Genomic DNA, 55,287 nt, shown 5'->3' on the forward strand with positions numbered 1-55,287 from the left:
CAGAGCGATCCCATGAAGCAACATGGCGCCGTGTCGGATCGCTCCTCAATGCCTTCTCACCAGACGAGTGCCGCAACTATCTGCGCAACTCCGGATATGCGTCAGCCTGATGTCATCATGGTCTAGGTGACAGGGACGGCGGGCTTGGTCCTCTACGTATCTCTACGACAGGCAACGGTCCAAGCCGCCCCGCCGCACCACGCCGACATATCGTGCCAGCACATTGCCATGCCGGCGGACGAAGCCGCGTGGATCGATGGCGGCGCGCTTCTTGGGCAGGGGCAGGACGGCGGCGATGCGCGCGGCCTCCAGCGGGGTCAGGTGCGACGCGTCATGACCGAAATAGCGCATCGCCCCGGCATTGGCGCCATAGGTGCCGATCCCCGTCTCGGCGATGTTGAGATAGACCTCCATGATCCGGCGCTTGCCCCAGAGATGCTCGATCAGGAAGGTGAACCAGGCCTCCACCGCCTTGCGCAGATAGCCGCCGCCCTGGAACAGGAAGGCGTTCTTCGCGGTCTGCTGGCTGATCGTCGATCCGCCCCGGATGCGGCCGCCCTCCGCATTGCGCATCGCCGCCGCGCCGATCGCGCGGAAATCGAAGCCCGAATGTGAGCAGAAGCGCGAATCCTCGCCGGCGATGGCGGCGCGCGCCATGTTCGGGTCCATCTCCGACAGCGGCATCCAGTCCTTGGTGACGCTCCGCCCGCCGATCACGTCGCCCAGCATCGTGAAGGTGAAGGGCGGCGGCACTAGGCGATAGGCCAACACCCACAGCACCGAACCGAGCATGAAGACCAGGGCCGCCTTGAGCAGCCAACGGAAGAACCAGAGCATGGCCGCGATCCTTATCGCGCCGCTGTCCGGCATCAAGGGGGCGGGTCAGCGACCGGCGTGGGCGATCACCGCTTCGGCGGTCGCGACACCGGTCTGATAGGCGCCGTGCGCGGTGGAAAAATCCTGCGGGGAGCAGGCCTCGCCCGCGAAGAACAGCCGGTCGTCCACCGGTTCGGCCAGGATCGCCCGCGCGGTCCGATAGCCGATCCGCGCATGGCTGTAGCTGCCGCCGATATGCGGTTCGTGCCGCCAGCGCGTGGCGATGGCAGGGTGCAGGCGTCGTCGCCAGTCGCTGCCGAGCAGGGCGACCAGTTCGTCGATCGCGAAGGCGGTGGCGTCGGCCTCCGTCGCCAAGGCTTCCGCGCAATCGCCACCGAAGAAGCTTTCGATGATTGGATGGCCGAACGGGGAGAGCCGATGGCTGGCGGTGCAGGCGCGGTGCGGATCGCCGGTCAGATGCGCGCCGGTCGGCCAGATCGGCCGGTCGACGGTGAGGAAGACCTTGTCCGCCAGCCCGAGCGGCAGGGCATCGGACGCCGCCTGCTTGGCGGGAAGCGCCGGGCTGAAGCTGAGGGCGCCGCTGGCCAGCATGGTGGTCGGCACCGCGACGATCACCCGGTCCGCCTCGATGGTGCCGTCCGGCGTGTCGAGCCGCAGGCTCCTGCCCCGATGGTCGATGCGATGGACCGGCGTCGACCATCGCACCGGCAGGCCCTCGGCATGACCGGCGACCAGCGTGCCATAGCCATCGGGCAACGTCCAATTGTCGTCGGTCGCCGCATCCTCATAAGCCGCCCAGTCGTGCAGCGACACGCGGGCGAGCGGCGCGCCGTTCACATAGCCGGAGATCGCGTCGAGATGCGGCCGCCACGGATCGTCGGCCGCGACGAAGTCGGACAGGGGCCGATCGGGCCCGTCCAGCGCGGCATGGGCGACGTCCTCCCAACGCTGCCAGGCCGCGCCGAACGCCTGTTGCGCCTCGGGCGGAAAGCCCAGGTCGCGCCATTGCGTGTCCCAATTGGGCGAGGACCGGTCGATGGCGAAGCCGGCACGCCCGGCGATCCGCGTCCAGGGATTGCGCCCGGCGCTGTGCAGCCAGCCGCAGCCGAGATCGACCATGGCCACACCGCCACCCGCGAGGGGGATGGCATGGCTGCGAGCCCGGCCACCGAGGCGATCGCTCGCCTCGACCAGCAGCACGTCATGGCCCGCATCATGCAGATGCCGGGTCGCGGCGATCCCGGCCGCACCGCCGCCGATGACGACGGTGCCGACCATGTCAGGCCGCCGCGAGCAGCCGCTTCTCGCCGGCGATCCGCATCATCGCCTTTTGCAGCTTCTCGAAGGCGCGGACCTCGATCTGGCGGACGCGTTCGCGGCTGACGCCATAGACCTGACTCAATTCCTCCAGCGTCTTGGGATCGTCGGTCAGGCGGCGTTCGGTCAGGATGTGCTTCTCGCGGTCGTTCAGGTCGTCCATCGCCGACACCAGCATGTCGTGGCGGACGTCCTTCTCCTGCTGCTCGGCGACGATGCTGTCCTGCAGCGGCGCATCGTCCGCCAGCCAATCCTGCCACTGGCCCTCGCCATCCTCGCGCATCGGCACGTTGAGCGAGGTGTCCCCGCCCATCGCCATGCGACGGTTCATCGACACGACCTCGGTCTCGGTCACGCCCAGGTCGGTGGCGATCTTGGTCACGTCCTCGGGACGCAGGTCGCCGTCCTCGAACGCGTCGAGCTTGGACTTCATGCGGCGCAGGTTGAAGAACAGCTTCTTCTGCGCGGCGGTGGTGCCCATCTTCACCAGGCTCCACGAGCGCAGGATATATTCCTGGATCGAGGCGCGGATCCACCACATCGCATAGGTGGCCAGGCGGAAGCCGCGATCGGGCTCGAACTTCTTCACGCCCTGCATCAGGCCGATATTGCCCTCGGAGATCAGCTCCGAGGTCGGCAGGCCATAGCCGCGATAGCCCATCGCGATCTTGGCGACGAGGCGCAGGTGGCTGGTGACCAGCCGCGCCGCCGCGTCGGTATCGCCATGTTCCTGGAACCGCTTGGCCAGCATATATTCCTCCTCCGGCTGGAGGAGCGGGAACTTGCGGATCTCGGACAGATACCGGTTCAGGCTCTGCTCGCCGCCCAGAGCAGGAATCGTCGCCGGGACGTTCGAGCCTTTCGCCATGATCAATACCCTTTCCTGAAGAGGTGCTCGCCGCAGCGCGGCATACACCTGCTATTTATACGTGAAGATGACTGAACAGTTCCTGCATATCGGGCGGCATCGCACTTTCGAACGCCATTTTGACCCCGCTGATCGGATGGATGAAGCCGATCAGCGCCGCATGCAGGGCTTGCCGCTTGAAATCCAAGGATTCCGTCACCGTCCGCGTCCACCCCTTCGGGCGGCCATAGACGGGATCGCCGAGCAGCGCATGGCCGATCGACGCCATATGCACGCGCACCTGATGCGTCCGCCCCGTCTCCAGCCGGCATTCGACCAGGGCCGAGTCGCGCAACGGCTGGATGGTCGTGAAATGGGTGACGGCACGCTTGCCGCCGGCGACGATCGCGATCTTCTTGCGGTTCTGCGGACTGCGCGCCAGCGGCGCGTCGACCGTACCCGCCGCCGGGCGCGGCACGCCGCCGGTGATCGCCTTGTAGCGCCGGTCGATCGAATGCGTGGCGAATTGCTTGGCCAGCCCCTCATGCGCGCGGTCGGTCTTGGCGGCGACCATCAGCCCACTCGTATCCTTGTCGATCCGGTGGACGATCCCCGGCCGCGCCACCCCGCCGATGCCCGAAAGCGAGCCCCGGCAATGATGGAGCAGCGCGTTCACGAGCGTGCCGTCGAGATTGCCCGCCGCCGGATGCACGACCAGCCCGGCCGGCTTGTCGACGACGATCAGATGCTCGTCCTCATAGGCGATGGCGAGCGGGATATCCTGCGCCTCGTTATGCGGCGCGGCCGGCACGGGCACCGCGACCGCGAAGGTCGCGCCCGCCGCCGCGCGCTTGGCGGGGTCGCGCGCCAGCACCTCGCCCTGGCTGACCGCGCCGGAGGCGATCAGCACCTTCAGCCGCTCGCGCGACAGCGTCGGCACGGCATCGGCCAGTGCGCGATCGAGACGCCAGCCATCCGCCGTGGGCGTGATGGTCGCGTGGATGATGGAAACCCCCCGGTCCATGAGCTAGCCTAGATGGCGATGGCGTTGCGGATTTCAAGCACGATCCTGGAGCGGATCACGGCGGAGGCGATCGCCTTTTCGGATCGGGAGGTCTGCGGCCTGTTGCTCGGCACGGGCGACCGGGTCCTGGAGGCGCGGTCCTGCCGCAACGTCGCCGCCGATCCGGCCGTGCGGTTCGAGATCGATCCGGCCGCCCTCCTCGCCGCGCATCGGGCGGCGCGGCGCGGCGGCCCGGCGGTGATCGGCCATTATCACTCGCATCCCAGCGGCCTGGTCGAACCCTCGCCCCGCGACGCCGCCGATGCCGTGGCGGACGGCAGCATCTGGCTGATCGCGGCGGGCGGGCGAGTGACCGGCTGGCGCGCGGTGGAGAATGGCGCGCTGCACGGCCGGTTCGTGCCGCTTCGCTTGCGCGGGGCGGCCGGGCGGGCCACAGGGTAGGGGACATGTCGTCCACAGGAACCCGCGCGTGACCATCAGCCCCGTCGATTTCGCCAGCCTGCTCTGCTCGCGCCTGTGCCATGACCTGTTGTCGCCCGTCGGCGCGCTCAACAACGGGCTGGAGCTGATGGCGGACGAGACCGACCCGGCGATGCGCGAGCGTTGCATGGAGCTGCTGGCCGAAAGCGCCCGCACCTCCGCCAACAAGCTCAAATTCTTCCGCTTGGCGTTCGGCGCGGCGGGTGGTTTCGGCGACCTGCTCGACCCGCGCGAGGCGCGCATCGCGATCGAGGGGCTGCTGAGCGATGCGCGCCGCACCCAGCTCGGCTGGATGGTCGAGGCGGAGGCGCTGCCCAAGGCGGCGGTCAAGGTGCTGCTCAACCTGGCGATGATCGCCAATGAGGCGCTGGTGCGCGGCGGACAGCTGGACATCGGTGCGGAGGCGGCCGGCGGCCGGATCGAGATCGTCGTGCGGATCGAGGGGCAGCGGATCATCCTCGATCCCGAACTGCGCGCGATGCTGACCGGCGGGCTGGCGGCGAGCGCGCTCGTGTCGCGCACGGCGGCGGCCTATATGATCCACGAGCTGGTCGCGGGGTCGGGCGGCTCGGACGGATCGGTGATGATCTCCGAGCCCGCGCCGAATGTGATGATTTTCGGGGCGGTGATGGTCGCCGGGTAAAGGCGGTCTTAACGTCTTTCGGGCCATGAGGGTGGTGGAACGCCCGGAGGCCCATGGACGAGCTGTTGCAGGATTTCACCGCCGAGACGCGCGAGACGCTGGAAGCGATCTCGGGCGAATTGGTCGCGTGGGAAGCCGATCCGACCGATCGCGCCCGGCTGGATGCGATCTTCCGCTTCGTGCACACGGTGAAGGGCAGCTGCGGCTTCCTCGACCTGCCGCGCCTGGGTCGGCTGGCCCATGCGGCGGAGGATGTGCTGGCGGCGGCGCGCGACGGGCTGCGTCAGCCCGATACCGCCCTGGTCAGCGCCGTGCTGGCGATCGTCGACCGGATCGGTGAGCTGAACGAGGCGATCGTGGCGGGGGCGCCGCTCGACGACAGCACCGACGACCTGCTGATCGCCGCGCTGGCGGCGGATGCCGCACCCGCCGCGCCCATATCCGGCACCGGGCCGTCGCGCACCGTGATCCGCAGCGTGCGGCTGGGCGTCGACCTGCTCGACCGGATGATGATCGGCATGTCGGACATGGTGCTGGCGCGCAACGAGCTGGCCCGCCGCCTGCGCGACACCACGCCCGACCCCCGGATCGAGGGTGCGCTCGAACGGCTGTCCGCCAGCGTCGCGGACATGCGCGACACCGTCACCCGCACCCGGATGCAGCGGGTCGAGACGCTGTTCGCCGCCGTCCCCCGCATGGTGCGCGACAGCGCGGCGACGCTGGGCAAGAACGTCGCGTTGACCATCGAGGGCGCGGATGTCGAGCTGGACCGCGAGATGATCGAGCTGCTGCGGGATCCGCTGGTCCATATCATCCGCAACGCGGTCGACCATGGCATCGAGTCGCCCGCCGAGCGCCGCGCCGCCGGCAAGGCGGAGGCGGGGCGGCTGGTCCTGTGCGCCCGCCAGTCGGGCAACCGCATCCTGATCGAGATCGCCGATGACGGGCGCGGCATCGACACCGACCGGGTCGCCGCCAAGGCGGTCGCCGCCGGCCTCCACACGGAATCCGAGGTCGCGCGGATGGACGAGGCGCAGCGCGCCCGGCTGATCTTCCATGCCGGCCTGTCGAGCCGCGATACGGTGACCGACCTGTCCGGGCGCGGGGTCGGCATGGACGTGGTGCGCGCCAATATCGAACAGTTCGGCGGTCGCGTCGAGCTGCGCAACCAGCGCGGGCGCGGGCTGACCCTGACGCTCCAGGTGCCGCTGACCCTGTCGATCATCCCGACCATCGTCGTCGGCGTCGGCGACCAGCGCTTCGCGGTGCCGCGCCAGGCGATCGAGGAGATCGTGTCGCTGACCGGCGGCGCGGTGCGGATCGATACGCTGGGCGGCCGCCAGGTGGCGACGGTGCGTGGCCGGCGGCTGCCGATGGTCGGCCTGGGCGCGGTGATGGGGATCGCAGACGAGGCGACCCGCGCGCTGGTGATCGTCTCCACCCGCGACGGCGATTATGCGCTGGGGATCGACGCGGTGCTCGACAGCGAGGAACTGGTGGTGAAGCCGGCCGCGCCGGCGGTGATGGCCAGCGGCATCTATGCCGGGCAGACCCTGCCCGACAGTGGATTGCCGCTGCTGCTGCTCGATTGCAGCGGCATCGCCACGGTCGCCGGCCTGCGCTTCGGCCTCGCCGCCGACGCGGTGGCGGAAGCAGGGGCGGCCGAAGCCCCCGGCATTCCGGCCCTGTGGTTCGACGATCTCGACGGGCGCCGCCGTGCGATCGCGCTGGCGGTGGTCGACCGGGTCGAATCGGTCGCGGCGGAGGCGATCCGCTGGACCGGTGGCCGGCTGCACCTCGCGCTGGACGAGCGGGTGATCCCGCTGGTCGCGATGGGCGACGTGCCGGTCGCGGGCGAGGTCACGCTGTTGCGCCTGACCGATGGCCATGTGGAGCTGTTCTACGCCGTGGCGGAGGCGCAGGAGATCGTCCGCCTGCCCGCCGCCATGGCCCCGGCGCGCGGCCGACCGGGCATCGCCGGGGTGGTGGTGATCGAGGGCGAGCAGGTCGAACTGCTCGATCCGCACGCGCTGTTCGCGGGCGAGGTCCGGGCCCCCGCCAGCCGCCCCCTCTGCCATTTGCGATGCGACGGGACGGGATGGATGGACACCTTCCTGCGGCCGGTGCTGGAGGCGGCGGGCTATCGCTGCACGACCGCGCCGGGGGGCGACGAGTCGGTGGCGGTGACGCTGGCGATGGAGGAGCTTGCGGCCGATGCCGGTGCCGGTGGCGATGTCGAACGATTGGTGCGGCTCAGCCGGCGTCCGCTCGGCCCGGCCGGCATCGGCAGCGGCGACACCACCGCGACCGTTTATCGCTATGACCGCGCCGCCCTGATCGCGGCGGTCGCCGAACGCGCCGGGAGGGCGGTGGCATGAACCGGAAGCTGTTTTTGCTGGCCTATGTCGCCGACCGCTGGGTCGCGATCGATGCCGGCGACGTCGATTCGGTGGTCGATATCGGCGGGATCGTCGCGGTGCCGCGCGCGCCGGGGGCGGTGCGCGGGCTGGCGGCCTTGCGCAGCCGCGTCGTGACGGTGATCGACACCCGGGTGACGCTGGGCCTGTCGCCGACCGCGACGCCCCGGCGGGCGGTGATCGCGCAGATCGACGGCCATCACTATGCCTTTCTGGTCGATGCGCTGGAGGACATCGCGCCGTTCGAGCGGCATCCGCTGTCGGCCGGGCTGGCGCTGGACAGCGGCTGGGATGCCGCCGCCGCCGGCATCGTCGAGCGCGACGGCGAGCCGCTGCTGGTGATCGACCTCAAGGTGCTGGTTCCGGCGGCGGATCGCGCCGCCGCCTGATGGAAAGGCGAGGGGGATTAAGCCGATGCTTACTCCTTGCCATCTAGAAATATTGTGCCGCGTTACGGAAGGTGAACGGATGAAGACGTGTCTGGTGGTCGATGACTCCAAGGTGATCCGCAAGGTCGCCCGCCATATCCTGGAGACGCTGGCCTTCGAGGTGCGCGAGGCCTGTGACGGCCGCGAGGCGCTGGAGGCGTGTCGCGCCGCCGTGCCCGATGTGGTGCTGCTCGACTGGAACATGCCGGTGATGAGCGGCATGGATTTCCTGCGCGCGCTGCGCGATTCCGACCTGCCGCGCCGGCCCAAGGTGGTGTTCTGCACCACGGAGAACGGCATGGCCTATATCCGCGCGGCGATCGAGGCGGGGGCGGACGAATATGTCATGAAGCCGTTCGATCGCGAGACGCTGGAAAGCAAGCTGCAGATCGTCGGGCTGGCCTGACGCGACCCTGGTCCGCTTCGGAAGCCTCCTCTGGAATCGAGGTCATCCTGTCCCCGTCCCCCGCCTTTGACGACCCACCGGATTTGCCGCCGCGCGTCCTGATCGTCGACGATTCGGTCGTCGCGCGGGCGGTGCTGTCGCGGCTGATCGATGCGGGCGACCGGTTCATGGTGGCCGGCGCGGTCGGATCGGTGGCGGCGGCGCTGGATTTCCTGGGCCGGACCCGGGTCGACATCCTGTTGCTCGACGTGAACATGCCCGGCGTGGACGGGCTGACCGCCTTGCCCCAGTTGATCGCGGCCGGGCGGGGCGCGCGGATCGTCGTCGTTTCCTCCTCGGTCGGCGACGGCGCGGCGGCGACCGTGCAGGCGCTGGCGATGGGGGCGGCGGATACGCTGGTGAAGCCCGATACGGCGGCGCTGACCAGCGCCTTCGGTCGCACCCTGCTCGACCGGCTGGACCGGCTGATCGACCGGTCGCCGGCCGGCACCGGCATCGTCATGGAGCCCGCCGCGTCGCCGTCGCGAAAGTCGGTCGCGCCGCCGCCCGGCCTGCCCGCGACGGTCGCGGCGGACCGCTCGTTCGATCTGGTCGCGATCGGCGCCTCGACCGGCGGCATCCATGCGCTGGGCCAGCTGTTGGGCCGCTTGCCCGCGACCTTCCGCGCGCCGGTGCTGGTGACCCAGCATCTGCCGGCCGCCTTCATGCCCTATTTCGCGGCGCAGCTCGCGACGATCTCCGGCCGCCCCTGCGACGTGGCGGAGGATCGGATGCGGATCCGCCCCGGCCGGCTGATCGTCGCACCCGGCGATGCGCATCTCCGCTGCGTCGCCCTGGGGGAACGGGGGGGAGACCGCGGTGCGGCCGTGAAGCTGTCGACCGCGCCGGCGGTCAGCGGCTGCCTGCCCTCGGTCGATCCGATGCTGGCGTCGCTGGCGGCGATCTACGGGGAGCGGCTGCTGGCGATCGTGCTCAGCGGCATGGGCCGCGACGGCGCGGAGGGGGCGGGCCATGTCCGCGCGGCAGGAGGACGGGTGATCGTACAGGATCAGGCGAGTTCGGTCGTTTGGGGTATGCCGGGCGCGGTCGTCGCGGCCGATCGCGCCGATGCGGTGCTGACCCCGGCGGCGATCCGCACGTTGCTGGTCGGCGGCGAGGCGCGGTGATGCCGAGCGCGACCACCCCGCCCGTCTCCAGCAACGCGGCGGCGGTACTGGGCGCGCTGCTGGAAGCGCGGACCGGGCAGCAACTGGCCAGCTATCGCAGCTGGCGGCTGGATACCGCGCTGATCCCGTTGCTCCGCGAACGATCGCTCGACACGCTCGACCAGCTCGTCGCGCTGCTGCTCAACGGTCGCGATCCGGGGATCGGCGACCGCATCGTCGATGCGCTGGTCAATAGCGAGAGTTCCTTCTTCCGCGATTCGGCGGTCTTCGACCAGCTGGCCGAGGTGGTCGCCGCGCATGAGGGGGCCGGCCACCGCGTCCGGCTGTGGAGCGCGGGCTGCGCGACCGGGCAGGAGCCGTTGTCGCTGGCGATGCTCTTCGCCGAGCGACAGGCGGACAGCGGCGCTTCCATGCCGGAGATCGTCGCCACCGACGTGTCGGAACAGGCGCTGGCGCGTGCGCGCGCCGCGCGCTTCACCCAGTTCGAGATCCAGCGCGGCCTGCCGATCCGGCGGATGATGCGCTGGTTCGAGGGCGAGGGCGGCGACTGGCACGCGCGGCCCGAGCTGGTGCGGATGGTCCAGTTCCGCCGCCAGAACCTGGTCGCGGATCGGGCGCCGCCGGGCCGGTTCGACCTGGTTCTGTGCCGCAACGTGCTGATCTATCTGTCGCCCGTCACCAAGGCGCGGGTCTTCGAGACACTGGCCCAGGCGCTTCGGCCCGGCGGCACGCTGGTGCTGGGCGCCGGCGAGACGGTGATCGGCCATAGCGACGCGTTCGAGCCGTGCCGGCGGTTCCGCGGCTTCTATCGCCGGGTCGATGGCGAGGAGAAGCTGGTCGCGGCATGATCATGCCGTCTTGCCGTCGAAACAGTTTCGGGCCAACGGTCGGTCATGACGATCATCGATACGCCCTCGCCCAATTGGGACGAGCGAACGCTCCCCGTGTCGATGATCGTGCTCCACTATACGGGGATGCAGGACGCCGACAGCGCGATCGCGCGGTTGCGCGATCCGGCGGCGAAGGTGTCGTGCCATTATCTGGTCGCCGAGGACGGCACCATCATGCGCATGGTCGACGAGGACAAGCGCGCCTGGCACGCGGGAAAGTCGCACTGGCGCAGCATCGACGACGTGAACTCCGCCAGCATCGGCATCGAGATCGTCAATCCCGGCCATGACTGGGGCTATCGGCCGTTCCCGGACGAACAGGTCGCGGCGGTGATCCGGCTGGTGATGGCGGTGAAGGACCGGCACGGCATCACGCGCGGCAACATCGTCGGCCATTCGGATATCGCCCCCGCCCGCAAGCGCGATCCGGGCGAGCTGTTTCCCTGGCACAGCCTGGCGCGGCTGCGGCTGGCGCTGCCCCGCCCGACCAAGAACCTGCTCGACCCGAAATGGAGCGAGGCCGGCTTCTGCCTGGCGCTGGAGCGGTTCGGCTATGACGTGTCGGACCGGATGGCGGCGATCATGGCCTTCCAGCGTCGCTTCCGCCCCGAAATGATCGATGGCGAGATCGATGCGGAATGCCGCATGATCCTGCTCGCGCTGCTGCTTCCCAAACCGCAAGGCGACGACTAAGGAGGCCGCAGCCAGAGGATCGGGCGACCGCGGCCCCAAGCGATTGGGGGCGAGGAAAGTCCGGGCTCCATGAAACAGCGGTGCCGGGTAACGCCCGGCGGGGGCGACCCCAGGGACAGTGCCACAGAGAGCAGACGGCGACCGCTTCGGCGACGTCAGGGTGAAAGGGTGCGGTAAGAGCGCACCGCGCGACCGGTAACGGAAGCGGCATGGTAAACCCCACCGGGAGCAAGACCGAATAGGGACGGCGCATGGGTGTGTTTCCACCCGTCGTCCGGGTTGGTTGCTGGAGGCGATGCGCAAGCATCGTCCTAGAGGAATGGTCGCCCATCCTGCCTTGCGCGGGGGGACAGAACCCGGCTTACAGATCCTCTGGCTATTTTCTCCCCGTCGCGGCACCAAGGGTGCATCGACGAGGGGAACGGGTGATGAAGAGCGGATTTGCGATCGGCGCGGCGGTGCTGGCGATCGGGGGGGCGGCGGTCCCGGTTCCCGTCGTTGCGCAACAGCCCGCGCGTACCGTGCAGCAGGACTTCGAAGCCGCGACCGCGCTGTCGGAGAAGCCCGAAAGCCGCGCGGCCGCGCTTGCCGCCTGGCAGGCGCTGGAAACGCGCACCAAGGCCGGCACCCGCAGCCATGCCATCGTCCAGGTCCGCAAGGGCAGCATCCTGTTCCGGCTCCACCGTTACGACGAAGCGATCGCGGCTCTGCGCGCGGGATTGGCCGGCCTGCCGGCACGCGATGCCAGCTTGGCCGAGGACCGGGTGATGGCCCAGCTCGAACTGGGGGCGATCGCGGTGGAGACGCTCGACTATGCCGGGGCGGCCAGCACCTATGCGGCGGCCGAGGCGGCGGCGACCGCGCCGGGCGAGAAGCTGGGCGCGCAATTGTCGTTGGTTCATGTGCAGACCTTCGTCGATCCGGCGGCCGCCCGCGCGACGATGGGACGGATCGACGCGCTGGCTGCGCGGACCAAGCTGGCCTCGGATGCGCGCGGGCTGATCGAACAGCGCCGCGCCGAACTGCAGATGAACACCAACGACCTGCCCGCCGCGAAGGCGAGCGCGATCCGGGCGGTCAGTGCCATGGGCGGCCTGACCGAGCGGACGTCGATCGGGGATGTCGGCGCCCGTTCGGACGCCGCGATCGCGTTATTGCTGACCGGCAACCGCGAGGAGGCGCGCCGCTACATGGCGATGACCGGAGCCGGTCGCCTGCCCAAGGGGCGGTTCAACATCGCGCAGCAACTCGCCGCCCCGGATTGCGGGGGTGAAGCGGGGTTGAAGCCCGACGACATGGCCGTGGTGCAATTCAGCATCGCCGAGGATGGCTCGACCCAGTCCGTGACGCCCATCTATTCGAGCGGGGGCGGGAAGGTCGCCCTGGCCTTCGCGCAGGCGGTGCGCGACTGGTCATGGCCGGTCGAGGATGTCGCGGCCCTTCCGACCTTCTTCCGATACAATGCGCGGGTCGAGATGCGGTGCTCGACCGCCTTTCCCCGCCCGGCGATCAGCGACAGCTTCGACCAGGCGCTGGCCGCCTGGCTGACCGAAAAGGGTGCGCCCGTCACCCTGGTCGCGGACGGCAGCGATGCCTTGGCGCTGCCGGCGCAACGGGCCGCCCTGGCGACGGCCGAGGCGCGAGACCCCAAGTCGCTCGCAGTGCTGGCGGCGCTCATCACGCTCGCCAACAACCGCGTCGTGCCGCGCGAGGAGCGATCGTCGCTGTACGAGCGTGGCCTCGCCATCGCCGAGGCGAATGCGGTGCCGCCGCTGCCACGCCTGGCCCTGGAACTGCCGGCCGCGGCCTATCGGTCCGCCGATGATCGCAAGGACCAGTTCCAGCGCGCCGTCACGCCCTTGTTGAACAAGCCCTTCTATGCGGATGATCCGCAAGCGCGCGCGGCGCTGCGGCTGGCGTTGGTCGACCATGTCGATTCGAAGCGGGCAAGCGCGAACAGGGATCGCGAGATCATCCTGCGCCAAGTCGTCGATGACGCGGCCCTGGCCAAGGACGACCCGTTGAAAGTGGGCGCGCTGGTACGCCTCGCCTCGTTGCAGATCGAAGCCGGCAAGCCCGACGCCGCCCGCTCCGCCTTCGCGATGACCGGCCTGAATGCTCAGCAATGCGCCGTGCTCGATGCGCGCCCCCGGATGGTGTCCACGCCGGGAGCGGAAGCCTTCCCGCAAGAGGCGCAGGCCTGGGGCTTCGAAGGCTGGACCCAGGTGCAGTATGACATCGGCGCGGATGGCCGCACCTCCGAACCGCGCACCCTGCTCAGCTATCCGCCCTTCATCTTCTCGCAGGCGGCGAGCGACTTCATGGGCAGGGCGCGTTTCGCCAAGACCTATCGGCCCGATGGCGGCCTAGGCTGTGGCGGCAATGTCCAGCGGATCAGCTTCCAGATCCCCGGCAAATAACCGCCAGCCTCCCCGCTCACGAGTCGATCAGCACCGTCTCCGGCCGGCCGACCCGGCCGAGATCGGTGTGGCGGTCGATCTCCATCAGCGGCTTGAGCCGTCCGTCGCGAATGTCATAGACCCAGCCGTGCAGCGTCAGGTCGCGCCCTTGCGCGAAGGCGTTGGCGACCGTGTCGATCCCCGCCAGATGAAGCAACTGGTCGCGCACGTTCATCTCCACCAGCCGGTCGACGCGCTGGTCGGCGGGCAAATGGTCCAGCTCATCGGCATGGGCGCGGCAGACTTCGCGGGCATTCTCCAGCCAGCGGTCGACCGGACCGGTGACCCCGCCGTCCAGCGTCGCGCGGATGCCGCCGCAGCCATGATGGCCGCAGATGACGATATTGGGCACCTCCAGCACGTCGACCGCATATTGGATCACCGACAGCAGGTTCAGATCGTCGTCATGGACCAGATTGGCGATGTTGCGGTGGATGAACATGCGGCCGGGCAGCGACTGGGTCTTCTGCTCCGGGCTGACGCGGCTGTCGGAACAGCCGATCCACAGGAACTGCGGCTTCTGCCCCGCCGTCTGGCGCGTGAAGAAGTCCGGATTCTCGTCGGTCAGCTCCTTCGCCCAGGCCTGGTTGGCGAGCAGGATCTGCTTGGTCACTTTCATGCGAAACGAACCTCGGCGGCGGGGGCGTTGATCAGCGGCAGCGTCCGTTCGGCGATATCGCCGCGCACCACCACCCGGATGCCGCGATAGGCGGCGTTCTTGATGAAGGCGTTGATGATGTCGACATTGTCCAGGTCGACATAGCTGGTCGACGACAGGTCGATCAGCAGGTCGCTGTCGGGCGGCACCAGCTCCAGCTTCTTCTGCAACTCGTATTTGTGGATGAAGTAGAGGTTGCGCCGCGCGCGGACCAAGCAGTCGCTGCCGTCGCAGGCATAGGTGATCGCGGTGCGGAAGTTGCGCGCGATCACGAAGACGAAGCCGACCGCCAGCCCGATCAGGATGCCGATCAGCAGGTCGGTGAACAGGATCGCGACGACGGTGACGACCAGCGGCACGAACTGGCTCCAGCCCTGCTTGTACCGCTCCAGGAACAGCTTGGGCTTGGCCAGCTTGTAGCCGGTGGCGATCAGCACGGCGGCCAGCGCCGATAGCGGGATCAGGTTCAGCACCGCCGGGATCAGCGCCACCGACACCAGCAGCCAGGTGCCGTGCAGGATGGTCGACAGCTTGCTGTCCGCGCCGGCATCGACATTGGCGGAGGAACGGACGATCACCGAGGTGACCGGCAGGCCGCCGATCAGGCCGGAGACGATGTTGCCGCCGCCCTGCGCCATCAATTCCCAATTCTTGTCGGTGGTGCGGCGCTTGGGATCGATCTCGTCCACCGCCTTGACGCTGAGCAGCGACTCCAGGCTGGCGACGATCGCCAGCGTCGCCGCCGTGGTCCATACCGCCGGGCTGGCGATGGCGGAGAAATCGGGCAGGGTGAACAGGCCGACAAAGGCGGAGGCGCTGTCGGCGATCGGCACCTGCACCAGATGCTTGGGGCCGAGCTGCCATTCGGGATGGATCAGGCCGAGCAGCAGATTGCCGATCACGCCGATCATCACCACGACCAGCGGGCCGGGCAGGAAGCGCAGCGGGCCGTGCTTGGGCTTGGCATGGTCCCACCAGAACAGGAACGCCAGGCTGATCCCGCCGATCAGCACCGCGCCGGCCGTCAGCCCGCGGCTCAGGCTGTTCCACAGGTCGACGAAGGTGTTGCCGCCGGCGGTGGCGAATTCGAACGATCCCTCGAAATCGCCATCATAGCCGACCGCGTGCGGAATCTGTTTCAGGATCAGGATCAGGCCGATCGCCGCCAGCATCCCGGTGATGACCGAGGAGGGGACGAATTCCGCCAATATGCCGGCGCGGGTGAAGGAGAAGGCGAGCTGGAGCACGCCGGCCAGCACCACCGCCAGGGTGAAGACCTGGAAGCTCGGCAGCCGCTCGATCGCGGCGAGCACGATCACGGTCAGGCCCGCCGCCGGTCCTGCCACGGACAGCGACGACTTGGACAGGCCGCCGACGACGATGCCGCCGACGATGCCCGCGATCAGTCCGGAGAAGAGCGGCGCGCCCGAGGCGAGCGCCACGCCCAGGCACAGCGGCAGCGCGACCAGCGCCACCACGATGGAGGCCGGGATGTCGCTTCGCGCCGTCGCCAGGAGGGATTTGGACGGGGACACCTTGGCTCCTAGATCCACGTCCTCCGATCGCGGACCGCGTCGGACATGACGTTCTGATGACGCTTATGTCATCCATAGATGCCATGGCCTTAGGTCGGACGCAACGCGGGGTTGCGGACTTTCGCGACGAAGGCGGTTGCGCGGCGACGTAGGCCGCCTATGTCATCGGGCCATGGCGCACCGCCCGACCCGATCCAATGACTGGGGCTTTCCCCGCTGGCGGAGCTACGGCTCCAGCCGCGAGGCGAAGCCGGTGCGGCTGTGCGACCGTCACGGATGCGACAAGCCGGGCGACTGCCCCGCGCCCAAGTCGCCGAACAACCCGGATCGCTGGTACTTCTGCCAGGACCATGCCGCCGAGTATAATCGCGGCTGGGACTATTTTCAGGGCCTGTCCGCCGAAGAGGCCGCCGAGCGCGAGCGCAACGAGGCGAGGGGGGCGGCAGGCTACGAACGCTCGCGTCATTATGCCTGGTCGGGGCCGGGCGACGGCACCCGCTCGCGCGACGAACGCCGCGCGCTGGAGGCGCTGGGGCTGGACGAGGATGCCGATTTCGAGGCGGTGCGTGGCGCGTGGCGGCGGCTGGCCAAGGAAAATCACCCGGACGTGCGGCCGAACGATCCCAATGCGGCGGTCCGGTTCCAGACGGTGCAGGCCGCCTATGAAGTTCTGCGCGCCGCCGAGGACCGTCGCGCGGCATGATCCGGCGGGCCAAGGCGGACTGGCAGGGCGTGGTGCTGGTCTGCGGCAAATGCTCGCGCAAGGTGGATGGCGGCTTTGGCCCGAAGGGGCGGACGCCGCTGGCCAAGCTGCTTCGGTCGATCTGGGGCAAGGGCCGCAAGGCGGAGCGCGGCGTGATCGAGACCAAATGCCTGAAACTGTGCCCCAAGCGGGCGGTGGCGGTGGTCGATTCCGCGCGACCGGGCGAATGGCTGGTGGTGCCGGCGGGCGAGCCGATCGACGCCGTCCTCCAGTGCTTGTCGCGGCCGGAACGCTGACCGACGCGGGCGTCAGGCCAGCCGCGCCGCCGTCTCCCGGATCAGCGCGATCATGTTGGGGATGCCCTGGGTCCGGTTTGAGCTGAGCTGGTTCTTGAGATCGAAGGGAGCGAGTTCGTCGGCGATGTCGGTCTCGACGATCGCGGCGGGGGCGCGGTCCTGCACCGTCTGGAGGACCAGCGCGATGATCCCTTTGGTGATCGCGGCATTGCTGTCCGCCAGGAAGTGGAGCGCGCCGTCCTCTGCCCGAGTCGGATAGACCCAGACCGAGGCGGAACAGCCCCGCACCAGGGTCGCATCGGTCTTGAGCGCGTCCGGCATCGGCTCCAGCGCGCGGCCGAGATCGATCAGTAGGCGATAGCGATCGTCGGCATCGAGGAATTCATATTCGTCGCGAAGCTCGGCCAGGCTGGTCATGCTGCGCGAGGTAGCGATGGCCGGCGGCCGGGGCAACCCGCGCACCACTTGCTCCCCGGCGAAGGCCGGGGCCCAGTTGGGAAGGCCTATGTAACGAAGCGCCGCGCGTCGTCATTGCCGTCTCCCCTCAACTGGACCCCGACCTTCGCCGGGGAACGAGGAGGGATGGCAAGGACCACTGATCCTACGCCGAATCAGGCGCGCCATCGCGCGAACCATCCTAAAAGGCCTCTATGATCCCACCCGTTCCCCTGCCCGATGCCGCCCTCGTCCTGCCGGCAGCGGCGCGGTGGCTCGACATGGCGGGGCTGGCGGTGTTCGCCGCCTCGGGCGCGCTGGCGGCGGCGGGGCGGGGGCAGACCCTGGTCACGCTCGCCTTCTTCGCGCTCATCACCGGGGTGGGCGGCGGCACGGTCCGCGACCTGCTGATCGGCGCGCCGGTCTTCTGGGTGCGCGACCCGCATGTGGCGGGGCTCTGCATCGGCCTTGCCATCGCGATCTGGGTGACGCCGGGGCGCTGGTGGTCGGGATCGGCGCTGGCCTGGCTCGATGCGGTCGGGCTGGCGGCCTATGCCGTCTATGGCGCGGCCAAGGCGCTGGGGCATGGCGTGCCGCCGGTGCCGGCGATGGTGATGGGTGTGGTCAGCGCCTGTGTCGGCGGCATCATCCGCGACGTGCTGGCCGGCGAGCCGTCGATCCTGATGCGGCCCGAACTCTATGTCACCGCCGCCGCCCTGTCCTCGACCAGCTTCGTCACGCTGCAGATGCTGGGTTTCGGAACCGGCGCGGCGGCGGCGGTGGCGGCGCTGCTGGGCTTCGGCCTGCGCGCCGCCGCGATCCGGTGGAAGCTGGCGCTGCCCGCCTATCGCGCCACGCCGCGCGTGTAGCGATAGAGCAGGGCGATCAGCGCCAGGAACAGGATCGTGCCGCCGCCGAGCGCGATCGGCTCGAACGCATCGCCGACCAGGGCGATCGGCGCATCGCTGTTGGTGGCATAGACCAGCCCGGCAAAGGCGACGCCCCACAGGCTCTCGCCGACGATCATGCCGGTCGCCGCCAGCACGCCCATCCGCTCCGCCGCCTCCGGATCGGCCTGGCGCTTGGCCCAGCGATCATAGACCGCGCCGATCACCGCCCCCAGTACCACGGGCAGCGTCACCGACATGGGCAGATAGACGCCCAGCCCGACGCCCAGCGGGGGCAGGCGCAGCTTGCCCGCACGGCCCAGCCCCTCGTCGAGCGCGATCACCACCGCGCCCGCGACCGCGCCCCAGCCGATCATCGCCCAGTTGAGGTTGCCGCCCAGCACCCCCTTGGCCAGCGCGGAGATCAGCGCCGCCTGTGGAGCCGCCAGCGCATTCGGCCCGGCCCCCGGCGCGCCGACGAAGCCCAGCGTCGACCCCAGCAGGTTGAGCACCGGCGGCACCACCAGCGAGCCGAAGACGACGCCGAACATCAGCGCCACCTGCTGCTTCCACGGCGTCGCGCCGACCAACTGCCCGGTCTTCAGGTCCTGGAGATTGTCGTTGGAGATGGTCGCCACGCCGAACACGATGCCGGTGACGATCAGCGCATAGGCGACCAGCGCCTGCGTCGTCTCGGGCGGCTGGCCCCGGCCGAACAGCCCGACCAGCATCAGGCTGGCGGCCAGGACGGAGAGGATGCCGATCCCCGACACCGGCGAATTGGACGCGCCGATCAGGCCGGCCATATAGCCGCACACCGCCGCGATCACCAGGCCGATGACCAGCACGAACAGCAGCGCGCCGCCGATCAGCACCACTTCCGACCCGGCCAGCGGCCCGCCCGCGATCACCGACCAGAGCAGCCCGGCGATCGGCACGAGGGTCGCCAGCGCGATCAGGGCGACGAGGCCGATCGGCAGGTCGCGCTCGGTCACGTCCAGCACCGCGCCGCCGCGCCGGGCCTGCGAGGCGGCCAGCGCGGAGCGGATGCCGGCGACGACCGGACCGATGATGCGGAGCAGCGTCCAGATCGCCGCGATGCCGATCACGCCCGCGCCGAAGAAGCGCACGTCGTTGCGGAACACCGTGCCGGCCCATTCGGCGACGCTGGCGGCGGGCATGGGCGTGGCGGCGGTCAGGATCGGCAGCACGATCCACCAGCCGAGCACGATCCCCGCCAGCATCGCGATGCCGACCGACAGGCCGACCAGATGCCCCGCGCCGATCAGCGCGAAGGACAGGCCGCCGGCGATGCCGGTCGCGCCGGTGCCGGCGCGGAACCACAGGGCCGCCTCCGCCACCGCCAGCTTGGTCTGGGTCAGGATGGCGAAGCCGGCCGAGGTCAGGGCGGTCCAGATGATGACCCACAAGCCCTTCGCGCTTTCCGCTGCGCCCTCGCGACTGCCGGCGCCGACCTTCAGCACCTCGGCGGCGGCGCGACCCTCGGGATAGGGAAGGGGGGTGTCGAGCACCAGCGCGCGGCGCAGCGGGACCGAGAACATCACCCCCAATATGCCGCCCGTGCCGGTGATCAGCGCCGTCGTCAGATAGGGAAAGCCCTGCCACCAGCCGATCATCACCAGGCCGGGCAGCACGAAGATGATCGCCGCCAGCGTCCCCGCCGCCGAGGCGACGGTCTGGACGATGTTGTTCTCCAGGATCGTCGCGCCCGGCAGATAGCGCAGCACCGCCATCGAGATGACGGCGGCGGGGATGGAGGTGGCGAAGGTCAGCCCGACCTTCAGGCCGAGATAGACATTGGCGGCGGTGAACAGCAGCGTGATGACGCCGCCGAGCAGGATGCCGCGGACGGTGAGTTCCGCGACCGGACGCCCGGCTGTGGGCGGGAGGGGAGTGGCCATGGCGGGCAACATGCCGCAGCGGGGGGCTGCGCGGCAAGCATTCCTCGCCGCCCCCCGCGATAATGTATCCGCGGGCGGGGCTGACGCGGCGGGCGGATTTCGCTAGGCGGGCTGCTCGAATTTGAGCCGGACAGACGAAGGGGCGGACGATGGCGGAAGCATTGCGGGTGGCACTGGCGGGGCTGGGCACGGTGGGCGGCGGCGTGGTCAAGCTGCTCGACGCCAATCGCGACCTGATCGCGCGCCGCTCCGGCCGGCCGATCGAGATCGTCGCCGTCTCCGCCCGCGATCGCACGCGCGACCGGGGCATCGACCTGTCGCGCTTCACCTGGGTCGACGACAGTTCCTCGCTCGCCACACTGGCGGATGTCGACGTGGTGGTCGAGCTGGTCGGCGGGTCGGACGGCCCGGCGCTGACCCTGGCGCGCGCGACGCTGGCGGCGGGGCGGCATCTGGTCACCGCGAACAAGGCGCTGCTCGCCCATCACGGGCTGGAACTGGCGGAGACCGCCGAACGCGGGGCCGCCGCGCTGAAATTCGAGGCTGCGGTGGCCGGCGGCATCCCGGTCGTCAAGGGCCTGCGCGAGGGGGCGGCGGCGAACGAGATCGGCCGCGTCTACGGCATCCTCAACGGCACCTGCAATTTCATCCTGTCCAAGATGGAGGCCGAGGGCCGCGACTTCGCCGAGGTGCTGAGCGAGGCGCAGGCGCTGGGCTATGCGGAAAGCGACCCGACCTTCGACATCGACGGCATCGACGCCGCGCACAAGCTGTCGATCCTCGCCAGCCTGGCCTTTGGGACGCGGCCGGCGTTCGGCGACGTGGCGGTGCAGGGCATCCGCCAGGTCCTGGGCGCGGATATCGCCGAGGCGGCGGCGCTCGGCCACCGGGTGCGGCTGGTCGGCGTGGCGGAGGCGGGGCCGCACGGCCTGTTCCAGCGCGTCCATCCGCATCTGGTGCCGCTCGACCATCCGCTGGCGCATGTCACCGGATCGACCAACGCCGTGGTGGCGGAGGGCAATTTCGTCGGCCGCCTGCTGTTCCAGGGCGCCGGCGCGGGCGAGGGGCCGACCGCCAGCGCGGTGGTCGCCGACCTGATCGACATCGCGCGCGGCGAGTTCGGCCCGGCCTTCGCCATGCCGGCGGGATCGCTCAGCGCGGCGTCGGTGGCCGACAGCGGCGAGCGGCGCGGCCGCGCCTATCTGCGCTTCATGGTCGAGGACCGGGTCGGCGTGCTGGCGGAGATCGCGGCGGCGATGCGCGACGCCGGCGTCTCGATCGAAAGCCTGATCCAGCGCGGCGTCGCCGCCGACGGCCGGGCGCTGGTCGCGATCGTCACGCATGAAGGGCCGGAGCGCAGCGTCGCCCAGGCGCTGGAGCGGCTGCGGGGGTCGTCGAGCGTGGCGGGCCAGCCGCTCTGGATGCCGTTGCTGGGGTGAGGACGGAGCGGCCGGGCGAACCATCGGTTCGCCGGCCGCCTGCACATCCCACCATATCGTCCCGACAAAGGCCGGGAGGATATGGTGGGATCGGTCCGCACGCTGCGATCATCGTTCCGTAACTGGCCCTGGCCCTCGCCGGGACGGAACGATCGTCGCGCGGCAGCCCGCCGCTGCGCCTGAAGCTCAGGCGGCCGTCCAGCCGCCGTCCATCGTCAGATTGGCCCCCGTGATCGCCGCCGCTTCGTCCCGGCACAGGAACAGGCCGAATGCCGCCACCTGCTCGGGCGTGACGAATTCCTTGGTCGGCTGGGCGGCGAGCAGCACGTCGTTCATCACCTGCTCGCGGGTCATGCCGCGCGCCTTCATGGTGTCGGGGATCTGGTTCTCGACCAGCGGCGTCCAGACATAGCCGGGCGAGACGCAGTTCACGGTGATGCCGCATTGCGCCACCTCCAGCGCCACCGTCTTGGTCAGGCCCGCCAGCCCGTGCTTGGCGGCGACATAGGCGGCCTTGTTGGGGCTGGCGACCAACGAATGCGCCGAGGCGGTGGAGATGATCCGGCCCCAGCCCTTGGCCTTCATGTGCGGGATCGCCGCGCGCATCATGTGGAAGACGCTGGACAGGTTGATCGCCAGGATCGCGTCCCATTTGTCGATCGGGAACTGGTCGACCGGGGCGACATGCTGGATGCCGGCATTGCTGACGACGATGTCGCAGCCGCCCGTCTCCGCCACCGCCCGCGCGACCAGCGCCGCGATCTGACCGGGATCGCGCATGTCGGCGGGGTCGTAGAGCGCCGCCGCCCCGCTCGTCGCTTCCAGTTGGGCGCGGATCGCTTCGATCGCCCCGGCCTCGCCAAAGCCGTTGAGGACGACCGATGCGCCCTCCGCCGCCAGCGCGCGGGCGTAGGCCAGGCCGATGCCCGAGGTGGACCCCGTCACGATCGCCGTCTTGCCGGTCAGGAACATGCCGATTCTCCTTCGCCGCGCCTTGTGCGGCCGGGCGTGCCCGGGATCAACCGAGCATGGACCCCGGAGCCACCTTCGAGCATTTCAGGGGCGCAACGAAAAATGGGGGATGGCCATGCGGCTCGACGATTTCGATCCCAACATCAATGTCGAGGACCAGCGCGGTCAGGGCGGTGGCTTTGGCGGCGGCGGCGGCGGCGGCGGACTGATCTTCGGCCTGTTGCCGTTGATCGGCAGCCGGTTCGGCTGTGGTGGGATCGTCGTCGTGCTGATCCTGCTCGCGGTGTTCGGCGGCCTGGGCAATCTCGGATCGCTGATCGGCGGCGGCGGCGGCTCGCCCCAGCCCCGGGTCAGCCAGAGCGAGTCGCGCGGAGAAGGCGGCACCGCCGCGCAGAATGCCTGCACCGCCAATGCCGACAGCCGCGCCGCGTGCAACGCCTTCAGCTCCGCGCAGAAGACCTGGGCGACGATCTTCGCGCAGTCGGGCCAGCGCTTCCAGGCGCCGCGCCTCGTCTTTTACGGCGGCAACGGTCGCTCGGGCTGCGGCGCGGCGCAGGCGGCGATGGGGCCGTTCTACTGCCCGACCGACCAGGGCATCTATCTGGACACCAGCTTCTTCAACGAACTGGCCAACCGCTTCGGCGCCAAGGGCGATTTCGCGCAGGATTATGTGATCGCGCATGAATTCGGTCATCATATCCAGAACCTGCTCGGCACGTCCGAACAGGTGCAGCGCGTCCAGCGCTCGTCCTCGGAGCGCGAGGGCAATGCCGCCTCGGTCCGGCTGGAATTGCAGGCGGACTGCTATGCCGGCGTCTGGGCCGCCGCCAATCGCGACCGGCTGGAGCCGGGGGATGTCGAGGAGGGCATGACCGCCGCGCAGGCGATCGGCGACGATACGCTGCAGAAGGAGTCGAGCGGGCGGGTCATGCCCGACAGCTTCACCCATGGCACCTCGGCGCAGCGGATGACCTGGCTGAAGCGCGGGCTCGAAACGGGCGATCCGGCCCAGTGCGATACGTTCAGGGGCAATATCTGATGGACGACGGCCCCGCCCGGTGAGGGGCGGGGCCGTGACGCATTACAGCCGGACCAGCATCTTGCCCCGGTTGCCGCCGCTGAACAGGCCCAGAAAGGCATCGGGCATCGCCTCCAGCCCGTCATGCACGGTCTCTTCGCTGCGCAGCTTTCCATCCGCGAGCATCGCGCCCATGTCCCGGTGGAACTCGGCGGCACGGCCCATATGGTCGCTGACGATGAAGCCGCGCATCGTCACCCGGTTGCCGATCAGCCGGGCCAGATATTTGAGCTGGGTCGGCTTGGCGTCGTTGTAGACGTCGATCATGCCGCAGATCGCGAAGCGCGCGCGGGGCCGCGCATGGGCCAGCGCCGCGTCGAGATGATCGCCACCGACATTGTCGAAATAGACGTCGATCCCCTCGGGCGCGGCCTCGCCCAGCGCCTTGACGATCGATCCCGCCTTATAGTCGATCACCGCATCCGCGCCGAGCGAACGGACCCAATCGACCTTCTCCGCGCCGCCGGCCGAGCCGATCACGGTCATCCCCTTCGCCTTGGCGACCTGCACCACGGTCGAGCCGACCGCGCCGGCCGCCGCCGAGACGAACACCGTGTCACCCGCCTTGGCCTCCGCGACGGCGAGCAGGCCGAAATAGGCGGTCATCCCCGGCATGCCGAGTTGGCCCAGGAACGCCTGGGGCGGCGCGCCCAGATCGGGCAGCGGCGTGAAGGCGGCGGCCGGACCGACCGCCTCGTCGCGCCAGCCGAGCATGTGGAGCACCATCTGGCCCGGCGCGATCCCCTCGGCGCGGCTCTCGACGACTTCGCCGACGGCACCGCCCTCCATGGGCGCGTCGAGCTTGAAGGGCGGGACGTAGCTTTTCACGTCGTTCATCCGCCCGCGCATATAGGGGTCGACCGACAGCCAGCGATTGGCGACGCGGACCTGCCCCTCCTCCAACGGAGCGGAGGGCAGGTCGACCAGTGCGAAGTCGCTGTGCCGGGGCGTTCCTTGCGGACGGGTGACGAGGGTCCAGGCGCGAGGCATCGGCAATTCTCCTGATGTTTTCTCAAGGCATGACGCGGGCTTCGGTCCCGCGCAAATAAAACCCGGGCGCGGAAGGCCGCGCCCGGGCATGGAGACGGATGCCGTAGCGTCCGTTGATGGGCCGACTTAGTAGCTGGTCGTGCCGCTCTTGTTCCCGCTGCCGGCGGTCGTCGAATCACTGCCCGTCATGCCCGTCGACAGCGAAGAGCCGGCGGTCGTGGCCGAGGTGCCCGACGGGCTGGTGCCGGTCGCGGACGACGCCGAAGCACCGGTGGCGGACTGGCTGGTCGCGCCGTAATTGCCCGACGCCTGGTTGCCGCGGCTCTGGGTCGAGCCATAGCGGTCGTCGCGCTGCGCGGAGTCGTTCCGGCCGAACATGGCCTGGTTGTTCTCCTCGTCGCGCCAAGCCTTCTTGGCTTCGTCGGCGGTCTTGGACAGCGTGACCTTGTCGTCGACGCTCTTCAGCCAACTCGACGGGATCGAGTGGTGACGGCCGCCGGCATTGCTGTCGTTCTTGGTCAGGATGATGCGGTCGCCGCGCACCTTGTCGACGGTGCCGACATGGCTGCCGTCGCTGCCGACCACCTCCTGATGCTCCTTCACCTTCTCCAGCGAGTCGCGCTGGGTCTGGCGATTGGTGCGCCATGACGCGAATTCATTGTGGAACTTCGACTGGTTCTCCTGCCGATATTCCGCATAGTCGCGATCGAACGACCGCATCTGGTTCGAGCGCCAGCTATGGTAATCGTCGTCATTGTTGCGCTGGCCATAGCGCTCGTCGCCGCCATAAGCGCGCTCGTCATAGCGGGCATCGGCCTCGCGGCGGCGTTCGGCCTCGTCGTCGCCGAACCAGGAGCGAACCTCGTCCCCGGCACGCGCCAGGAAGCCGCGATCCTCATAATCATAGCCCTGGGGCTGGCGGCCATATTGACCTTGGCTGCGATCCCGATCCCGGCCCTGCTCGCGGCCATAGCGCTGGTCGCGACCGCCGCGCGGCGCCGAGCGGTCCCGATAATAATCGTCATCGTCATGGGCGTGCGAGCCGACATCGAGGAAGCGATGCCCGTCATGCGTATAGGAGCCGTGATATTCGAACGGACCGCCGCGATCCTGCCGGCTGTCACCGCGATTCATATCGCGATAGCCGCCTTGCTCGCGCGCACCATAATTGCCGCCATAATTGTCGCCGCCACGGTCGCGCGCGCCATAATTGCCGCGATCATCGTCGTTGCGCAGGCCGAAGGCCCCACGCTCGCCCTCGCGATAATGCGAATCGCGGCCGGTCTGCGAATAGCCATAGCCGCTGCGCTGGCCATAATCGTCGCGGCGGCCGCTGCCCTGGTCGCCATAGCCGCGCGCGCCATAGCTCGTCCGGCTATCGTCGTTCCGACCCTCGTTGCGCCCATAGCGATCGTCGCGCTGGTCATTCTGGCCAAGGCGGCCCGCGGCGGCATAGTCGCGCGCGCTGGAATAGGTGTACTCGCGCCCGCTTCCATAATCGCGGCCGTAATCCGAGTCCGACTGATTGCCTCGCGGGTAACGCTCATATACCATCATGGGTCTCCATCATCCTGCGGGCCGGTCGCGTTTGCTACGCGATCACGGATCCGGGCAGGAAAACGGACCGTCCGAATTGATGTTCCTCAATGTCCAAGCTTTCATGAAAGCTCGCCGCACCGTTCGGGCGGCTCGTCGCCCGACCCCTGCGGGCGGGGCCGTCACCAATATTTTGGGGAAGGATCGATTTTCAACAAAGGCGGCTGTTGCATCGCCTGGAAACGCCCGCTAAAGGCGGCGCTCCCGGCACGTTGCCGGGCCGATCCGGACGGGTGCGGGGCTGTAGCTCAGATGGGAGAGCGCTGCAATCGCACTGCAGAGGTCAGGGGTTCGATTCCCCTCAGCTCCACCACCCGCCCCGATCCTGCGTCATCCAGACATCCTCACCATCGCAACTCCGATCCCGTCCGCACGTTGCCGTGGCGGTTGAACGAGGTACGCGCATGATCCCCCTGCCTGTCGAAATCCAGCTGCTCGGCTGGTCCGTGATCCTGTTGTTCGTCCACGTCATGCTCCAGGGCCAGACCGCGACGCGCGATCGGGGGCTGGACTGGAATGCAGGCCCGCGCGACGGCGACGCCAAGCCGCTGGGGCCGCTCGCCGGCCGTGCGCAAAGGGCCTTGTCGAATTTCCAGGAAACCTGGCCCGCCTTCATCGCCTTGGCGCTGGCGATCACGCTGACCGGGCGGAGCGGAAGCTGGAGCCAGCTTGGCGCGTGGATCTGGTTCGGTGCGCGCATCGCCTATATCCCGCTTTATCTGGGCGGCGTGAAATATGTCCGCAGCCTGGCATGGCTGATTTCGGCACTGGGTCTGCTGCTGATGCTGGTGCAGCTTCTCTAGGCGCTATCGCGCCGCGACGGAGCCGCCGGGCAGGGCGGGCAGGGTGTCCAGCCAGTCGCGGCCGTCCACGTTGAGGACCACGACCCGTCCCGGATTGGCGGCGGCGACCGCACGCAGATAGGAGCGGGGCTTCTTCATCAGCGCGGGCTGGTCGGTCCCGGACAGCCCCGCCCGTCGCGCCGCCTCCTGCACGAAATGCACGCAGTTGCGGCGGTTGAGATTGTAGCGGGTGTCGCCCGTCTCGCCCCATTCCCGCACCAGCGCCAGGACGGCCGCATATTGCGCATCGGTCAGCACCAGGCTGAACTGCACGTCGCTGCGCCGCATATAGCTGGGCGTGGCGAGGTCGAGCCGGCCCCGCACCGTGCCGAACAGGATGGCGGGGGTGAGCGACTTGGCCGTGAAGCCGTAATTCACATCGACCGGCGCACCGCCCGCATCCGGCACCCCGCGCAACGCGAAGAAGGCGTGGGGGAATTCGTTGCCGAACTCATGACTCCAGAAGGTCATGGTGATCGCCGCCTGGGCCGGTTGTCCCAAGCCGATCGCCAGCAGCAGGGACAGGAACAGGCGTCGCAGGGTCAGCATGGCGCAGGCTACCTTCCGGACGATGGGGTCTGGTTGAAGGCGGCCGGGGCGTCCTCGTGCCGCTCCGGTCGGATGTAGATGGACTTGAGAGACGGGAAAGTCTCGCGCAATTCCGCCTCGATGCGTTCGATCAGCGGCTCGGCCTCGCCCATGGTCAGGGCGTCGTCGAAATCGGCGCTGATCGCCACGAAGACCACTTCGGGCGCGGTATGCACGGTGCGGACATGGTTGACCGCGCTGATGCCGGGATACGCCGCGACCATCTGGCGGATGCGGGCGATCGTCGCCGGGTCGGCCCGCTCGCCGATCAGCAGTCCCTTGGCCTCGCGCGCCAGCAGCACCGCCACCGCCGCCAAGATGCCGCCGATCACGATCGAGGCGATGCCATCGATGCGCGGATCGTCAAAGGCATGGCTGGCCCAGACGCCGAGCCCCGCGACCAGCAGGCCGGCGAGCGCGGCCGAATCCTCGAACAGGACGATGAAGGTCGTCGGGTCCTTCGACTCGCGCACCGCCTGCCACCAGCCGATCTCGCCCTTGGCGGCGGCGAACTCACGCATCGCCAGCGTCCAGGACGTGCCCTCCAGCGCGAAGGCGATGGCGATCACGACATAATTGACCGTCGGATCGGTCAGTTTCTCCGGCTCCTGGATATGGAGCCAGCCCTCATAGATGGATACGCCCGCGCCGACCGCGAAGATCAGGATGGCGACGACGAACGCCCAGAAATAGAGTTCGCGTCCATAGCCGAAGGGGTGCGCCGCGTCGGGCGCCCGCCGCGAGCGCTGCTGGCCATAGAGCAGCAGCACCTGATTGAGACTGTCGACGCAGCTATGCACCCCCTCGGTCAACATCGAGGAGGAGCCGGTGATCCCGGCCGCGACGAACTTGGCGATGCCGATCCCCAGATTGGCGGCGAGCGCGCCGTAGAGGACGATATTGTCGCGAACCCGCGACAGGATATCGCTCATGCGCCGGCGACAGTCAGCCGGTCCATCTGGTCCTTGGACAGGTTCAGCGTCATCGCGCCGAGCAGTTCCTCCGCTTGCGCCACCTTGGTCGCGCTCGCGATGGGGGCGGTAACGCCGGGTTGCGCGATCAGCCAGGCGAGCGCGATCTGCGCCAGGGTTGCGCCGGTGTCGACCGCGACCTCATCCATCGCGTCGAGCATGGCGCCATGCTGGCCCAGCATTTCGCCCATCCGGCCGCCGCGCTGGCTTTGGCCGAAATCCTCGGGGGTCCGGTACTTGCCGGTCAGGAACCCGGAGGCGAGGCCATAATAGGGCAGGACGCCGATATTCTCGGTGACCGCATAATCCTGCAGCTCGCCCTCGAACTTGTGGCGGCTGACCAGATTATATTCGGGTTGCAGCACATGATAGCGTGGCAGCCCCGCCGGCAGCGCCAGCTCGTTGGCGGACTTCAGCCGGGCCGCGGAGAAGTTGGAGGCGCCGAGCACGCGGATCTTGCCCGCTTCCGCCAGCCGTCCGAACGCCTCCAGCGCCGCGTCCTGCGGCACCGCCTCGTCGTCGCGATGCGCGTAATAGAGGTCGATCCGGTCCGTGCCGAGCCGGCGGAGCGAGGCATCGCAGGCCGCGATGATATTGGCGGGGGACAGGCCCTGGCCGTCCACCGGCAGCATCCCGACCTTGGTCGCGATCAACACCGAATCCCGCTTGCCCGAGCGTTGCAGCCACTCGCCGATGATCGTCTCGGATTCGCCGCCGCGATGGCCGTCGACCCAGGCGGAATAGGCATCGGCGGTGTCGATCATCGTGCCGCCACCGGCGACGAACGCATCGAGCACGGCGAAACTGGCATCGCGATCGGCGGTCCAGCCGAAGACATTGCCGCCCAGCACCAGCGGCGCGATCTTCAGGTCGGTCGACCCCAGGCGGCGGAGGGGGGCGGGGGCCGGATCGGTCATGGCTGGTCCTGTCGGTTGTGGGTCACGGCATCGAGCGTGACGCTGTCATCGGCGAGCATCGCGGCGGCATCGTTCAGTTGCGCGGACCGGTCCGCCGACAGCGTGCCCGGCTGATCGGTCCGTGCCGAACAGCCGGGCGTGAGGCAGGCGAGCAGCGGCGCGGCGATCATCGCCCGGTGCGCCGCCGCCCGCCGCCGGATCACTTGTCGCGCAGCGCTTCGCCGGCCTTGACCAGCGTATTGCCGGTGGCATCGGCGGCGCGGTCCGCCGCACGATCGATCGCCCGGCCAGCGCGGTCGGCGCCATTCTCGATCGAGTCGCCGGCGCGGTCCAGGCTGCGATCGGCCTTGGCGCCCGCATTGTCCATCGACCGCTCGGCCGAATTCAGCGCGCGATCCGTGGACGCATCGACATTCTCGGCGGCGTTGCGGGTCGAGGTATCGACATCGTTGGCGATGGCGTCGCCGGCCTGTGCGGTCTGGTCCTGCGCATTCTGGCTGCACGCGGCAAGGGCGATGGCGGCAATGGCGGGTACGATCAGCTTCTTCATGAACACTCTCCCTTTCGTCGGAAACGTCGGCGGATTGTAACGCGGGTGAAAGGAGTTGGGTCCGTTCCGATCCTTCGATTGACCGCATATAAAGATATCTTTATATGTTGATGGCCATGATCGATCCGCTTCCCATCTTCGGCGCACTTGCCGACCTGACGCGGTTGCGCATCCTGGCGCTGCTGCGTCGGATGGAGCTATCCGTCGGCGAACTGGCGCAGGTGCTGGGGCAGAGCCAGCCGCGCGTGTCGCGTCATGTGAAGATCATGGTCGACGCGGGTCTGGCGGAACGTCGCAAGGAGGGCAGCTGGGTGTTCGTCGCGCTCGGCGCGGCGGCGATGGTGCAGCCGGTGATCGACGCGCTCGACCGGTGGAGCGGCGGCGCGGCGGATCACTGGACGGTCGCCGATGCCGCCCGGCTGGCGGCGGTCCGCGCCGATCGTGCCGCCTCGGCGGCGGCCTGGTTCGAGAGCCATGCCGACGAATGGGATGCGATCCGCTCGCTCCATGTCGCCGAGAGTGAGATCGAGGCGGCGATGGCCCAGGTGCTGGGCGACCAGCCGATCGACACGCTGATCGATATCGGCACCGGCACCGGACGGATGCTGGAGCTGTTCGGCGCGCGCGCCCGCACCGCGCTCGGCATCGACCGCTCCTCGGAGATGCTGCGGCTGGCGCGCGCCAAGCTGGCGGGGGCGGCCAATACGGAACTGCGCCAGGCCGATCTTTATGCGCTGCCCATGGCCGATGGTGCGGCCGATGTCGCTATATTGCACCATGTGCTCCATTATGCGCAGCAGCCCGGCGCGGCGATCCGCGAGGCGGGGCGCGTCCTCGCGCCGGGCGGGCGGCTGCTGATCGTCGATTTCGCGCCGCATGACCGCGAGGAACTGCGCAGCCAGGGCGCGCATGTCCGCCTGGGCTTCGACGACGACCAGGTCGCCGGCTGGGCGGAGGCGGCGGACCTGATGATGGCGCGGGTCGAGATGCTGGTCGGCGGGACGCTGACGGTGAAATTATGGCTGGCGCGCAAATCCGCGCCCGCATTGCACGAGGTGAGGGCGGCATGACGATCTCGGTGGACCAGTTGGCGGAGGCGCGCTGCGCGCTCGAATCCCCCCTTTACGCGGATGTCGGCGGCGACCTGGACGTCAGCTTCGAATTCTTCCCGCCCAAGTCGGAGAAGATGGAGACGCAGCTGTGGGATTCGATCCGCACGCTGGAGCCGCTGGGGCCGCGCTTCGTCTCCGTCACCTATGGCGCGGGCGGCACGACGCGCGAGCGGACCCATGCCACGGTGGCGCGCATCCAGCGCGAGACCAGCCTGGCCGCCGCCGCGCACCTGACCTGCGTCGAGGCGACGCGCGAGCAGATCATCGAGGTGGCCGAGGAATATTGGGCGGCGGGCGTGCGCCATATCGTCGCGCTGCGCGGCGATCCGCCCCAGGCGGGCAGCCGCTTCGCCAGCCATCCCGGCGGGTTCGAGAATGCCGCCGCGCTGGTCGCCGGGCTTCGCAAGCTGCACCCGTTCGAGATTTCGGTTGCCGCTTACCCTGAGAACCATCCCGATTCGGCCAGCGATGCCGCCGATCTCGACAACCTCCGCGCCAAGCTGGACGCCGGGGCCAACCGCGCGATCACGCAATTCTTCTTCGAGCCGGAAACCTTCTTCCGCTACCGCGACAAGGTGGCGGCGGCGGGGATCCGGGCGGAGATCGTGCCCGGCATCATGCCCGTGTCCAACTTCGCAAGCGTCCAGCGGATGAGCGCGATGTGCGGCACCGCCGTGCCGCCCTGGATGGCGCGGCTGTTCGAGGGGCTGGACGACCATCCCGCCGCGCGCCAGCTGGTCGCCGCGACGGTGGCGGCGGAACTGTCGCGCCGGCTCTATGCGGGCGGCGTGAAGCACCTCCATTTCTACACGCTCAACCGCGCCGAACTCGCCTTCGCCATCTGCCACCTGCTCGGCGTCCGCGCCAAGGGGCAGGTCGGCCAGGCCGCCGCCTGAAGGATCGCCAGCCATGACCAGCCCCCGCGAACGACTGATGGCCGAGGCGGCCAAGCGCATCCTGGTGACCGACGGCGCGTTCGGCACCGAGATCCAGAACTGGAAATTGTCCGAGGCGGACTATGCCGGCGATCTCGGCCTGTCGCACGACCAGAAGGGCAATAACGACATTCTGGCGCTGACCCTGCCCAAGGTGCCGGAGTCGATCCACCGCGCCTATTTCGAGGCGGGGGCGGACATCGCCGAGACCAACACCTTCTCCGCCAACCGGATCAGCCAGGCCGATTACGGCGCAGAGCATCTGGTGCGCGCGATCAATGTCGAAAGCGCGCGCATGGCTCGCCGCGTGGCCGACGAGTTCGAGGCGCGCGACGGCCGCCCCCGCTTCGTCGCGGGCGCGATCGGCCCGACCAACAAGACCCTGTCGCTTTCGCCGGACGTCAACGATCCCGGCTATCGCGAGATCGACTTCGACTATCTGAAGGGCGTGTATCGCGAGCAGATCGACGCGCTGGTCGAGGGCGGTGCGGACTTCATCCTGATCGAGACGGTGTTCGACACGCTGAACGCCAAGGCCGGGATCATGGCGACGCTGGACGCCGCCGAGGATCTGGGCCGCGACCTGCCGCTGATGCTGTCGATGACGCTGACCGACCTGTCGGGGCGCAACCTGTCGGGCCATACGGTCGAGGCTTTCTGGCATGCCGTCCGTCATGCGAAGCCGGTGACGATCGGGCTCAACTGCTCGTTCGGGGCGGAGCAGCTTCGCCCGCATGTGAAGACGCTGAGCGAGATCTGCGACACGCTGATCATGATCTATCCCAATGCCGGCCTGCCTAACGAACTGGGCGCCTATGACGAGGCGCCGGCGACCACCGCCGGGCTGGTCGGCGAATGGGCGGTCGCGGGACAGGTCAATGTGCTGGGCGGCTGCTGCGGTTCGACGCCCGCGCATATCAAGGCGATCGCCGATCAGGTGAAGAGCCTGGCCCCGCGCGCCATCCCGACGCCGCCGGTGCGGACGCGGCTAGCGGGGCTGGAGCCGTTCACCATGGCGGCGTGACGGCCGCTCCTGCCCGATAGCGCGACCCCCCTGCGTCACGCTGACGCGTGCCACCTTCCCTGTTCAGGGAAGGAATGAAGAAGAACCATGACCCAGACCACGTCCTCCGCCCAGTTCGTCAATATCGGCGAGCGTACCAACGTCACCGGATCGGCGGCGTTCAAGAAGATGATCATGGCCGGCGACTATAGCCGCGCGGTCGAGGTCGCGCGCAGTCAGGTCGAGAACGGCGCGCAGGTGGTCGACGTCAACATGGACGAAGGGCTGCTCGACGCCGAATTCGCCATGACCACCTTCCTCAAGCTGATCGCCGCCGAGCCGGACATCGCGCGCGTGCCGATCATGATCGACAGCTCCAAGTGGAGCGTGATCGAGGCGGGGCTGAAATGCGTGTCCGGCAAGCCGATCGTCAATTCGATCAGCATGAAGGAAGGCGAGGAGGCGTTCCTCCATTATGCCCGCCGCTGCATGGCCTATGGCGCGGCGGTGGTCGTCATGGCGTTCGACGAGGTCGGGCAGGCCGACACCAGGGACCGCAAGGTCGAGATCTGCGCGCGCGCCTATGACCTGCTGATGGGCATCGGCTTTCCGCCCGAGGATATCATCTTCGATCCCAACGTCTTCGCGGTGGCGACGGGGATCGAGGATCACAACAACTACGGCGTCGACTTCATCGAGGCGTGCCGGGAAATCAAGGCGCGCTGCCCGCACGTCCATATCTCGGGCGGCCTGTCGAACCTGTCGTTCAGCTTCCGCGGCAACGAGCCGGTGCGCCGCGCGATGCACTCGGTCTTCCTCTACCACGCCATTCCCGCCGGCATGGACATGGCGATCGTCAATGCCGGGCAGCTCGACGTGTACGACACGATCGATCCCGAGCTGCGCACGGCCTGCGAGGATGTCGTCCTCAACCGCGATCCCGAGGCGGGCGACCGGCTGGTCGCGCTGGCCGAGCGCTATCGCGGCACCGACGCGGTGGCGGAGAAGCAGGCGGCCGAGTGGCGCAGCCTGCCGGTGGCCAAGCGGCTGGAATATGCGCTGGTCAAGGGCATCGACGCGCATGTCGTCGACGATACCGAGGAATGCCGCCAGGCCTTCGCCCGGCCCATCGAGGTGATCGAGGGGCCGCTGATGGACGGGATGAACGTGGTCGGCGACCTGTTCGGCTCGGGCAAGATGTTCCTGCCCCAGGTGGTCAAGTCCGCCCGCGTCATGAAGAAGGCGGTGGCGCATCTGCTGCCCTTCATCGAGGCGGCCAAGGAGCCGGGCGCTAAGGGCAAGGGCCGGATCGTGCTGGCGACCGTCAAGGGCGACGTCCATGACATCGGCAAGAACATCGTCGGCGTCGTGCTCCAGTGCAACGGCTTCGAGGTGGTCGACCTGGGCGTGATGGTGCCCTGGTCGAAGATCCTCGCGGCAGCGAATGAGAATGACGCCGACATGATCGGCCTGTCCGGCCTCATCACCCCCTCGCTCGACGAGATGGTGACGGTGGGCGAGGAGATGCAGCGCGCCGGCATGACCATGCCGCTGCTGATCGGCGGCGCGACCACCTCCAAGGTCCATACCGCGCTGCGCATCGCGCCGGCCTATGCGGGGCCGGTCGTCCATGTGCTCGATGCGTCGCGCGCGGTAGGCGTGGCGACGACCCTGGTCAGCGACACCGGGCGCGACGCCTATGTCGAGGGAGTCGCCGCCGATTATGCGGCGGTGCGCAAGGCGCGCGAGGGCAAGTCCGGCAATGCGCTCCTGCCGCTGGCGGACGCGCGGGCGCGCGGCTTCGCGGCCGACATGCTGCTCAAGGCGTCCGAGCCCCGGCAACCGGGCCTGCATGTGTTCGATGCCTGGGACCTGAGCGACCTGCGCGCCTATATCGACTGGACGCCCTTCTTTCGCGCCTGGGAACTGGCGGGCAACTTCCCCGCCATCCTCGACGATGCGGTGGTGGGGGAGAGCGCGCGCGGCCTCTACCAGGACGCGCTGGCGATGCTCGACCGGATCGTCGGCGAGAAATGGCTGACCGCGCGCGGCATGGCGGCGCTGTGGCCGTGCCGGCGCGAGGGCGACGATGTCATGCTGACGCTGGACGCGGGCGAGGTGCGGCTGCCTTTCCTGCGCCAGCAGATCGCCAAGCGCGAGGGGCGGGCCAATATGTGCCTGGCCGACTTCATCGATCCGGCGGGCGACTGGCTGGGCGGCTTCGCGGTCGGCATCCATGGCATCGACGCGCATCTCGCCGGGTTCAAGGCGAACCATGACGACTATAACGACATCCTGCTGAAGGCGCTGGCGGATCGTCTGGCGGAGGCGTTCGCGGAGCGGCTGCACGCGCATGTCCGCACCACGCTCTGGGGCTATGCGCCCGACGAACAGCTGACCAACGAGGCGCTGATCCGCGAACAGTATCGCGGCATCCGCCCCGCGCCCGGCTATCCCGCCTGTCCCGAGCACAGCCTGAAGCGGACATTGTTCGACCTGCTGGGGGCCGAGGACCGGGTCGGGATCACCCTGACCGACAGCTTCGCGATGCTACCCACGGCGGCGGTGTCGGGCTTTTATTTCGGCCATGCGCAGGCGGAATATTTTGGCGTGGCGCGGATCGGGGAGGATCAGGTCGCGGACTATGCCACGCGGCGCGGCGTGGATATGGCGCAGGCGACGCGCTGGCTGCGGCCGAATTTGGACTGAGGGGGAATCGGGTTCGCGCGAAGAGGCGAGGGTGGGAAGGGGGCTAGGCCTGATCGGAGACCACCCCGGCGGAGGCCGGGGTCCAGTTCCGAAACGAACTTTGTAGCGTACCAACGTCCCCCAACTGGATCCCGGCCTTCGCCGGGATAAGCGAAGAGGGCGAGTGTCGATCCTGGGCTGAGTTCGCCTTATTGCCCGAACCCGGCCGTGCCCGCCCGTGTCACCGCATCGCGGGCGGCGCTCAGGATGGCGCCGGCCTTCGCTTCGCACTCGCGCTGCTCGTAGGCGGCGGTCGAGTCGGCGACGATGCCGGCCCCGGCCTGGGCATGGATCTGCCCGTCCTTCACCACCGCCGTCCGCAGCACGATGCACGAGTCGAGCGATCCGTCCGGCGAGAAATAGCCGACGCCGCCGGCATAGGCGCCGCGCCGTTCCGGCTCCAGTTCGGCGATGATCTGGCAGGCCCGCACCTTGGGCGCGCCGCTGACCGTGCCCGCCGGGAAGCCGGCGAACATCGCATCCAGCGCATCGCGATCGGGCGACAGCCGCGCCGTCACGTTCGAGACGATGTGCATGACATGGCTGTAGTATTCGACCGTATAGCTGTCGGTCACCCGCACGCTGCCGGGGGCGGCGGCGCGGCCGGCATCGTTGCGGCCGAGATCGAGCAGCATCAGATGCTCGGCCCGCTCCTTGGGATCGGCGAGGAGCGCGGTGCGGTTCTCCTCATCCTCGCGGGCGGTGCGGCCGCGGGGCCGCGTGCCGGCAATGGGGCGGATCGTCACCTCGCCGTCGCGCACCCGGACCAGGATCTCGGGGCTCGACCCGATCAGCGCGAAGCCCGGCAGGTCGAGATGATAGAGGAAGGGCGACGGGTTGATCCGGCGCAGCGAGCGGTACAGCTCGAACGGCGGCAGCGGGAAGGGCGCGGTGAAACGCTGCGCCAGCACCACCTGGAAGATATCGCCGGCGGTGATGTAGTTCTTGGCCCGCTCGACCATCGCGGCATAGGTTTCGGGCGCTAGGGCGGGCGTGTAATCGGGCTGCTCCGCCTCCACGCGGGTCGGTGCGGGCAGGACCGCCATCGCCAGCCTGGTCGCCACCGCGTCGATCCGCTCCGCCGCCGCCGCCACGATCGCTGCCGGATCGCGCGCCGGGTCTGGCCAAGCGGGCGCGACCAGGAACAGCGTGTCGGCCAGCCGGTCGAACACCAGCAGCACGGTCGGCCGCACGAAGATCATGTCGGGCAGGCCGAGCGGATCGGCGGAGGGTTGCGGCAGCCGCTCGACCAGCCCGACCGTCTCATAGCCGAAATAGCCGACCAGACAGGCCAGCGCGCGCGGCAGTTCGGCCGGCACGTCCGCCCGGCACTGGCCGACCAGATCGCGCAGCGCGTCGAGACTGGGCGCGGCGCAGGGCGTCCAGGCCTCGCGATCGGTCGCCCAGTGCCGGTTGATCTCGGCCCGCGCGCCATGCGCGCGGAACACCAGATCGGGGGCCAGGCCGATCAGGCTGTGCCGCCCCCGGATCGCGCCGCCTTCGACCGATTCGAGCAGGAAGTCGCCGCGACCCGGCTCGATCAGCTTGAGCGCGGCGGCGACCGGCGTCTCCGTATCCGCCACCTGCCGGCTCCACAGCAGGGCGGGACGGCCCTGGGCGAGCAGGTCCTGAGCTTCGGCGATCCGGTCGGCGTCGATCATGGCTTCGCCTTACTGCGCGCCGGCCGGCGTATCGCCGGCCAGGTCGGCACGGACGCGGGCGATGGCGCGCTGATCGACCTTCGTGCCGATCGCGGCGCGGGCGGCGCGGGCGAACTGCTCGGCATATTCACCGCCCATGGAGCGGCTGAGCCCGCCACGCGCGGCGGCGATCGCGGCGGCATTGCCGGTCGCATTGCCACGCTCGATCCGGTTGGTCTTGACGATCAGCCAACCCGCATCACCCGGCGCTTCCAGCAGGCGCGCCTGACCCTGCGGCACCGAGAAGAGCAGCGCCAATGCCGGATTGCGGCCCTGCGCCCGGAGTACGTCGCCACGCGAGGCATTGACCGGCTGCGGCGCGGGCAGCGACGCGCCCGATGCCCGCAGCGCCTCTGCCAGCGACATGCCGCCCTTGACCTTGGCGAGCACCGCATTGGCGATCGTCCGAGCGGATTGGCGGCGACGGTCGGCGATCAGGTCGGCGACGACCTGGTTGCGGACATCGGCCAGCGGACGCGGCGCGGCCGGCTGGGTCTGGCCCAGCGCGACCACCGCGAAGCTGCCGTCGGTGCCGGTCTGGACCAACTGCGGCGCATCGCCATCGTCCGCCGCGAAGCCGGCGGCGATCAGCGGCACCAGCGCCGGATCGGGCTTGGCCGCCGGGTTGAGCGGATCGACCGCGCCCTGCGCCAGCGCCGGGCTGGTCTGCGCCGTCAGCTTGGCGTCGGCGATCACCTCGTCGAAGGTGGAGCCGCCCGACAGGGCATCGTCCAGCTTGTCGTGCAGCGCCGCCAGCGCGGCCTGCGTCTTCTGCTTGGCGAGATCGGCGGTCAGCTGCGCGCGGACCTGATCGAGCGAGCGGCCGGCGACCTGATCGATCGAGTCGACCCGCGCGACGACGAAGCCGATCGCGCCCCTGACCGGGCCGATCACCGCACCCTTGGCTGCGGCGAAGGCGGCGTCCGCCAGGGCGGGCGAGGCTTGTGTCGCTAGGCCGGCCTTGTCGAGCGCGGGCAGCGTCGACGCCTCGAGCCCGACCGTGCGTGCCGCGTCGGCGATCGACGTGCCGCCGCGTACCTTGGCGGCGAGCGCGTCGGCGCTCGCCTGGTCGGCCAGCGTCACCTGGGTGACGACGCGCTTCTCGGTGGCCTGATAGTCCGCGCGGTTCTTCTGATAGGCCTGGGCGATCTCCGCCTCGGTCGGCGTGCTCTGCGCGGCCATCTGGGCCGGTGTCACCACCGCATAGCGGATGCTGCGGCGCTCCGGCACGCGGTAGCGCGCCAGGTTGCGGCCGTAGAAGCTCTGGATCTCCTGCGCGGTCGGCGCGGGGCCCTGGGGCAGGGCGGATACCGGCACGATGCCGACCTCGCCCGCGCGCTTCTCCAGCAGGAGCGAGGCATAGGGGAGGGCAAGCTGCTGCCCGACCGTGGTCGCGCCGATCGTCGGGGCGGTCAGCTGGCGGACCAGCACGTCGCGGGCGATATCCTGGCGTATCTGCGCATCGGTCAGCCGGCGCTCGGCCAGGATGCGGCGATAGAGAGTCTCGTCGAACTTGCCGTTCGGGCCCTGGAGCGCTGGGATGCTGGCGATCTGGCCATCGACCAGCCGCTTGCTGACGACCATGCCGTTCTCGCGCCCGAACTCCGCCAGGCCGACGGTGGTGATCAGCTGCTGCACCGCGGCCTCCAGACCGCCGGCGGCCAGATATTGCTTGGCGTCGATGCCCGGCTGCTGCTGGCGCGCCTGGTCGATTTCCTGCTGCGCGCGCTGGCGCAGTTCGTCGACGGTGATCTTCGTCTTGCCGATCGTCGCGACATCGTTGCCGGACAAGGAGCCCAGCCCGACATTGCGGATGTTCGACACGTCGCCCGCCGCAAAGGCGAGCGCGATGATGCCGAGCGTGATGAAGGTGACGATGATGCCGACCTTCGAATTGATCAGGCGGCGGAAGAAGCCGAGCATAGACACCCCAGAAACACTAGCGCGTCGCTTTACCGGTTTACCGGCACGCTTCAAGCTTGTGCGCATCGGCAGGCACGCTATCGCCGCTTTACCTGAGGCAAGCCTTGGCGGGAGACAGAGACGATGCGGCGCAAGCTGGTGGCGGGTAATTGGAAGATGAACGGCTCACTGGCCGATCTGGCGGAGCTGGACGGCATTGCCGCCGCCGCGCGGGCCGCGCCGCAGGTCGATGTCGCGGTCGCCGTGCCCTTCACGCTGATCCATCCCGCGGCGCAGCGCGTGCCCGACCTGGCGATCGGCGCGGAAGACGTGCACGAAGCCGATTCGGGCGCGCATACCGGTTGCGTCTCGGCGGCGATGGCGCGCGAGGCGGGGGCGCGCTTCACCCTGTCGGGCCATTCCGAGCGCCGCGCCGATCAGCACGAGACCAGCCACGATGCCTGGGCCAAGGCGGCGGCGGCGCATCGCCACGGCCTCAACGTCATCCTGTGCTGCGGCGAGACCGAGGCGGAACGCGACGCCGGGCGCGCCGAGCGGGTGGTGCAGGCGCAGATCGAGAAGTCGGTGCCCGACAATGCGCATGGCGACTGGTTCACGCTCGCCTATGAACCGCGCTGGGCGATCGGCACCGGCCGCACCCCGACGCTGGACGAGATCGCCGCGATCCACGCCATCGCCCGTGCCAAGCTGCGCATGATGGTCGGCGATGCCGCTGCCGGCATCCGTATCCTCTATGGCGGCTCGGTGGTCGGCAGCAATGCGGCGACGATCCTGGCCTGCGACGATGTGGACGGCGCGCTGGTCGGTGGCGCGAGCCTGACCGCCGCCAAGTTCGTGCCGATCATCGAGGCCGCCGCCGCCTTCGGCTGAGGCCGGAAAATTTGCGAGCCGGCCAAGGTTCCGGATCGGCGGCATTTCTCCTACGTTGACGGGCGTCAACGACCGGGAGACTGTTGCGTGAGGAATTTGGGAGGCGCGTCGCTGCTGGCGGCGCTGGCCATGATGACGGCGGCCTGTTCCGCCGGCGTGCAGGGCACCGACAATGCCAGCATGGCCAATGCGCTGGACGGGCAGGGCGGCGTCGGCGGCAATGCGGTCTCGCCGAGCGGCGTGTCGCTGCGCACACCGTCGCCCGACGACATTCGCGATGCGCGGCCGGGCTATCCCTTGCAGGGCGTCCGCATCCCCACGCCGTCGGACACCCGGACCGCCTATTACCTACTCCGCCACCGCGCCGCCGCCAATGGCGAGGTGGTGGCGATCATCCGCCACGAACTGGGCGCCAAGATCAGCTATGCGCGGGTCGCTGCCGATTGCCGGCGAGGCCTGTTCCATGTGCTGGGCGTCGGCGACACGCGCGGTCGGGCCGAAGCGAACAATGCCAAGGACGGCCCGCTTCGCGCCACGACGGGAAAGCCGCTCCGTGCCGAGATGCTGCGCTTCATCTGCGAGAAGGAAGGCACGCCGGTCGCGTTACCGGCAAGCTGATCCGCCGCGACCGCCCCGTTTACTCTTCCGTGCGGACCAGCACGGCCTCGCCGATCAGCAGGAACAGGAGGAACGGGGCCCAGGCCGCGAGGAAGGGCGGGTAGGCGCCCAGATTGCCCATCGCCAGCGCGAAATTGTCCGCCACGAAATAGGCGAAGCCCAGCGCCATGCCGATCACGGCGCGGACGAACAGCTTGCCCGACCTTGCGATGCCGAAGGCGGCGACCGCGCCCAACAGCGGCATCAGCACCGACGACAGCGGCCCCGACAGCTTGTGCCACAATGCGCCCTCCAGCGCCTTGGTCGGCCGGCCCGCGTCGGACAGGTCCTCGATCGCGGTGCGTAGCGCGCCGAAGGTCAGGCCGTCCGGGTCGATGGTCGACAGCGTCAGCTGGTCCGACCGCACGTCATGGCCGACCCGCATCGAGGCGATCCGCGTCACCTTGCCGCTCGCCACGTCGAAGCGGGTGACGGGCCAGATCCGCCAGCCGCCCGCCGGATCATGCCGGCCATGCTGGGCGCGCAGGATCGCGCGCAAGCTGCCGCCGGCACGATCGTAGAGCGTGATGTCGCCCAGCACGGCCGCGTTCATCTTGCCGCGGATCTGCCCGACCTGGACGAGATCGTCGCCGTCGCGGACCCAGACATTGGAGCGGTCGCCACGATCGATCGGCATGGGGCCGTAATTGACCCGCTGCCACTGGGTCAGCGTCGCGGTGGCGCGCGCCACCACCCGCTCGTTGAAGGCGAAGGAGACGCCGGCCACGCCCAGGCTAGCGACCATCAGCGGCGCCAGCACCTGGTGCGCCGACAGGCCCGACGCCTTGAGCGCGATGATCTCGCTGTTCTGGTTCATCGTGATGAACGTCAGGATCGTGCCGAGCAGCACCGAGAAGGGCAGGAAACGCGCGATGATCTGCGGCGTGCGCAGCGAGACATAGGTCCAGACCTGCGCCTGGCCGTTGCCGGGCACCGCCAGGATGTCGCCCGATTCGCTCAGCAGGTCGAGCGCCTGGAGCACCAGCACCAGCGCGAACAGGATCGCGAAGGTCCGCACCAAGAACAGCCGCGCCATGTAGATGGCGACGGTGCGCGAGGGGAAGAGGCCGCGCAGGATCATGCGCCGCTCGCCTCGCGACGGCGGCCGGGCAGGCGGCGCGCGATCGCCTTGGCGGTCTTGGCGAAGACGCGCTCAAGCGCGGCGATCGGCTGTCCGCCGGGGACGTAAGCGGTCACGTAAAACATCCAGAACACCAGGCCGGCGAAGATCGCGAAGGGGACCCACAAGGCGAGGATCGGATCGATCACGCCGCGCTCGCCCACGCTCATCGCGTATTCGTTGACCTTGTGGTAGGTGACGATCATCACGATCGACAGGAAGACGCCCAGCGCCGAGGACGATCGCTTGGGCGGCACGCCCAGCGCCACCGCCAGGAACGGCAGCAGGAACATCGACGCGACCTCCGCCATGCGGAAGTGGAATTCGGCCCGGCTGGAATCGCGCTGCTGCTCGCTGGCATGGTCGTTGTGACCCAGCTTGGCCAGTTCGGGCAGGGTGAATTCCAGGTTGCGGCCGCCGCGCTGGCGGAAATTCTCGAATTTCGGCAGGTTGATCGGCAGGTCGTGGGCCGAGAAGGTCAGCACGCGCGGCGCGGTGAAATCCGGCCGGTTGTGGACCAGCGTGCCGTTGGTCAGGCGGAAGATGATGACGTTGGGATCGTCCGTCGCCAGGAAGCGGCCGCTCTGGGCGGTCACCGCGATCCAGTCGCCCTTCTGCGTCTGGGTATGGACGAAGATGCCGCGCAGATCGCGGCCCTTGTCGCGGCTCTCCTCGATCCGCAGCGTCATGCGCGAGCCGAGATTCGTGAACTCGCCGACCTTGATCGACGCGCCCAGCGCGCCCGTGCGCAGTTCGAAGCGCAATTGCTCGTAATAATAGCGCGCCTTGGGCTGGACGAAGCCGACGATCGCGATGTTGAGCGCCGCCAGCACGATCGCATAGTAGAAGGGCACGCGCAGCAGCCGCAGATAGCTCATGCCGACGCCGCGCATCACGTCCAGCTCGCTCGACGTCGCCAGCCGGCGGAAGGCGAGCAGGATGCCGAGCATCAGCCCGATCGGAATGCCCAGCCCCAGATATTCGGGCAGCAGGTTGGCGAGCATCCGCCATACTACGCTGATCGGTCCGCCCTGCGTCGCGACGAAGTCGAACAGGCGCAGCATCCGGTCGAGCACCAGCAGCATCGCCGAGATCACCAGCGTGGCGAGCAGCGGCAACGCGATCAGGCGCACCATGTAGCGGTCGATCGACTTCATGCGGAGGGAAACAGCCGGGCCAAGATGGTCCGCGATATAAGCGGCTAATCGTCCGGCGTCAGGTGGAAAATCGTCGGGGGTGTGGAGAGGGGCGCACGGGCCGCCGTGACGCCGTCATCGCAGCGGCGGCCGGGACGGGGTCGGGCAGCGGCGCGGAGCCGAATTCAGCCTCATTCCGCCGCGATGCAGTCCGGCGCGAGATCGGGACGCGACGGGCGGTCGCGCAACGTGTCGGCGATGGCGCGTTCCAGCGCGGCCAGCGTGAAGGGCTTGCGCAACAGGCGATGTTCGCCGAATTCGGCCGCCTGCGCCTCGCCCGCATAGCCGGTGACGAACAGCACCGGCAGGTCCGGGAAGCGGTCGCGCAGGCCCGCCACCATCTCCGGCCCGGTGCAGCGTGGCATCAGCACGTCCGAGATCAGGAGGGCGATGTCGTCCCGCGCCTCCAGCAGCGCCGGCGCGGCGAGCGGATCGCCGCAGCCGATCGGATGATGGCCCATCTCCTCCAGCGTCGCGATCGTCGCGGCGAGCACGCGGGGATCGTCCTCCACCACCAGCACAGACAGGCCGGTCGGCCCCCTGGCCGGCGCATCGGATACGGGCGCAAGCGCGAGCGCCGGGGCCGCCGCATGGTGGCGTGGCAGGTAGAGCGTCACCGTCGTCCCCCGGTCGGGCGCGGTGTCGATGCGGATTTCGCCGCCATGCTGGCGCGTGAAGGCGAAGATCTGGCTCAGGCCCAGGCCCGTGCCCTTGCCGGCTTCCTTGGTGGTGAAGAAGGGTTCGAACACCCGCTCCGCCACCTCGGGCGTCATGCCGCAGCCATCGTCGCGCACCGCCAGCGTGACGTAATCGCCCGCCGGGCATTGCCCGATCGCCCCCGCCGCCAAAGTGACCGCGCCGGTCAGGATCGCGATCGTGCCCCGACCCGCCATCGCGTCACGCGCATTGACCGCCAGGTTGAGGACGACATTCTCCAGCTGAACCCGATCGACGAAGATCTGCCAGTCGCGATCGCCCGGATGGGTGGTCAGCGTGATGCCGTCGCCCAGGGTACGGTCGAGCAGGTCGGTCATGCCGGCGATCAGTGCGCCCGGCCCCATCGGCTCCGGCTTCAATGCTTCCTCGCGGCTGAAGGCGAGCAGGCGGCGGGTGAGCGCCGCGGCGCGGTCCGCGCCTTCGCCCGCGCTGTCGAGATGGCGGCGGATCGTCGCCGGATCGTCCGCTCGCCTGGCCAGTTCGATCCCGCCCAGCACCACCGCCAGCATATTGTTGAAGTCGTGCGCGATCCCGCCGGTCAGCTGACCGACCGCCTCCATCTTCTGGACCTGGCGCAAGGTCGCTTCCTGGATGCGCAGTTCGGCGGTGGCCGCCTCCACCGCCTCGGTCAGTTCGGCGGCGCGCTGGCGTTCGCTCTCCGCTTCGGCGCGCGCCAGCAGCCCTTCGGTCAGGGTGTGGAGCGTGAACCAGCCGAGCGCGAGGATGCCGCCGAGCAGCAGCACGCCGAACACCGCCAGCACCCCCGCGATCCGGCTGGACCGTTCGACCGAGGCGGTCGCGACGCCCGCGCGCTGGTCGAGCAACTGCCGCTCGCGCGCGATGATGCGGTCCAGCTCGGTGTTGATCCGGATGAGCGCCGGTGCCTTGCGCGCCTGATAGTAGAGCGCGAACGCCTGGGTGTTGCGACCGTAATTGGTATAGGCGGCGATCAGCGACAATTCGCGACCGCGCAGATCATAGGTCGCGCGGAGCCGTGCGATCATCGGATCGGTCTGTTCGTCGGTGATCCTGTCGAGCCGGTCGATCTGCGATCCGGCCAGCGTCCACTCGTCGAAATAGAGCAGGCCGAGCTGCTTGTCGCCGGAGATGACGAAGCGGCCGAGCGACGCCTCCGACCGGGCGATGGTCCCCGCCAGCGAGCGGGCGAGGATCATCACGTCATAGCTATGCGACTGCATCTGCAATGCATGGTCGCGTTCGCGATTGGCGCCGCGCAGCGTGACGATCAGGGCAACCAGAACCCCCACGGCCAGCAGCCCCATCGCTGCCAGCGCGATCCCACGCCATAAAGCGGCACCCCCCGGCGCCCTGGTGTCGCTATTCCGCTCCACGACAATGGTGCTACCGCATTCCCTCCCCACAGGGAAGGGTAGGTCAGCCGATCACGCCCACGGCCTGTCCGGCCTGGCGGAACATGGCCAGCACCCGGTCGATCTGCTCGGGCGTGTGTTCGGCGCAGATCGAGCAGCGCAGCAGGAAGGTGCCGGCCGGCGTCGCGGGCGGGCGGGCCATGTTGACGTAGAGGCCGCCCTCCAGCAGCGCCTGCCACATCGTCACCGCCTGTATCTGATCGTCCAGGATCACCGCGACGATCGCGCTGTCGCAGGTCGCGGTGCCCAGGCGGAAGCCCATGTCGGTCAGGCCGGCATGCAGGGCGCGCGCATTGCGCCACAGCGTTTCGCGCTTGTCGTGCGCGGTCATCAGCTTGCGGATCGACGCGGCGGCGGTCGCGACCACCGAGGGCGGCAGGCTGGCGGTGAAGATGTACGGCCGGCAGGCCAGGCGCACCGCCTCGAACTTCGGATGGTTGGAGACGACGAAGCCGCCGACCGTGCCGACCGATTTGGAGAAGGTCCCGACGACGAAGTCGACGTCCAGCCCCTGCGCCTCGTACACGCCGCGCCCGTTGGGGCCGAAAAAGCCCATCGAATGCGCCTCGTCGACCAGCACCATCGCGCCATGCTTGCGCGCGACCGCGACCATCTCCTTCAGCGGCGCGATGTCGCCGAGCATCGAATAGACGCCCTCCAGCACCACCAGCTTGCCCGGCTCCTTGGGCAGGCGGCCGAGTCGCTTGTCGAGATCCTGGACGCTGTTGTGGCGGAAGCGGACGATCTCGGCATTGCCCTGCGCGCAGCCGTCATAGATGGACGCGTGGCTGTCGGCGTCGAGGATGACATATTCGCCCTTGGCCGCCAGGGTCGAGATGATGCCCAGGTTCGCCATGTAGCCGGTCGAGAAGACGATCGCGCCGGTCATGCCGTAGAAGTCGCGCAGCGCCTGCTCGACCTCGATATGGTCGTGGAAGGTGCCGTTGAGCATCCGGCTGCCGTTGGTGCCCGATCCGAACCGGTCGAGCGCCTGCTTGCCGGCGGCGATCACGTCCGGGTCGAACGTCATGCCCATATAGTTGTAGGTGCCGAGCAGGATCGTCTCGCGCCCCTTGATCACGGCCTCGGTCGGCGAGCGCACCTCTTCCATCACGATCGCGAAGGGATCGGTGACGCCGCTGTCGAGCAGCGCGCGCCGCTCCGCGATCAGTCCGTCGAACTTCGACATCAGGTCGCGTTCGGGCGCGACCGGCGCGGGGTCGAGCGGCAGCGTCTCGGTCTGGAGGCCGGTCTCGGTCACTGCGCGTCCTTCAGCTTGGCGACGGCGTCGACCAGCTGGCCGACCGTCTCGATCTCCGCCTGCATGTTCATCGTGATGATGATGTCGAACTCGTCCTCGATGGCGGCGACGAAATCCATCACGGTCAGGCTGTCCCATTCCAGGTCGGACTGGAAGCTGGTCGCCTCGGTCAGCGCAATGCCCTTCTTGTTGAAGGGCTCGATCTGGGCGGCGACGGTGTCGAAAATGGTCTGGCGATCGGTCATGTGCGTGTCCTTGGCCGGCAAATGCGGCGTCGTTGCGGCTATAGCAGGGCGTTGGCGCGATACCATCGCACCGTGTCGGCGAGACCCTGCGGCGTGGGGACGGCCGGGGTCCATAATGCGGGCGGCGGGCGGCGGGCGGGATCGATCGTCCAGTCGGGATGGCAGAGATAGGCGACGCGGTCGTGGGTCAGCTTCGCGCTAGCCCCCCGGAACCGGCGATCGAGCGTCGCGGCGAGCGACAGCAGCCCGCGCGGCAGGTGGAGCGGCAGCACACGCTGGCCGACCGCCGTGCCGATCGCCCGCGCATAGCCGGCCGAGGTCAGGCCAGCGGTGCCGTCATCGGCCTCGTAGACCATGCCGGCGGTGCGATCCGCCGCCAGCGCCAGCAGCAGCCGTGCGAGATCGTCGACCGCGATCAGCGACAGCCGGCCGGGCGGCGGCAGCAGCGCCAGGCCCTTGCGCGCCAGCTTGAACAGGTCGAGTTGGTCGAGGTCGCCAGGGCCGTAGATGGCGGGTGGGCGGACAATCGCCCAATTCGTGGCCGAGGCCTCGACCAGCCGCTCGGCCTCCGCCTTGGACCAGCCATAGATGGACAGGGCGGGCTCGCGCGCGGCGAGGGATGAGACGTGGACGAAGCGCTGTCCGTCGCCCGCCGCCGCCAGCATCGCGCGCGTGCCCTCGATATTACCGGCGACGAAGCCGGCGCGGTCGGGCGCGTTGACCACCCCGGCGACGTGGATCACTGCGTCGGCGTCGTCGCACAGGGATGCCAGCGCGCGCGGGTCGGCGAGATCGCCCTCGACCCATGCCAGCCCGTCCTGCGCCGGTTGCGGCCGCCGGGCAAGCGCGCGGACCCCGTGCCCCGCCGCCAGCGCATGGCGGATCAGCGCGCCGCCGACAAAGCCGGTGCCGCCGGTGATCGCCAGGGTGAGGGGGGCGGTCACAGCAGCGCCAGATGGTCGCGGTGGACCAGCGCCGATCGCGGCGCATAGCCCAGGATCGCGGCCTGTTCGTCGCTGCGCCGGCCGATCAGGCGCAGCGCGTCGACCGAATCATATTCCGCGAGCCCGCGCGCCAGCGCGCGACCGTCCGGCCCGGTGATCGCCACCAGGTCGCCTCGCCCGAACGCCCCCTCGACCGCGGTGACCCCGGCGGCGAGCAGGCTGGCGCCGCCACCCAGCGCGCGCGCCGCGCCGGCATCGACACGGAGCGTGCCGCGCGCGGTCAGGCCGCCCGCCAGCCAGGCCTTGCGCGCGCCGGCGCTCTTCTCCGCGACGAACAGCGTGTGCCGCGCTTCGGTCGCCAGGGGGCGGTCGGTTCGACCGCTGGCGATGGCGAGATGGCATCCGGCCGCCGCCGCGATTCGCGCCGCCGCGATCTTCGACACCATGCCACCCGATCCCATGCCGGAAGCCGAGCCGGTATCCGCCATCGCCTCGATCCCGGCATCGATCCGCTCGACGCGCGGGACGTGCGCCGCGCCGGGCAGCGCCGGATTGCGATCGTAGAGGCCATCGATATCCGACAGCAGCAGCACGCCCTGCGCGCCCGCCGCCTGCGCCACGCGCGCGGCGAGCCGGTCATTGTCGCCGAAGCGGATCTCGGCAGTCGCCACGCTGTCATTCTCGTTCAACACCGGCACCACGCCCAGCCCGAGCAGCCGGGCTAGCGTCGCCGAGGCGTTCAGATAGCGGCGGCGATCCTCCAGATCGTCGAGCGTCACCAGCATCTGCGCGGCAGTCAGCCCTTGGCTCGCCAGCATCTCCGCCCACAGGCCGGCGAGTGCGATCTGGCCGACGGCGGCGGCGGCCTGCGCATCCTCCAGGCAGGCGCGGCCGCCCTTGGGCAGCGCCAGCCGCCGCGCGCCCAGCGCGATCGCGCCCGAGGAGACGACGGCGACCTGCTGCCCGGCACGGATCCGCGCGGCGATGTCGGCGACGAGCTGCGCCAGCCAGGGTCGGCGCACGCTACCATCGGGGCCGATCAGCAGGGCGGACCCGACCTTGACGATCAGGCGCGGACAGACGGACGGATCGAACAGCGACATGGCCGCGGCCTTAGCGCGACGATCCCGCCCCGCCAATGACTCGCGACCGTGCCGTCCGACGGTCGGTGCGCCCGTCACGGCTCCTCCCCGGCAAGGGGAGGAATTCATCGGATCAAAGTGGTGACCACTCCACCGGGTCTTCCTCGCCATCGTCCTCGACCGCCGCGCCCGCACCGGGGCCGATCGCGTCCAGCAACTGGTCGAGCACCCAGTCCAGGCCGGTGCCCGCCGCGCCGGAGATCGGAATCACCTGCGCGCCGCTGGCCTCTTCCAGTTCGGCGGAGAGAGCGGCGATCAGCTCGTCGTCCAGCGTGTCGATCTTGTTGAGCGCGACCACCACCGGCTTCTCGTCCAGCCCCGCGCCATAGGCTTCCAGCTCGCCACGCACGATCCGGTAGCTTTCCGCCACGTCCGCATCGTTCGCGTCGATCAGGTGGAGCAGCACGCGGCACCGCTCGATATGGCCCAGGAAGCGGTCGCCGATGCCGGCCCCGTCCGCCGCGCCCTCGATCAGGCCGGGGATGTCCGCCACCACGAACTCGCGCTGGTGATGCCGCACCACGCCCAGCTGCGGCCGGGTGGTGGTGAAGGCATAGGCGCCGACCTTGGCCTGCGCGTTGGTGACGGCGTTGATGAAGGTCGACTTGCCGGCATTGGGCAGGCCGACCAGCCCGGCATCCGCCAGCAGCTTCAGCCGCAGCCACACCCACGCCTCTTCCGAGGGCCAGCCGGTGCCGTGCTGGCGCGGCGCGCGATTGGTCGAGGTCTTGTAGGTGGCGTTGCCGCGCCCGCCGTCGCCGCCGCGCAGGAACACCTCGCGCTGGCCGACCCGGGTGAAGTCGAGCAGCACCTCCTCCTTGTCCTCGGACAGGACCTGGGTGCCGACCGGCACCTTGATGACCAGATCGTCGCCGCCGCCGCCCGTGCGGTTGCTGCCCGAGCCGCCCGAGCCACGGGGCGCGCGGAAATGCTGGGTGTAGCGGAAGTCGATCAGCGTGTTGAGGCCGGCCACCGCCTCGAAGATCACGTCGCCGCCCTTGCCGCCATTGCCGCCGTCCGGGCCGCCATATTCGATGAACTTCTCGCGCCGGAAGCTGACGGCGCCGGGACCACCCGAGCCGGAGCGACAGAAAATCTTGGCCTGATCTAGAAAATGCATGGCCGCGCTCTACCGCGAAGCGCGGCGGCCGTCACCCCGCGCTATACGGGTCCGACATGGGCGGGATCGCCGGCCGTGATCGCCCGCTCCGCCAGCCGCCGGGCGGCATCGCGCGGCAGGCCCAGCGCCGCCGCCATCGGCGCGCCGAGCAGGGCGTCGCCAAGCGCCAGCAGCACCAGGTGCAGCGTCTCCTCCGGGATCGGCCGCGCCGCCAGCGAATCGTCGCCGCGCAGTTCCTCGACCAGGTCGTGCACGGCGGTGAGAAGCGGGGCCAGCGCCGCCCGGTCGCCCGACAGGATCATCCAGCTCGCCAGCGCCCCCGCGCCGCCGGCGTCGAACGCGTCGAACACCAGCCGCACGATCTCGCCCGGCCCGTTCCGCTCCGCCTGCGCGGCGCGAATCGCCGCCTTGATCGTGGCGACGATCTCCACCGTCATCCAGGCGGACAGCGCCTGCTGCAATCCCGCCGCCGAGCCGAAATGGTGGAGCAGATTGGCATGGGTGCGGCCGATCCGCGACGCCACCGCCTTCAACGTCACGCCCTGCGGCCCGTCCTCGATCAGCAAGGCCCGCGCCGCCTCCAGCGCCGCCAGGCGCGACTCGTCGGGACTCAGGCGGCGGCGGATTGACATGGGAGGAGGGCAAGCCTTATTTACATGCGTGTCAGTAATGGCGGGCCTGGACCCGCCGGAGCGTTCCTTCGGAGGATAATGTGGGCAAAGCAAGGACTCCCGCCGACCTCACCATCACCCCACGCGACGTGCGTTTCGGACGCGGACAGCGGCTCGGGCGCTATTGGCTGAACGACGATCCGATCGCGACCGCCTTCTACAATGCGTTGTCGGTCACCTTTCCCAAGGGCGAGGCCTATTTCTGCGAGAGCGTGAAGGCGTTCCGCGACGGCGCGCCGCCGAAATTGGCGTCGGAGATCAACGCCTTCGTCAAGCAGGAGGTGATCCACAGCCGTGAGCATGTCGCCTTCAACCGCCATGTCGTGAACCAGGGCTATGACGTGACGCTGCTGGAACGGCATGTCGACGAGGCATTGGCGCTGACCAAGGGGCGGCCGCCGATCGCCAATCTGGCGGCGACCATGGCGCTGGAGCATTTCACCGCGATGCTGGCGCACGAACTGATCGCCAATCCCAGCCATTTGGCGGGCGGCGAGCCGCAGGCGGCGGGCCTGTGGCGCTGGCATGCGGCCGAGGAGATCGAGCATAAGGGCGTCGCCTATGACACCTGGCTTCATGCGACGCGCGATTGGTCGCGGGGAAAACGCTGGAAGGTCAAGGCGGTGGTGATGCTGATCACCACCTGGAAGTTCTTCCAGGGCCGGCGCAAGGGGATGCTGGAACTGCTCCGCCAGGACGGAATGACCGGTCCGCGCATCTGGGCGAAGTTGGCTTGGTATGCGTTCGGCTGGCCCGGCATGGCGCGCAAGGTGGCGGGCGTTTGGTTCAGCTATTTCCTGCCCGGCTTCCACCCCTGGCAGCATGACGATCGCCGGCTGATCGCGCTGGCCGAAAGCGACTATGCGGATGCGCTGCTGCCCGAGGCGCGGGCGAAGCTGCGCACCGCCACGGCCTGAGGACAGGGGCCTAGCGGATCGCGAAGCTCTTGCTCAGGCCGTGATAGAGTTTTTCGCGGCAGACGAACTGGCTGGCGCTGTCGGCGATGAAGGCGGTGGCGAACATCGGCAGCATCAGGCCCCGGCTGACCGTCGTCTCCGACAGGATGATGACGGCGGTCAGCGGCGCGCGCACCACCCCGGCGAAATAGCCGACCATCCCCAGGATCACGATCGCCGAGGAGGGGGAGCCGGGGAACAACCCGCGCAGCAGATTGCCGATGCCCGCGCCTACGGCCAGCGAGGGCGCGAAGATGCCGCCGGGCAGGCCGGCGACCGCCGTCGCCAGCGTCGCCAGGAACTTGGCCGGACCGAACCACAAGGGTGCATCGACCCCCACGATCATCGCCCGCGCCGCGCCATAGCCCGTCCCCCAGGTCAGTCCCGTCGCGCAGCCGATCCCGCCGACCACCAGCCCGCAGGCGGCGGCGAAGGCGATCGGTTGCGCCTTCGACCAGTCGGTCAGACGGTTGCGGCCCGTCGCCAGCATCAGCGTCAGTCGCGCGAACAGGCCGCCGGCCAGTCCGCCGAAAATGCCGGCGATCGGCGCGATCAGCAACGCGGTGGCGAGCGGCATATGCGCGCCGATCAGCCCGAAATAGATATAGTCGCCCTGGAGCGATTGGGCGACCATGCCGGCGATGACGATCGCGGCGATCACCAGCAAGGTCACCCGCTGCTCATAGGCGGAGGCGAGTTCCTCGATCGCGAAGAGCAGCCCGGCGAGCGGCGTGTTGAACGCGGCCGCCACGCCCGCCGCGCCGCCCGCGATCAACACCGCGCCGCGCAGGGGCACGCGCAGCAGCCGGTGGCTGAGCCCCATCACGGCGGCGGCGATCTGGACGGTCGGCCCCTCGCGCCCGACCGAGGCACCGCCCATCACGGCGGCCAGCGTCAGCAGCGCCTTGCCCAGGACGGTGCGGATCGAGACCAGCGACCGAGTCGCCTGTTCCGGATTCGCCTGTGCGGCGATGACCTGCGGGATGCCCGACCCCCGTGCGAGCGGGACATAGCGACGGGTCACCCAGACCAGCGCGGCGAAGATCAGCGGCGTGGTGACCAGCGGCGCATAGCGATAGCGTTCGGCATAGTCGGTGAACTGCTCGGCGGCCGCATCGGCGGCGAGCGCGAACAGCGTGGCGGCGAGACCGATCGCCACCGCGCCCATCAGGATGGCGAGTCGCGTGCGGAATCGGACGGAGCGCGGGCCACGGGCGCGGAGCAGCGCGCGATAGCGAGCGACAGTCCAGGTGCGTGATCCGCTTTGGGGCCGGTCCGGTTCAGACATGCGCCCGACTTACAGCCCCGCGCCGGAAAAACCAGCGCGGGGGCGTGGCGCGGACAGGCTCATGCCGCGATCGGCAGCGGCGCTCGGTCCTCTTCCGCGAGATCGAGCGCATAGCCGATCGACGGGGCAGGGGTGGCGCGGGCGGCGGAGCGGCGCGACATGGTCTCGCCGGTCGGGCGGAAGCCCAGCTTTCGCAGCACCTTGCCCGATGCGGGGTTGTCGGCGAAGTGCCAGGCGTTCAACCGCCGGAGCGGCAGCGCGTGCCGCGCCATCGCGATCACCGCGCGGCCCGCCTCGGTCGCATAGCCGCGCCCCCAGGCGTCCGGCGCCAGCCAATAGCCGAGATTGGGGCCGTCCGCCTCGGGCGAGATGGCGATGCCGCCGACCAGCACCGGCTGCGGCCCGTCATGCGCGAGGATGACGAAGCGCGGCTCTTCCGCCCCGCGGGGTTGCGCGATCCAGGCGGCGGCGTCCGATTCGCCATAGGGGTGGGGCACCCGACTCAGCATCCGGGACACCATGTCCTGCCCGATCGCCGCCGCCAATGCGCCGGCATCTTCCGGCCAGGCGGGCCTGAGCGTCAATCTCTCCGTTCGCGCGAACATATCCGTTTCTCCCTGTCGCGTCGCCCGCGCCCCTGCCACGCCGGAATGACGGGACGGAGACAGGGCGGTGGAGGGAGCACGAAAAAAGGGAGGCCGGGGTGACCCGCCTCCCTTTTTGTTCGGTTCCGGTGCCGGAACTCGGGTCACCCTGGTGGGCGACCCGGCTGGTCACCCGATGTTATTCAGCCGCCTCGGCCATAATCTCCACCGAGCAGAAGCTGCGGCCGAGTTTGCCCTTGGCAAACGCCACGCGACCATCGACGAGCGCGAACAGGGTATGGTCCTTGCCGATACCGACATTCGCGCCCGGATAGAACTTGGTCCCGCGCTGACGCACGAGGATGTTGCCGGCGATGCACTCCTGGCCGCCGAACTTCTTCACGCCAAGACGACGGCCGGCCGAATCACGACCGTTGCGCGACGAACCGCCTGCTTTCTTATGTGCCATTGCGATCTACTCCTGTGCGCGTCGCTTAGCCGACCGACACGATCTTGAGGATCGTGTGGTTCTGGCGGTGACCGTTGCGACGGCGATAATTGTGGCGGCGGCGCTTCTTGAAGACGATGACCTTCTCGGCCTTCGCCTGCGCCACGATTTCCGCGGCGACGGTCAGGCCGTCCACCGACTTCAGATCCGATCCTTCACCGGCGAGAAGCACATCGCCCAGCGTCACGGACGAACCGGCCTCGCCATCGATCTTCTCGACGACGATCTTGTCTCCGGCGGCGACGCGATACTGCTTGCCGCCCGTGCGCACGACTGCGAACATGGCCCTCATCACTTTCCAAATGCGTAGCCTCGCCCGGAACAATGTCCGACGAGGAAGAGGGGCCAGCTAGGCAAAGGCCCCGGGATTGTCAACCAGGATTCACCCGAAAGTGACTCTTTGACGCAGGCTTCCCGCCTCAGTGGCGATGCTCGCGGCGCAGGCGGTAGCGGCCATCGGCATAGCCGTTGAACAGGCCGGCGATCGCGGGGTGGTCGACCGGCTCGTCGCTGTCGTCCGCCATCAGGTTCTGCTGGCTGACATAGGCGACATAGCTCTGTTCCATATTCTCGGCGAGCAGATGGTAGAAGGGCTGGTCCCGGTCGGGGCGGATCCCCTCGGGAATCGAATCATACCATTCGTCGGTGTTTGAGAAGACCGGATCGACATCGAACACCACGCCCCGGAAATCGAACATGCGATGGCGCACGACATCGCCGATCGCGAAGCGCGCATGGGCGATCGCGGGCGCGGCCGGCAGGCCGGCGGAGGCGGGAAGACGATCTGTATGATGCATGGTCGTCAAGGTAATGCGAGAAAGCGTCGCCAACAAGCATTCTGGCGCTTGCCAGCCCCGAATGCTTTCGCTAGAGGCCCCCGCCTGACCAGACGGTTCCTTCCTTCGGAGGGCGCCGGCACCGCGGAGAGGTGGCAGAGTGGTCGAATGTACCGCACTCGAAATGCGGCGTGCCCTCACGGGTACCGTGGGTTCGAATCCCACCCTCTCCGCCATTTACCTCCTGCAATTGGCAGTTTTCTGCGATTGCGGGGAGGGGTTAGAGAGTAGCCCCACCAACCACCCAACAAGCGGTTTTGGTTATCGTTGGACCACTGGTTCGCGTTCGAGCCACGCTCGCACTTCGGGTGCTGGGGCGGGATCACGCACCCTCAACCCTAGTTGGTTTGTCAGGCTGTAATAGCACTCATCTG

General features: G+C 69.1%; 54 protein-coding genes, 2 tRNA genes, 1 other RNA gene and 1 pseudogene. 26 read left to right on the forward strand and 32 right to left on the reverse strand.

Features of this window, described 5'->3' with window-relative positions; all coding sequences use genetic code 11:
* Positions 1-110: pseudogene (locus tag BRX43_RS20555) on the forward strand (IS630 family transposase); the annotation flags it as partial.
* 52 nt (positions 111-162) lie between these two features.
* On the opposite strand, the gene mtgA reads toward BRX43_RS20555, so the two are convergent.
* Genes mtgA through BRX43_RS13750 form a run of 4 tightly spaced genes read right to left on the reverse strand, consistent with a single transcriptional unit; the run spans position 163 to position 4,025 of the window.
* Entirely contained in the window at positions 163-837 is a 675-nt protein-coding gene (gene mtgA / locus BRX43_RS13735; RefSeq protein WP_125995669.1) for a monofunctional biosynthetic peptidoglycan transglycosylase, read from the reverse strand.
* Between the two features lie 45 nt (positions 838-882).
* The gene (locus tag BRX43_RS13740) at positions 883-2,115 is read right to left on the reverse strand and encodes an NAD(P)/FAD-dependent oxidoreductase (protein WP_125995670.1); all 1,233 of its coding nucleotides are present in this window, start codon (positions 2,113-2,115) and stop codon (positions 883-885) included.
* 1 nt (position 2,116) lies between these two features.
* Positions 2,117-3,022, reverse strand: a complete 906-nt coding sequence (gene rpoH / locus BRX43_RS13745) for an RNA polymerase sigma factor RpoH (protein WP_125995671.1) — start codon at positions 3,020-3,022, stop codon at positions 2,117-2,119.
* Between the two features lie 55 nt (positions 3,023-3,077).
* Positions 3,078-4,025, reverse strand: coding sequence for an RluA family pseudouridine synthase (locus BRX43_RS13750; protein ID WP_125995672.1), 948 nt, complete (start codon positions 4,023-4,025; stop codon positions 3,078-3,080).
* Positions 4,026-4,043: 18 nt separating this feature from the next.
* Here BRX43_RS13750 and BRX43_RS13755 point away from each other — a divergent pair, with 18 nt between their 5' ends.
* The 10 genes from BRX43_RS13755 to BRX43_RS13800 all read left to right on the forward strand — a co-directional run bounded on the left by BRX43_RS13755 (position 4,044) and on the right by BRX43_RS13800 (position 13,568).
* Positions 4,044-4,466, forward strand: coding sequence for a M67 family metallopeptidase (locus tag BRX43_RS13755; RefSeq protein ID WP_125995732.1), 423 nt, complete (start codon positions 4,044-4,046; stop codon positions 4,464-4,466).
* A 28-nt stretch (positions 4,467-4,494) separates the two neighbouring features.
* The gene (locus tag BRX43_RS13760) at positions 4,495-5,148 is read left to right on the forward strand and encodes a histidine phosphotransferase family protein (protein WP_125995673.1); all 654 of its coding nucleotides are present in this window, start codon (positions 4,495-4,497) and stop codon (positions 5,146-5,148) included.
* A 53-nt stretch (positions 5,149-5,201) separates the two neighbouring features.
* On the forward strand, positions 5,202-7,526 hold the full coding sequence (locus BRX43_RS13765) for a chemotaxis protein CheW (RefSeq protein ID WP_125995674.1): 2,325 nt from the start codon (positions 5,202-5,204) through the stop codon (positions 7,524-7,526).
* Positions 7,523-7,954, forward strand: a complete 432-nt coding sequence (locus BRX43_RS13770) for a chemotaxis protein CheW (RefSeq protein ID WP_125995675.1) — start codon at positions 7,523-7,525, stop codon at positions 7,952-7,954. The genes BRX43_RS13765 and BRX43_RS13770 overlap by 4 nt, the downstream gene beginning before the upstream one ends.
* Before the next feature lie 79 nt (positions 7,955-8,033).
* Positions 8,034-8,399, forward strand: a complete 366-nt coding sequence (locus BRX43_RS13775; protein ID WP_125995676.1) for a response regulator — start codon at positions 8,034-8,036, stop codon at positions 8,397-8,399.
* 83 nt (positions 8,400-8,482) lie between these two features.
* Positions 8,483-9,565 carry a chemotaxis protein CheB gene (locus tag BRX43_RS13780; protein ID WP_241214960.1) on the forward strand — a complete coding sequence of 361 codons (1,083 nt, stop codon included), beginning with the start codon at positions 8,483-8,485 and terminating at the stop codon, positions 9,563-9,565.
* Positions 9,565-10,413: a protein-glutamate O-methyltransferase CheR gene (locus BRX43_RS13785; protein ID WP_125995677.1), complete on the forward strand. Its 849-nt coding sequence runs from the start codon at positions 9,565-9,567 to the stop codon at positions 10,411-10,413. Before BRX43_RS13780 ends, BRX43_RS13785 begins: the two co-directional genes overlap by 1 nt.
* A gap of 45 nt (positions 10,414-10,458) precedes the next feature.
* The gene (locus BRX43_RS13790; RefSeq protein WP_125995678.1) at positions 10,459-11,148 is read left to right on the forward strand and encodes an N-acetylmuramoyl-L-alanine amidase; all 690 of its coding nucleotides are present in this window, start codon (positions 10,459-10,461) and stop codon (positions 11,146-11,148) included.
* 11 nt (positions 11,149-11,159) lie between these two features.
* An RNA gene (rnpB, locus tag BRX43_RS13795) (RNase P RNA component class A) lies at positions 11,160-11,528 on the forward strand.
* A 48-nt stretch (positions 11,529-11,576) separates the two neighbouring features.
* Entirely contained in the window at positions 11,577-13,568 is a 1,992-nt protein-coding gene (locus BRX43_RS13800) for a hypothetical protein (protein ID WP_125995679.1), read from the forward strand.
* A gap of 16 nt (positions 13,569-13,584) precedes the next feature.
* On the opposite strand, the gene BRX43_RS13805 is transcribed toward BRX43_RS13800, so the two are convergent.
* A complete protein-coding gene (locus BRX43_RS13805) occupies positions 13,585-14,226 on the reverse strand; it encodes a carbonic anhydrase (RefSeq protein ID WP_125995680.1) in 642 nt (213 codons plus the stop codon).
* Positions 14,223-15,800, reverse strand: a complete 1,578-nt coding sequence (locus BRX43_RS13810) for a SulP family inorganic anion transporter (protein ID WP_125995681.1) — start codon at positions 15,798-15,800, stop codon at positions 14,223-14,225. Before BRX43_RS13810 ends, BRX43_RS13805 begins: the two co-directional genes overlap by 4 nt.
* 172 nt (positions 15,801-15,972) lie before the next feature.
* On the opposite strand from BRX43_RS13810, the gene BRX43_RS13815 reads away from it, so the two are divergent.
* Together BRX43_RS13815 and BRX43_RS13820 are read left to right on the forward strand one after the other, a co-directional pair.
* Positions 15,973-16,503, forward strand: coding sequence for a J domain-containing protein (locus BRX43_RS13815; RefSeq protein WP_125995682.1), 531 nt, complete (start codon positions 15,973-15,975; stop codon positions 16,501-16,503).
* Complete coding sequence (locus BRX43_RS13820) at positions 16,500-16,799, forward strand: (2Fe-2S) ferredoxin domain-containing protein (RefSeq protein ID WP_125995683.1); 300 nt, start codon at positions 16,500-16,502, stop codon at positions 16,797-16,799. Before BRX43_RS13815 ends, BRX43_RS13820 begins: the two co-directional genes overlap by 4 nt.
* A 12-nt stretch (positions 16,800-16,811) precedes the next feature.
* On the opposite strand, the gene BRX43_RS13825 is transcribed toward BRX43_RS13820, so the two are convergent.
* On the reverse strand, positions 16,812-17,216 hold the full coding sequence (locus BRX43_RS13825; RefSeq protein WP_125995684.1) for a SufE family protein: 405 nt from the start codon (positions 17,214-17,216) through the stop codon (positions 16,812-16,814).
* 233 nt (positions 17,217-17,449) lie between these two features.
* Here BRX43_RS13825 and BRX43_RS13830 point away from each other — a divergent pair, with 233 nt between their 5' ends.
* Positions 17,450-18,103 carry a TRIC cation channel family protein gene (locus BRX43_RS13830; RefSeq protein WP_125995685.1) on the forward strand — a complete coding sequence of 218 codons (654 nt, stop codon included), beginning with the start codon at positions 17,450-17,452 and terminating at the stop codon, positions 18,101-18,103.
* Here the strand turns inward: BRX43_RS13830 and BRX43_RS13835 are convergent.
* Positions 18,079-20,043 carry an oligopeptide transporter, OPT family gene (locus BRX43_RS13835; protein ID WP_125995686.1) on the reverse strand — a complete coding sequence of 655 codons (1,965 nt, stop codon included), beginning with the start codon at positions 20,041-20,043 and terminating at the stop codon, positions 18,079-18,081. The two genes, BRX43_RS13830 and BRX43_RS13835, sit on opposite strands and share 25 nt — an antisense overlap.
* 149 nt (positions 20,044-20,192) lie before the next feature.
* On the opposite strand from BRX43_RS13835, the gene BRX43_RS13840 reads away from it, so the two are divergent.
* Positions 20,193-21,482: a homoserine dehydrogenase gene (locus tag BRX43_RS13840; RefSeq protein WP_125995687.1), complete on the forward strand. Its 1,290-nt coding sequence runs from the start codon at positions 20,193-20,195 to the stop codon at positions 21,480-21,482.
* A gap of 186 nt (positions 21,483-21,668) precedes the next feature.
* Here BRX43_RS13840 and BRX43_RS13845 read toward each other — a convergent pair whose 3' ends face one another.
* Positions 21,669-22,454: a 3-hydroxybutyrate dehydrogenase gene (locus BRX43_RS13845; protein ID WP_125995688.1), complete on the reverse strand. Its 786-nt coding sequence runs from the start codon at positions 22,452-22,454 to the stop codon at positions 21,669-21,671.
* 115 nt (positions 22,455-22,569) lie between these two features.
* Between BRX43_RS13845 and BRX43_RS13850 the strand changes: the two genes are divergently transcribed.
* On the forward strand, positions 22,570-23,493 hold the full coding sequence (locus BRX43_RS13850; protein WP_125995734.1) for a neutral zinc metallopeptidase: 924 nt from the start codon (positions 22,570-22,572) through the stop codon (positions 23,491-23,493).
* Positions 23,494-23,535: 42 nt separating this feature from the next.
* Here the strand turns inward: BRX43_RS13850 and BRX43_RS13855 are convergent, their stop codons facing one another.
* The gene (locus BRX43_RS13855; protein ID WP_125995689.1) at positions 23,536-24,522 is read right to left on the reverse strand and encodes an NADP-dependent oxidoreductase; all 987 of its coding nucleotides are present in this window, start codon (positions 24,520-24,522) and stop codon (positions 23,536-23,538) included.
* A gap of 126 nt (positions 24,523-24,648) precedes the next feature.
* On the reverse strand, positions 24,649-26,079 hold the full coding sequence (locus tag BRX43_RS13860; RefSeq protein WP_125995690.1) for a DUF2171 domain-containing protein: 1,431 nt from the start codon (positions 26,077-26,079) through the stop codon (positions 24,649-24,651).
* 276 nt (positions 26,080-26,355) lie between these two features.
* Here BRX43_RS13860 and BRX43_RS13865 point away from each other — a divergent pair.
* Both BRX43_RS13865 and BRX43_RS13870 read left to right on the forward strand, forming a co-directional pair.
* A tRNA-Ala gene (locus BRX43_RS13865) sits at positions 26,356-26,431 on the forward strand.
* A 91-nt stretch (positions 26,432-26,522) separates the two neighbouring features.
* Complete coding sequence (locus BRX43_RS13870) at positions 26,523-26,921, forward strand: MAPEG family protein (RefSeq protein ID WP_125995691.1); 399 nt, start codon at positions 26,523-26,525, stop codon at positions 26,919-26,921.
* 3 nt (positions 26,922-26,924) lie between these two features.
* Here BRX43_RS13870 and BRX43_RS13875 read toward each other — a convergent pair whose 3' ends face one another.
* Genes BRX43_RS13875 through BRX43_RS13895 form a run of 5 tightly spaced genes read right to left on the reverse strand, consistent with a single transcriptional unit; the run spans position 26,925 to position 29,986 of the window.
* The gene (locus tag BRX43_RS13875) at positions 26,925-27,509 is read right to left on the reverse strand and encodes a hypothetical protein (protein WP_206433217.1); all 585 of its coding nucleotides are present in this window, start codon (positions 27,507-27,509) and stop codon (positions 26,925-26,927) included.
* 8 nt (positions 27,510-27,517) lie between these two features.
* On the reverse strand, positions 27,518-28,480 hold the full coding sequence (locus tag BRX43_RS13880; RefSeq protein WP_125995692.1) for a cation diffusion facilitator family transporter: 963 nt from the start codon (positions 28,478-28,480) through the stop codon (positions 27,518-27,520).
* Positions 28,477-29,436 (reverse strand): aldo/keto reductase, encoded by a 960-nt coding sequence (locus BRX43_RS13885; RefSeq protein ID WP_125995693.1) that lies wholly within the window; start codon positions 29,434-29,436, stop codon positions 28,477-28,479. Before BRX43_RS13885 ends, BRX43_RS13880 begins: the two co-directional genes overlap by 4 nt.
* Positions 29,433-29,639 (reverse strand): hypothetical protein, encoded by a 207-nt coding sequence (locus tag BRX43_RS13890; RefSeq protein WP_125995694.1) that lies wholly within the window; start codon positions 29,637-29,639, stop codon positions 29,433-29,435. Before BRX43_RS13890 ends, BRX43_RS13885 begins: the two co-directional genes overlap by 4 nt.
* Positions 29,636-29,986, reverse strand: a complete 351-nt coding sequence (locus tag BRX43_RS13895) for a hypothetical protein (RefSeq protein WP_125995695.1) — start codon at positions 29,984-29,986, stop codon at positions 29,636-29,638. The genes BRX43_RS13890 and BRX43_RS13895 overlap by 4 nt, the downstream gene beginning before the upstream one ends.
* 116 nt (positions 29,987-30,102) lie before the next feature.
* Between BRX43_RS13895 and BRX43_RS13900 the strand changes: the two genes are divergently transcribed.
* From BRX43_RS13900 to metH, 4 genes are all read left to right on the forward strand, one after another.
* Positions 30,103-31,056 (forward strand): metalloregulator ArsR/SmtB family transcription factor, encoded by a 954-nt coding sequence (locus BRX43_RS13900; protein ID WP_125995696.1) that lies wholly within the window; start codon positions 30,103-30,105, stop codon positions 31,054-31,056.
* Complete coding sequence (gene metF / locus BRX43_RS13905; protein ID WP_125995697.1) at positions 31,053-31,994, forward strand: methylenetetrahydrofolate reductase [NAD(P)H]; 942 nt, start codon at positions 31,053-31,055, stop codon at positions 31,992-31,994. Before BRX43_RS13900 ends, metF begins: the two co-directional genes overlap by 4 nt.
* A gap of 13 nt (positions 31,995-32,007) precedes the next feature.
* Positions 32,008-33,057, forward strand: a complete 1,050-nt coding sequence (locus BRX43_RS13910) for a homocysteine S-methyltransferase family protein (RefSeq protein WP_125995698.1) — start codon at positions 32,008-32,010, stop codon at positions 33,055-33,057.
* Between the two features lie 87 nt (positions 33,058-33,144).
* Positions 33,145-35,745: a methionine synthase gene (gene metH, locus BRX43_RS13915; protein WP_125995699.1), complete on the forward strand. Its 2,601-nt coding sequence runs from the start codon at positions 33,145-33,147 to the stop codon at positions 35,743-35,745.
* A 188-nt stretch (positions 35,746-35,933) separates the two neighbouring features.
* Here metH and BRX43_RS13920 read toward each other — a convergent pair whose 3' ends face one another.
* Complete coding sequence (locus tag BRX43_RS13920; protein ID WP_125995700.1) at positions 35,934-37,445, reverse strand: chorismate-binding protein; 1,512 nt, start codon at positions 37,443-37,445, stop codon at positions 35,934-35,936.
* A gap of 9 nt (positions 37,446-37,454) precedes the next feature.
* Complete coding sequence (locus BRX43_RS13925; protein WP_125995701.1) at positions 37,455-39,407, reverse strand: peptidylprolyl isomerase; 1,953 nt, start codon at positions 39,405-39,407, stop codon at positions 37,455-37,457.
* A 123-nt stretch (positions 39,408-39,530) separates the two neighbouring features.
* Between BRX43_RS13925 and tpiA the strand changes: the two genes are divergently transcribed.
* Both tpiA and BRX43_RS13935 read left to right on the forward strand, forming a co-directional pair.
* On the forward strand, positions 39,531-40,277 hold the full coding sequence (tpiA, locus tag BRX43_RS13930; RefSeq protein ID WP_125995702.1) for a triose-phosphate isomerase: 747 nt from the start codon (positions 39,531-39,533) through the stop codon (positions 40,275-40,277).
* Positions 40,278-40,364: 87 nt separating this feature from the next.
* Positions 40,365-40,895, forward strand: a complete 531-nt coding sequence (locus BRX43_RS13935) for a hypothetical protein (protein ID WP_125995703.1) — start codon at positions 40,365-40,367, stop codon at positions 40,893-40,895.
* A 19-nt stretch (positions 40,896-40,914) separates the two neighbouring features.
* Here BRX43_RS13935 and lptG read toward each other — a convergent pair whose 3' ends face one another.
* From lptG to BRX43_RS13980, 9 genes are all read right to left on the reverse strand, one after another.
* The gene (gene lptG, locus BRX43_RS13940; RefSeq protein ID WP_125995704.1) at positions 40,915-42,015 is read right to left on the reverse strand and encodes an LPS export ABC transporter permease LptG; all 1,101 of its coding nucleotides are present in this window, start codon (positions 42,013-42,015) and stop codon (positions 40,915-40,917) included.
* On the reverse strand, positions 42,012-43,211 hold the full coding sequence (lptF, locus tag BRX43_RS13945; protein ID WP_206433218.1) for an LPS export ABC transporter permease LptF: 1,200 nt from the start codon (positions 43,209-43,211) through the stop codon (positions 42,012-42,014). The genes lptG and lptF overlap by 4 nt, the downstream gene beginning before the upstream one ends.
* Before the next feature lie 170 nt (positions 43,212-43,381).
* On the reverse strand, positions 43,382-45,250 hold the full coding sequence (locus BRX43_RS13950) for an ATP-binding protein (protein WP_125995705.1): 1,869 nt from the start codon (positions 45,248-45,250) through the stop codon (positions 43,382-43,384).
* Between the two features lie 112 nt (positions 45,251-45,362).
* Positions 45,363-46,619: an aminotransferase class I/II-fold pyridoxal phosphate-dependent enzyme gene (locus BRX43_RS13955; RefSeq protein WP_241214961.1), complete on the reverse strand. Its 1,257-nt coding sequence runs from the start codon at positions 46,617-46,619 to the stop codon at positions 45,363-45,365.
* On the reverse strand, positions 46,616-46,864 hold the full coding sequence (locus BRX43_RS13960) for an acyl carrier protein (protein WP_125995706.1): 249 nt from the start codon (positions 46,862-46,864) through the stop codon (positions 46,616-46,618). The genes BRX43_RS13955 and BRX43_RS13960 overlap by 4 nt, the downstream gene beginning before the upstream one ends.
* A gap of 38 nt (positions 46,865-46,902) precedes the next feature.
* The gene (locus BRX43_RS13965; RefSeq protein ID WP_125995707.1) at positions 46,903-47,808 is read right to left on the reverse strand and encodes an NAD-dependent epimerase/dehydratase family protein; all 906 of its coding nucleotides are present in this window, start codon (positions 47,806-47,808) and stop codon (positions 46,903-46,905) included.
* Positions 47,805-48,911 carry a glutamate 5-kinase gene (proB, locus tag BRX43_RS13970; RefSeq protein WP_125995708.1) on the reverse strand — a complete coding sequence of 369 codons (1,107 nt, stop codon included), beginning with the start codon at positions 48,909-48,911 and terminating at the stop codon, positions 47,805-47,807. The genes BRX43_RS13965 and proB overlap by 4 nt, the downstream gene beginning before the upstream one ends.
* 112 nt (positions 48,912-49,023) lie before the next feature.
* On the reverse strand, positions 49,024-50,070 hold the full coding sequence (gene obgE, locus BRX43_RS13975) for a GTPase ObgE (protein WP_125995709.1): 1,047 nt from the start codon (positions 50,068-50,070) through the stop codon (positions 49,024-49,026).
* Between the two features lie 41 nt (positions 50,071-50,111).
* Positions 50,112-50,702, reverse strand: coding sequence for a TetR family transcriptional regulator (locus BRX43_RS13980; protein ID WP_125995710.1), 591 nt, complete (start codon positions 50,700-50,702; stop codon positions 50,112-50,114).
* A gap of 80 nt (positions 50,703-50,782) precedes the next feature.
* Between BRX43_RS13980 and BRX43_RS13985 the strand changes: the two genes are divergently transcribed.
* Positions 50,783-51,658, forward strand: coding sequence for a metal-dependent hydrolase (locus tag BRX43_RS13985; RefSeq protein WP_125995711.1), 876 nt, complete (start codon positions 50,783-50,785; stop codon positions 51,656-51,658).
* A 10-nt stretch (positions 51,659-51,668) separates the two neighbouring features.
* On the opposite strand, the gene BRX43_RS13990 is transcribed toward BRX43_RS13985, so the two are convergent.
* The 5 genes from BRX43_RS13990 to hspQ form a co-directional block, all read right to left on the reverse strand.
* Positions 51,669-52,985, reverse strand: coding sequence for a chloride channel protein (locus BRX43_RS13990; protein WP_125995712.1), 1,317 nt, complete (start codon positions 52,983-52,985; stop codon positions 51,669-51,671).
* 59 nt (positions 52,986-53,044) lie between these two features.
* Positions 53,045-53,590: a GNAT family N-acetyltransferase gene (locus tag BRX43_RS13995; protein WP_206433219.1), complete on the reverse strand. Its 546-nt coding sequence runs from the start codon at positions 53,588-53,590 to the stop codon at positions 53,045-53,047.
* 178 nt (positions 53,591-53,768) lie between these two features.
* Positions 53,769-54,038, reverse strand: coding sequence for a 50S ribosomal protein L27 (rpmA, locus tag BRX43_RS14000; protein WP_125995713.1), 270 nt, complete (start codon positions 54,036-54,038; stop codon positions 53,769-53,771).
* Positions 54,039-54,063: 25 nt separating this feature from the next.
* Positions 54,064-54,360, reverse strand: a complete 297-nt coding sequence (rplU, locus tag BRX43_RS14005) for a 50S ribosomal protein L21 (protein ID WP_125995714.1) — start codon at positions 54,358-54,360, stop codon at positions 54,064-54,066.
* Positions 54,361-54,496: 136 nt separating this feature from the next.
* On the reverse strand, positions 54,497-54,874 hold the full coding sequence (hspQ, locus tag BRX43_RS14010; protein ID WP_125995715.1) for a heat shock protein HspQ: 378 nt from the start codon (positions 54,872-54,874) through the stop codon (positions 54,497-54,499).
* A gap of 125 nt (positions 54,875-54,999) precedes the next feature.
* On the opposite strand from hspQ, the gene BRX43_RS14015 reads away from it, so the two are divergent.
* Positions 55,000-55,089 (forward strand) — tRNA-Ser (locus tag BRX43_RS14015).
* Positions 55,090-55,287 lie beyond the last annotated feature (198 nt).

This window comes from Sphingomonas sp. S-NIH.Pt15_0812, assembly GCF_003951315.1.
GTDB lineage: Bacteria > Pseudomonadota > Alphaproteobacteria > Sphingomonadales > Sphingomonadaceae > Sphingomonas.

Bases quoted from the DNA above. Each gene is read 5' to 3' on its own strand.
- mtgA (WP_125995669.1), bottom strand. From the start codon at position 837: ATGCTCTGGTTCTTCCGTTGGCTGCTCAAGGCGGCCCTGGTCTTCATG.
- BRX43_RS13740 (WP_125995670.1), bottom strand. From the start codon at position 2,115: ATGGTCGGCACCGTCGTCATCGGCGGCGGTGCGGCCGGGATCGCCGCG.
- rpoH (WP_125995671.1), bottom strand. From the start codon at position 3,022: ATGGCGAAAGGCTCGAACGTCCCGGCGACGATTCCTGCTCTGGGCGGC.
- BRX43_RS13750 (WP_125995672.1), bottom strand. From the start codon at position 4,025: ATGGACCGGGGGGTTTCCATCATCCACGCGACCATCACGCCCACGGCG.
- BRX43_RS13755 (WP_125995732.1), top strand. From the start codon at position 4,044: ATGGCGTTGCGGATTTCAAGCACGATCCTGGAGCGGATCACGGCGGAG.
- BRX43_RS13765 (WP_125995674.1), top strand. From the start codon at position 5,202: ATGGACGAGCTGTTGCAGGATTTCACCGCCGAGACGCGCGAGACGCTG.
- BRX43_RS13770 (WP_125995675.1), top strand. From the start codon at position 7,523: ATGAACCGGAAGCTGTTTTTGCTGGCCTATGTCGCCGACCGCTGGGTC.
- BRX43_RS13775 (WP_125995676.1), top strand. From the start codon at position 8,034: ATGAAGACGTGTCTGGTGGTCGATGACTCCAAGGTGATCCGCAAGGTC.
- BRX43_RS13785 (WP_125995677.1), top strand. From the start codon at position 9,565: ATGCCGAGCGCGACCACCCCGCCCGTCTCCAGCAACGCGGCGGCGGTA.
- BRX43_RS13790 (WP_125995678.1), top strand. From the start codon at position 10,459: ATGACGATCATCGATACGCCCTCGCCCAATTGGGACGAGCGAACGCTC.
- BRX43_RS13800 (WP_125995679.1), top strand. From the start codon at position 11,577: ATGAAGAGCGGATTTGCGATCGGCGCGGCGGTGCTGGCGATCGGGGGG.
- BRX43_RS13805 (WP_125995680.1), bottom strand. From the start codon at position 14,226: ATGAAAGTGACCAAGCAGATCCTGCTCGCCAACCAGGCCTGGGCGAAG.
- BRX43_RS13815 (WP_125995682.1), top strand. From the start codon at position 15,973: ATGGCGCACCGCCCGACCCGATCCAATGACTGGGGCTTTCCCCGCTGG.
- BRX43_RS13820 (WP_125995683.1), top strand. From the start codon at position 16,500: ATGATCCGGCGGGCCAAGGCGGACTGGCAGGGCGTGGTGCTGGTCTGC.
- BRX43_RS13825 (WP_125995684.1), bottom strand. From the start codon at position 17,216: ATGACCAGCCTGGCCGAGCTTCGCGACGAATATGAATTCCTCGATGCC.
- BRX43_RS13830 (WP_125995685.1), top strand. From the start codon at position 17,450: ATGATCCCACCCGTTCCCCTGCCCGATGCCGCCCTCGTCCTGCCGGCA.
- BRX43_RS13835 (WP_125995686.1), bottom strand. From the start codon at position 20,043: ATGGCCACTCCCCTCCCGCCCACAGCCGGGCGTCCGGTCGCGGAACTC.
- BRX43_RS13840 (WP_125995687.1), top strand. From the start codon at position 20,193: ATGGCGGAAGCATTGCGGGTGGCACTGGCGGGGCTGGGCACGGTGGGC.
- BRX43_RS13845 (WP_125995688.1), bottom strand. From the start codon at position 22,454: ATGTTCCTGACCGGCAAGACGGCGATCGTGACGGGGTCCACCTCGGGC.
- BRX43_RS13850 (WP_125995734.1), top strand. From the start codon at position 22,570: ATGCGGCTCGACGATTTCGATCCCAACATCAATGTCGAGGACCAGCGC.
- BRX43_RS13855 (WP_125995689.1), bottom strand. From the start codon at position 24,522: ATGCCTCGCGCCTGGACCCTCGTCACCCGTCCGCAAGGAACGCCCCGG.
- BRX43_RS13860 (WP_125995690.1), bottom strand. From the start codon at position 26,079: ATGATGGTATATGAGCGTTACCCGCGAGGCAATCAGTCGGACTCGGAT.
- BRX43_RS13870 (WP_125995691.1), top strand. From the start codon at position 26,523: ATGATCCCCCTGCCTGTCGAAATCCAGCTGCTCGGCTGGTCCGTGATC.
- BRX43_RS13875 (WP_206433217.1), bottom strand. From the start codon at position 27,509: ATGCTGACCCTGCGACGCCTGTTCCTGTCCCTGCTGCTGGCGATCGGC.
- BRX43_RS13880 (WP_125995692.1), bottom strand. From the start codon at position 28,480: ATGAGCGATATCCTGTCGCGGGTTCGCGACAATATCGTCCTCTACGGC.
- BRX43_RS13885 (WP_125995693.1), bottom strand. From the start codon at position 29,436: ATGACCGATCCGGCCCCCGCCCCCCTCCGCCGCCTGGGGTCGACCGAC.
- BRX43_RS13895 (WP_125995695.1), bottom strand. From the start codon at position 29,986: ATGAAGAAGCTGATCGTACCCGCCATTGCCGCCATCGCCCTTGCCGCG.
- BRX43_RS13900 (WP_125995696.1), top strand. From the start codon at position 30,103: ATGATCGATCCGCTTCCCATCTTCGGCGCACTTGCCGACCTGACGCGG.
- metF (WP_125995697.1), top strand. From the start codon at position 31,053: ATGACGATCTCGGTGGACCAGTTGGCGGAGGCGCGCTGCGCGCTCGAA.
- BRX43_RS13910 (WP_125995698.1), top strand. From the start codon at position 32,008: ATGACCAGCCCCCGCGAACGACTGATGGCCGAGGCGGCCAAGCGCATC.
- metH (WP_125995699.1), top strand. From the start codon at position 33,145: ATGACCCAGACCACGTCCTCCGCCCAGTTCGTCAATATCGGCGAGCGT.
- BRX43_RS13920 (WP_125995700.1), bottom strand. From the start codon at position 37,445: ATGATCGACGCCGACCGGATCGCCGAAGCTCAGGACCTGCTCGCCCAG.
- BRX43_RS13925 (WP_125995701.1), bottom strand. From the start codon at position 39,407: ATGCTCGGCTTCTTCCGCCGCCTGATCAATTCGAAGGTCGGCATCATC.
- tpiA (WP_125995702.1), top strand. From the start codon at position 39,531: ATGCGGCGCAAGCTGGTGGCGGGTAATTGGAAGATGAACGGCTCACTG.
- lptG (WP_125995704.1), bottom strand. From the start codon at position 42,015: ATGATCCTGCGCGGCCTCTTCCCCTCGCGCACCGTCGCCATCTACATG.
- lptF (WP_206433218.1), bottom strand. From the start codon at position 43,211: ATGAAGTCGATCGACCGCTACATGGTGCGCCTGATCGCGTTGCCGCTG.
- BRX43_RS13950 (WP_125995705.1), bottom strand. From the start codon at position 45,250: ATGGGGCTGCTGGCCGTGGGGGTTCTGGTTGCCCTGATCGTCACGCTG.
- BRX43_RS13960 (WP_125995706.1), bottom strand. From the start codon at position 46,864: ATGACCGATCGCCAGACCATTTTCGACACCGTCGCCGCCCAGATCGAG.
- proB (WP_125995708.1), bottom strand. From the start codon at position 48,911: ATGTCGCTGTTCGATCCGTCCGTCTGTCCGCGCCTGATCGTCAAGGTC.
- obgE (WP_125995709.1), bottom strand. From the start codon at position 50,070: ATGCATTTTCTAGATCAGGCCAAGATTTTCTGTCGCTCCGGCTCGGGT.
- BRX43_RS13980 (WP_125995710.1), bottom strand. From the start codon at position 50,702: ATGTCAATCCGCCGCCGCCTGAGTCCCGACGAGTCGCGCCTGGCGGCG.
- BRX43_RS13990 (WP_125995712.1), bottom strand. From the start codon at position 52,985: ATGTCTGAACCGGACCGGCCCCAAAGCGGATCACGCACCTGGACTGTC.
- BRX43_RS13995 (WP_206433219.1), bottom strand. From the start codon at position 53,590: ATGTTCGCGCGAACGGAGAGATTGACGCTCAGGCCCGCCTGGCCGGAA.
- rpmA (WP_125995713.1), bottom strand. From the start codon at position 54,038: ATGGCACATAAGAAAGCAGGCGGTTCGTCGCGCAACGGTCGTGATTCG.
- rplU (WP_125995714.1), bottom strand. From the start codon at position 54,360: ATGTTCGCAGTCGTGCGCACGGGCGGCAAGCAGTATCGCGTCGCCGCC.
- hspQ (WP_125995715.1), bottom strand. From the start codon at position 54,874: ATGCATCATACAGATCGTCTTCCCGCCTCCGCCGGCCTGCCGGCCGCG.